The organism is Streptomyces sp. NPDC104761 (genome assembly GCF_055583445.1).
Genome location: NZ_JBVJNZ010000002.1, coordinates 360,410 through 417,007, shown reverse-complemented (window position 1 = coordinate 417,007; position 56,598 = coordinate 360,410). Strand labels below are relative to the sequence as shown.

47 protein-coding genes (2 of these 47 only partly in view) are annotated in these 56,598 nt (G+C 72.4%); 24 read left to right on the top strand and 23 right to left on the bottom strand.

Annotated features, from left to right (window positions below):
- From ACZ63F_RS08380 to ACZ63F_RS08365, 4 genes are all read right to left on the bottom strand, one after another.
- Positions 1–312 carry the 5' portion of an enoyl-CoA hydratase/isomerase family protein gene (locus ACZ63F_RS08380; protein WP_469709726.1) on the bottom strand. The gene continues 474 nt to the left of window position 1, outside the view, so the window shows 312 of its 786 coding nt (coding positions 1–312); the start codon lies at positions 310–312; its stop codon lies beyond the left edge, outside the window.
- Entirely contained in the window at positions 312–2,549 is a 2,238-nt protein-coding gene (locus tag ACZ63F_RS08375) for an acetate--CoA ligase family protein (RefSeq protein WP_469709725.1), read from the bottom strand. The genes ACZ63F_RS08380 and ACZ63F_RS08375 overlap by 1 nt, the downstream gene beginning before the upstream one ends.
- Before the next feature lie 141 nt (positions 2,550–2,690).
- Positions 2,691–4,232, bottom strand: a complete 1,542-nt coding sequence (locus ACZ63F_RS08370) for a flavin monoamine oxidase family protein (protein ID WP_469709724.1) — start codon at positions 4,230–4,232, stop codon at positions 2,691–2,693.
- A gap of 223 nt (positions 4,233–4,455) precedes the next feature.
- Entirely contained in the window at positions 4,456–5,664 is a 1,209-nt protein-coding gene (locus ACZ63F_RS08365; protein WP_469709723.1) for a flavin-containing monooxygenase, read from the bottom strand.
- Positions 5,665–6,086: 422 nt separating this feature from the next.
- Between ACZ63F_RS08365 and ACZ63F_RS08360 the strand changes: the two genes are divergently transcribed.
- The 3 genes from ACZ63F_RS08360 to ACZ63F_RS08350 all read left to right on the top strand — a co-directional run bounded on the left by ACZ63F_RS08360 (position 6,087) and on the right by ACZ63F_RS08350 (position 8,106).
- Entirely contained in the window at positions 6,087–6,560 is a 474-nt protein-coding gene (locus tag ACZ63F_RS08360) for a Zn-ribbon domain-containing OB-fold protein (protein WP_469709722.1), read from the top strand.
- 4 nt (positions 6,561–6,564) lie between these two features.
- Complete coding sequence (locus ACZ63F_RS08355; RefSeq protein WP_469709721.1) at positions 6,565–7,188, top strand: GNAT family N-acetyltransferase; 624 nt, start codon at positions 6,565–6,567, stop codon at positions 7,186–7,188.
- A 78-nt stretch (positions 7,189–7,266) separates the two neighbouring features.
- Complete coding sequence (locus tag ACZ63F_RS08350) at positions 7,267–8,106, top strand: GNAT family N-acetyltransferase (RefSeq protein WP_469709720.1); 840 nt, start codon at positions 7,267–7,269, stop codon at positions 8,104–8,106.
- 432 nt (positions 8,107–8,538) lie between these two features.
- Here the strand turns inward: ACZ63F_RS08350 and ACZ63F_RS08345 are convergent, their stop codons facing one another.
- Positions 8,539–9,210, bottom strand: coding sequence for a pyridoxine/pyridoxamine 5'-phosphate oxidase (locus tag ACZ63F_RS08345; RefSeq protein WP_469709719.1), 672 nt, complete (start codon positions 9,208–9,210; stop codon positions 8,539–8,541).
- A gap of 141 nt (positions 9,211–9,351) precedes the next feature.
- On the opposite strand from ACZ63F_RS08345, the gene ACZ63F_RS08340 reads away from it, so the two are divergent.
- A complete protein-coding gene (locus ACZ63F_RS08340) occupies positions 9,352–9,798 on the top strand; it encodes a hypothetical protein (RefSeq protein ID WP_469709718.1) in 447 nt (148 codons plus the stop codon).
- Positions 9,799–9,884: 86 nt separating this feature from the next.
- On the opposite strand, the gene ACZ63F_RS08335 is transcribed toward ACZ63F_RS08340, so the two are convergent.
- Together ACZ63F_RS08335 and ACZ63F_RS08330 are read right to left on the bottom strand one after the other, a co-directional pair.
- Positions 9,885–10,877, bottom strand: coding sequence for an expansin EXLX1 family cellulose-binding protein (locus tag ACZ63F_RS08335; protein ID WP_469709717.1), 993 nt, complete (start codon positions 10,875–10,877; stop codon positions 9,885–9,887).
- 122 nt (positions 10,878–10,999) lie between these two features.
- Positions 11,000–12,169 carry a thiolase C-terminal domain-containing protein gene (locus tag ACZ63F_RS08330; RefSeq protein ID WP_469709716.1) on the bottom strand — a complete coding sequence of 390 codons (1,170 nt, stop codon included), beginning with the start codon at positions 12,167–12,169 and terminating at the stop codon, positions 11,000–11,002.
- 99 nt (positions 12,170–12,268) lie between these two features.
- Between ACZ63F_RS08330 and ACZ63F_RS08325 the strand changes: the two genes are divergently transcribed.
- The 3 genes from ACZ63F_RS08325 (at position 12,269) to ACZ63F_RS08315 (ending at position 15,970) form a co-directional block, all read left to right on the top strand.
- A complete protein-coding gene (locus ACZ63F_RS08325; protein ID WP_469709715.1) occupies positions 12,269–13,456 on the top strand; it encodes an acyl-CoA dehydrogenase family protein in 1,188 nt (395 codons plus the stop codon).
- Positions 13,453–13,917 carry a nitroreductase family deazaflavin-dependent oxidoreductase gene (locus ACZ63F_RS08320; RefSeq protein WP_469709714.1) on the top strand — a complete coding sequence of 155 codons (465 nt, stop codon included), beginning with the start codon at positions 13,453–13,455 and terminating at the stop codon, positions 13,915–13,917. The genes ACZ63F_RS08325 and ACZ63F_RS08320 overlap by 4 nt, the downstream gene beginning before the upstream one ends.
- 373 nt (positions 13,918–14,290) lie before the next feature.
- Entirely contained in the window at positions 14,291–15,970 is a 1,680-nt protein-coding gene (locus ACZ63F_RS08315; protein WP_469709713.1) for a tannase/feruloyl esterase family alpha/beta hydrolase, read from the top strand.
- Positions 15,971–15,986: 16 nt separating this feature from the next.
- Here the strand turns inward: ACZ63F_RS08315 and ACZ63F_RS08310 are convergent, their stop codons facing one another.
- On the bottom strand, positions 15,987–16,598 hold the full coding sequence (locus ACZ63F_RS08310; protein ID WP_469709712.1) for a LysE family translocator: 612 nt from the start codon (positions 16,596–16,598) through the stop codon (positions 15,987–15,989).
- Between the two features lie 82 nt (positions 16,599–16,680).
- Between ACZ63F_RS08310 and ACZ63F_RS08305 the strand changes: the two genes are divergently transcribed.
- Entirely contained in the window at positions 16,681–17,133 is a 453-nt protein-coding gene (locus tag ACZ63F_RS08305) for an Lrp/AsnC family transcriptional regulator (protein WP_469709711.1), read from the top strand.
- A 65-nt stretch (positions 17,134–17,198) separates the two neighbouring features.
- Here the strand turns inward: ACZ63F_RS08305 and ACZ63F_RS08300 are convergent, their stop codons facing one another.
- Entirely contained in the window at positions 17,199–17,846 is a 648-nt protein-coding gene (locus ACZ63F_RS08300) for a TetR family transcriptional regulator (RefSeq protein WP_390041901.1), read from the bottom strand.
- 122 nt (positions 17,847–17,968) lie between these two features.
- Between ACZ63F_RS08300 and kbpA the strand changes: the two genes are divergently transcribed.
- Positions 17,969–18,703: an AfsK-binding protein KbpA gene (kbpA, locus tag ACZ63F_RS08295; RefSeq protein WP_469709710.1), complete on the top strand. Its 735-nt coding sequence runs from the start codon at positions 17,969–17,971 to the stop codon at positions 18,701–18,703.
- Between the two features lie 199 nt (positions 18,704–18,902).
- Positions 18,903–21,245 (top strand): outer membrane protein assembly factor BamB family protein, encoded by a 2,343-nt coding sequence (locus ACZ63F_RS08290; RefSeq protein WP_469709709.1) that lies wholly within the window; start codon positions 18,903–18,905, stop codon positions 21,243–21,245.
- Between the two features lie 301 nt (positions 21,246–21,546).
- On the opposite strand, the gene ACZ63F_RS08285 is transcribed toward ACZ63F_RS08290, so the two are convergent.
- Genes ACZ63F_RS08285 through ACZ63F_RS08275 form a run of 3 tightly spaced genes read right to left on the bottom strand, consistent with a single transcriptional unit; the run spans position 21,547 to position 23,895 of the window.
- The gene (locus ACZ63F_RS08285) at positions 21,547–22,320 is read right to left on the bottom strand and encodes an enoyl-CoA hydratase/isomerase family protein (RefSeq protein WP_469709708.1); all 774 of its coding nucleotides are present in this window, start codon (positions 22,318–22,320) and stop codon (positions 21,547–21,549) included.
- Positions 22,317–22,730: a Zn-ribbon domain-containing OB-fold protein gene (locus tag ACZ63F_RS08280; protein WP_469709707.1), complete on the bottom strand. Its 414-nt coding sequence runs from the start codon at positions 22,728–22,730 to the stop codon at positions 22,317–22,319. Before ACZ63F_RS08280 ends, ACZ63F_RS08285 begins: the two co-directional genes overlap by 4 nt.
- Position 22,731: 1 nt before the next feature.
- Positions 22,732–23,895 (bottom strand): lipid-transfer protein, encoded by a 1,164-nt coding sequence (locus ACZ63F_RS08275; RefSeq protein WP_469709706.1) that lies wholly within the window; start codon positions 23,893–23,895, stop codon positions 22,732–22,734.
- Between the two features lie 107 nt (positions 23,896–24,002).
- Between ACZ63F_RS08275 and ACZ63F_RS08270 the strand changes: the two genes are divergently transcribed.
- On the top strand, positions 24,003–25,562 hold the full coding sequence (locus ACZ63F_RS08270; RefSeq protein WP_469709705.1) for a FadD3 family acyl-CoA ligase: 1,560 nt from the start codon (positions 24,003–24,005) through the stop codon (positions 25,560–25,562).
- A 303-nt stretch (positions 25,563–25,865) separates the two neighbouring features.
- Here the strand turns inward: ACZ63F_RS08270 and ACZ63F_RS08265 are convergent, their stop codons facing one another.
- From ACZ63F_RS08265 to afsR, 3 genes are all read right to left on the bottom strand, one after another.
- Positions 25,866–27,167, bottom strand: coding sequence for an FG-GAP and VCBS repeat-containing protein (locus ACZ63F_RS08265; RefSeq protein ID WP_469709704.1), 1,302 nt, complete (start codon positions 27,165–27,167; stop codon positions 25,866–25,868).
- Between the two features lie 201 nt (positions 27,168–27,368).
- Entirely contained in the window at positions 27,369–27,542 is a 174-nt protein-coding gene (locus ACZ63F_RS08260; RefSeq protein WP_352357018.1) for a hypothetical protein, read from the bottom strand.
- Between the two features lie 209 nt (positions 27,543–27,751).
- Positions 27,752–30,703, bottom strand: a complete 2,952-nt coding sequence (gene afsR / locus ACZ63F_RS08255) for an SARP-family global regulator AfsR (protein WP_469709703.1) — start codon at positions 30,701–30,703, stop codon at positions 27,752–27,754.
- A 289-nt stretch (positions 30,704–30,992) separates the two neighbouring features.
- On the opposite strand from afsR, the gene ACZ63F_RS08250 reads away from it, so the two are divergent.
- The 7 genes from ACZ63F_RS08250 to ACZ63F_RS08220 all read left to right on the top strand — a co-directional run bounded on the left by ACZ63F_RS08250 (position 30,993) and on the right by ACZ63F_RS08220 (position 39,183).
- Positions 30,993–32,228, top strand: a complete 1,236-nt coding sequence (locus ACZ63F_RS08250) for an amidohydrolase family protein (RefSeq protein WP_469709702.1) — start codon at positions 30,993–30,995, stop codon at positions 32,226–32,228.
- Positions 32,225–33,148, top strand: a complete 924-nt coding sequence (locus tag ACZ63F_RS08245; protein WP_469709701.1) for an LLM class F420-dependent oxidoreductase — start codon at positions 32,225–32,227, stop codon at positions 33,146–33,148. The genes ACZ63F_RS08250 and ACZ63F_RS08245 overlap by 4 nt, the downstream gene beginning before the upstream one ends.
- A gap of 9 nt (positions 33,149–33,157) precedes the next feature.
- The gene (locus ACZ63F_RS08240) at positions 33,158–33,928 is read left to right on the top strand and encodes an SDR family NAD(P)-dependent oxidoreductase (protein WP_469709700.1); all 771 of its coding nucleotides are present in this window, start codon (positions 33,158–33,160) and stop codon (positions 33,926–33,928) included.
- A 98-nt stretch (positions 33,929–34,026) separates the two neighbouring features.
- Positions 34,027–35,145, top strand: a complete 1,119-nt coding sequence (locus tag ACZ63F_RS08235) for an LLM class flavin-dependent oxidoreductase (protein ID WP_351702659.1) — start codon at positions 34,027–34,029, stop codon at positions 35,143–35,145.
- Positions 35,146–35,239: 94 nt separating this feature from the next.
- Positions 35,240–36,970 (top strand): N-acyl-D-amino-acid deacylase family protein, encoded by a 1,731-nt coding sequence (locus ACZ63F_RS08230; RefSeq protein ID WP_469709699.1) that lies wholly within the window; start codon positions 35,240–35,242, stop codon positions 36,968–36,970.
- A complete protein-coding gene (locus ACZ63F_RS08225; protein ID WP_469709698.1) occupies positions 36,967–38,436 on the top strand; it encodes an aldehyde dehydrogenase family protein in 1,470 nt (489 codons plus the stop codon). The genes ACZ63F_RS08230 and ACZ63F_RS08225 overlap by 4 nt, the downstream gene beginning before the upstream one ends.
- 195 nt (positions 38,437–38,631) lie before the next feature.
- Positions 38,632–39,183 (top strand): DUF3455 domain-containing protein, encoded by a 552-nt coding sequence (locus ACZ63F_RS08220; protein ID WP_469709697.1) that lies wholly within the window; start codon positions 38,632–38,634, stop codon positions 39,181–39,183.
- Positions 39,184–39,272: 89 nt separating this feature from the next.
- Here ACZ63F_RS08220 and ACZ63F_RS08215 read toward each other — a convergent pair whose 3' ends face one another.
- Positions 39,273–39,659, bottom strand: coding sequence for a nitroreductase/quinone reductase family protein (locus tag ACZ63F_RS08215; RefSeq protein WP_469709696.1), 387 nt, complete (start codon positions 39,657–39,659; stop codon positions 39,273–39,275).
- Between the two features lie 98 nt (positions 39,660–39,757).
- Here ACZ63F_RS08215 and ACZ63F_RS08210 point away from each other — a divergent pair, with 98 nt between their 5' ends.
- Positions 39,758–40,585 carry an endonuclease/exonuclease/phosphatase family protein gene (locus tag ACZ63F_RS08210; protein ID WP_469709695.1) on the top strand — a complete coding sequence of 276 codons (828 nt, stop codon included), beginning with the start codon at positions 39,758–39,760 and terminating at the stop codon, positions 40,583–40,585.
- A gap of 46 nt (positions 40,586–40,631) precedes the next feature.
- On the opposite strand, the gene fumC is transcribed toward ACZ63F_RS08210, so the two are convergent.
- From fumC to ACZ63F_RS08195, 3 genes are all read right to left on the bottom strand, one after another.
- On the bottom strand, positions 40,632–42,119 hold the full coding sequence (gene fumC, locus ACZ63F_RS08205) for a class II fumarate hydratase (RefSeq protein WP_469709694.1): 1,488 nt from the start codon (positions 42,117–42,119) through the stop codon (positions 40,632–40,634).
- Positions 42,116–43,789: an NAD-dependent malic enzyme gene (locus tag ACZ63F_RS08200; RefSeq protein WP_469709693.1), complete on the bottom strand. Its 1,674-nt coding sequence runs from the start codon at positions 43,787–43,789 to the stop codon at positions 42,116–42,118. Before ACZ63F_RS08200 ends, fumC begins: the two co-directional genes overlap by 4 nt.
- Before the next feature lie 325 nt (positions 43,790–44,114).
- Positions 44,115–44,699: a TetR/AcrR family transcriptional regulator gene (locus tag ACZ63F_RS08195; protein WP_469709692.1), complete on the bottom strand. Its 585-nt coding sequence runs from the start codon at positions 44,697–44,699 to the stop codon at positions 44,115–44,117.
- Between the two features lie 235 nt (positions 44,700–44,934).
- On the opposite strand from ACZ63F_RS08195, the gene ACZ63F_RS08190 reads away from it, so the two are divergent.
- Positions 44,935–45,699: an SDR family NAD(P)-dependent oxidoreductase gene (locus ACZ63F_RS08190; protein ID WP_469709691.1), complete on the top strand. Its 765-nt coding sequence runs from the start codon at positions 44,935–44,937 to the stop codon at positions 45,697–45,699.
- Between the two features lie 43 nt (positions 45,700–45,742).
- Here the strand turns inward: ACZ63F_RS08190 and ACZ63F_RS08185 are convergent, their stop codons facing one another.
- Both ACZ63F_RS08185 and ACZ63F_RS08180 read right to left on the bottom strand, forming a co-directional pair.
- On the bottom strand, positions 45,743–46,774 hold the full coding sequence (locus ACZ63F_RS08185) for an alpha/beta fold hydrolase (RefSeq protein ID WP_469709690.1): 1,032 nt from the start codon (positions 46,772–46,774) through the stop codon (positions 45,743–45,745).
- A gap of 307 nt (positions 46,775–47,081) precedes the next feature.
- The gene (locus ACZ63F_RS08180) at positions 47,082–48,593 is read right to left on the bottom strand and encodes a CehA/McbA family metallohydrolase (protein ID WP_469709689.1); all 1,512 of its coding nucleotides are present in this window, start codon (positions 48,591–48,593) and stop codon (positions 47,082–47,084) included.
- A gap of 154 nt (positions 48,594–48,747) precedes the next feature.
- On the opposite strand from ACZ63F_RS08180, the gene ACZ63F_RS08175 reads away from it, so the two are divergent.
- The 3 genes from ACZ63F_RS08175 (at position 48,748) to ACZ63F_RS08165 (ending at position 53,044) form a co-directional block, all read left to right on the top strand.
- Positions 48,748–49,593, top strand: coding sequence for an LLM class F420-dependent oxidoreductase (locus ACZ63F_RS08175; protein WP_469709688.1), 846 nt, complete (start codon positions 48,748–48,750; stop codon positions 49,591–49,593).
- 197 nt (positions 49,594–49,790) lie between these two features.
- Positions 49,791–52,376 carry a bifunctional FO biosynthesis protein CofGH gene (locus ACZ63F_RS08170; RefSeq protein ID WP_469709687.1) on the top strand — a complete coding sequence of 862 codons (2,586 nt, stop codon included), beginning with the start codon at positions 49,791–49,793 and terminating at the stop codon, positions 52,374–52,376.
- Between the two features lie 98 nt (positions 52,377–52,474).
- Positions 52,475–53,044 (top strand): hypothetical protein, encoded by a 570-nt coding sequence (locus ACZ63F_RS08165; protein WP_457688486.1) that lies wholly within the window; start codon positions 52,475–52,477, stop codon positions 53,042–53,044.
- 193 nt (positions 53,045–53,237) lie between these two features.
- Here ACZ63F_RS08165 and ACZ63F_RS08160 read toward each other — a convergent pair whose 3' ends face one another.
- Positions 53,238–53,738 carry a DUF2165 domain-containing protein gene (locus tag ACZ63F_RS08160; RefSeq protein ID WP_469709686.1) on the bottom strand — a complete coding sequence of 167 codons (501 nt, stop codon included), beginning with the start codon at positions 53,736–53,738 and terminating at the stop codon, positions 53,238–53,240.
- A gap of 149 nt (positions 53,739–53,887) precedes the next feature.
- Between ACZ63F_RS08160 and ACZ63F_RS08155 the strand changes: the two genes are divergently transcribed.
- On the top strand, positions 53,888–55,315 hold the full coding sequence (locus ACZ63F_RS08155) for an aminotransferase class V-fold PLP-dependent enzyme (RefSeq protein ID WP_469709685.1): 1,428 nt from the start codon (positions 53,888–53,890) through the stop codon (positions 55,313–55,315).
- A gap of 49 nt (positions 55,316–55,364) precedes the next feature.
- On the opposite strand, the gene ACZ63F_RS08150 is transcribed toward ACZ63F_RS08155, so the two are convergent.
- On the bottom strand, positions 55,365–56,598 hold the 3' portion of the coding sequence (locus ACZ63F_RS08150; protein ID WP_469709684.1) for an ATP-binding cassette domain-containing protein. Its footprint extends 473 nt past the window's final position; only the last 1,234 of its 1,707 coding nucleotides appear in the window; its start codon lies beyond the right edge, outside the window; its stop codon occupies positions 55,365–55,367.

Here is a 56,598-nt window from a genome sequence, read left to right as displayed (position 1 = left end):
GGCCGCGATCACCGGTTTCTCGCAGTCGAGGACGGCGGCGACCAGCCGCTGGGCGCCGAGCCGGATGGTGCGGGCCACGTCACCCGGCACGCGTTCGGCCGGGGTGCCGCTGCCGCGGAGGTCGGCGCCCGCGCAGAAGCCGCGGCCGGTGCCGGTGACGACCACCGCGCCGATCCCGGGGTCCGCGGAGGCCTCGCCGAGGAGACGGATGACGTGGTCGCGCTGGTCGGGGGTGAGGGCGTTGAGGGCGTCGGGGCGGTCGAGGGTGAGATGGCCGACCCGCTCCGCGGTCACGTACCGGACGGTGTCCATCAGCGGCACACCGCCAGCGCGTCCAGCGCCACCGCGCCCTGGCCCTGCTCCAGCACCATCAGCGGGTTGACGTCGAGCTCGGCGAGCTGGTCGCCGAGTTCCAGGGCCATCCGCTGGACGCGGAGGATCACTTCCACGAGGGCGTCCAGGTCGGCCGGCGGGCGGCCCCGCACCCCGTCCAGCAGAGCCCGCCCACGCAGCTCCGCGAGCATGTCCCGGGCCTGGTCCTCGCCGAACGGCGGCACACGTACGGCCGCGTCGTGCAGGACCTCGACCAGCACCCCGCCCAGCCCCACGGTCACGGTCGGCCCGAACAGGTCGTCGTGGGTGACCCCGACCACCATCTCCACGCCCCGCTCCACCATCTGGCAGACCAGCACGCCGTCCAGGGCGACCCCCTCGTAGCGGGCGATGTCGGTCAGGTCCCGGTACGCGTCCCGGACCTGGCTGGCCGAGGTCAGGCCGATCTTCACCAGGCCCAGCTCGGTCTTGTGGGCGATCTGGCCGCCGGACGCCTTCATCACCACCGGGTAGCCGACCAGCCCGGCCGCGCGCACGGCCGCCGCCGCGCTGGTCACCAGCTGCTCGCGCGGCACCCGGATGCCGTACGCGCGCAGCAGCTGCTTCGCCGCGTGCTCGCTCAGCTGCTGTCCCGGCCGCATCAGCGCGAGTGCCTTGCGGTAGGAGGGCGAGGGGGTGCGCGGGGCCTCGTCGAAGGGGGAGCGGTACTCGCTCACGAAGCGGTGGTGGTCCAGGTAGGCGCGGACGGCGGTGAGGCAGTTGCCGACCGTGCGGAAGGTGGCCACCCGGCGGGAGCCGAGCAGCACCTCGCGGTAGGCGGCCTCGGTGCCGACCGGCGACCCCCACACCACGCACACCAGCTTGTCGGTCGCCTCGGCCGCGTCGACCAGGTCCTGCACGAGCTTGTCGCTGAGCGGCGGGAAGGGGCCGGTGATCGGGCAGATCAGCACCCCGACGTCCGGGTCGGCGAGGATCGCGTCGATGATCTTCCGGCCGCGCCAGTCGCCCACCGGGTGCCCGCCGTTGTCGACCGGGTTGGCCACGCTCAGGTACTCCGGTATCCACTGGTGCAGCTCGGCCTGCCGGGCCGCCGACAGCACCGGCAGCTTCAGGCCCAGGCCGGCGGCCAGGTCGGCGACGTGCGCGCCGGTGCCGCCCGAGATCGAGTAGACGACCACCCCGTCGGCGCGCGGCGCCCGTGCCCGGGCCAGCAGGGCGGCGGTGTCCTGGAGTTCGTCGAGGCCGTCGACGCGGATCACCCCGTACTGGCGCAGCGCCGCGTCCACCACGTCGTCCGCGCCGGTCAGCTTGCCGGTGTGGGAGGCGGCGGTGCGGGCGCCTGCCTCGGTGCGGCCGACCTTCACGGCGACCACGGGCACCCGGCGGCGGGCCGCGCGGTCGGCGGCGAGCAGGAAGGCGCGGCCGTCCTTGAGGCCCTCGACGTAGCAGGCGATGGCGCCGACCTCGGGGCGCTCGGCGAAGTAGGAGATGAAGTCGGCGGTCTCCAGGTCGGCCTCGTTGCCGGTCGGCGCCCAGTGGGAGAGGCGGATGCCGAGTTCCTGCGCGGCGAAGACCGGGCGGCCCTGGTGGCCGGACTGGGTGATCAGCGCGATCGCCGGTCCTTCCAGGTCGTCGCGGAAGCGCTCGAAGGCGTTCAGGTTGGTGTTCGGGCCGAGGAGCCGGAGCCCGGAGCGCCGTACGGCCGCCGCAAGACGGGTCTGGGCCGCGGCCCCCTCCTCGCCGGTCTCCGCGAACCCGGAGGCGAAGGCGACGGCGAACCGCACCTTGGCCTCGGCCAGTTCCTCGATCACCGGCAGCGGGTCGGCGACCAGGAGCACGGCGAGGTCGACCTCTTCGGGGAGGTCGGCGACCGAGGGCACGCAGGCGATGCCGAAGACCGACGGCCGGGTCGGGTGCACCGGGTGCACCCGGGCCCCGACCCGCCCGGCCCAGTCGAGCAGCTGCCGGGTGATGCCGGTGTTGGGCCGCCCTTCCGCGTCCGAGGCGCCGATCACGGCGACGGACTCGGGTCGGAAGAACCTGTCCAGATCAGGTACGTCCGCGTACAGCGGCCGTCCGCTGACGTCCAGCGCGTCCGCCTCGCCCGCCTCGGCCGCGCGGCCGTGGACGGCGGGCCCGGGACGCTGCTCACCGCAGGCGATGACCCGGGCCCGGCGGGAGTCGGTGGTGAGGGTGCCGTGGGTTGATCCAAGCATCGTTCCGCCCGCTCCTGTGTGACAGCACAATTACCTGACGCAGTGTCAGATTACTGAACTGACGCTGCGTCAGGAACTGCTCTGCACGCAAAGTTGAGGACCGGAGCAGCTCCTCTTCTGACCGGGTCACCCTCGGCCGGGTCACCCGAGGGCGGCCAGCACCTCCTTCGCCACCCGCTCGCCCGACCGCACCGCCCCGTCCATGTACCCGGTCCAGAACGTCGACGTCTCCGTCCCGGCCCAGTGGATCCCGCCCACCGGCTCACGCAGCGCGGCCCCGTACTCGGTCAGCACCCCGGGCGGCGCGTAGGCCACCGGACCGCCCCGCGAGAAGCCCTCATTGTCCCAGCGCTGCAGCACGAAGGAGGTGGGGGATTTCGCCTTGTCCCCGAAGTAGTTGGCGTAGTCGGCCAGCACGGCGGCCCTGACGTCGGCCTCGCCCGCCGCGTCGTACGCCCGCATCTCGTCGGCCTCGATGAAGCCCATCAGGGCGCCGTAGGAGCCGTCCGGCGGGGAGTTGTCGAAGGTCGAGCGGACCACGCCGGAGTCGCTGACCGCCTGCCCGTTGAGGCCGTCGGCCCGCCAGAACGGGGTGTCGTAGACCGCGATGGCCTTGCCGATCGAGCCCATCGGCATCCGCTGGGTGAGCTGGTCGCGGGCGGCCGGGAGCAGCGGGTCGTAGGTGATGCGGGCGGCGAGCGGGGGCGGCAGGGCGACGACGACCCGGGTCGCGTTGACGGTGATGCCGTCGGCCGTGACGACGTACGCGCTGCCGGACTTGGCGATCGACCGCACCGGCGCGCTCAGTACCACCCGGTCGCCGAGGGTCGCGGCGAGCTTGATCGGGACCTGCTGGCTGCCGCCGACGAAGCGGGACTCCTGGGCGCCGCCGGCCGTGTCGGTGAGGCGTTCCAGGGTGCCGGCGTTCGACTCGTCCCCGGCGGCGGCGATGTAGTAGAGGACGTAGAGCAGGGAGAGTTCGCGGGGCTGGGCCGAGAAGATCGACGTGCAGGCCAGGTCCAGCAGGAACTTGGCCGAGGGCACGATCGCGTGGGCGTTCAGCCAGCTCTCGAAGGTCTGCCTGTCCCACTCGGCGGCCTTGGCGGCGGTCCAGGGCGCGTCGACCGGGACCTGCGCGGCCATGCTGTCCAGCTCCGACTGGACGATGGCCGCGTTGGCCAGCCCCGCCGCGTCCACCGGCGGCACCGAGCCGAGCAGGCCGCTGGTGTCGTACGGGGTGCGCTTGCCGTCTTTGTAGAGGAGGTTGTTCCCCGTGTTGTACGTGGTGAAGGTGGCCACGCCCAGGGAGTCGGCGAGGGCCTTGACGCGGTTCTGGGTGGGGCCGACGAACTCGCCGCCGCCCTCGGTGAAACCGCCGTTCGCCAGCTTCAGGTTCACCACCCGGCCGCCGACCCGGTCCCGGGCCTCCAGCACGGCCACCGACCTGCCGCCGGCCACCAGGTCGCGGGCCGCGGTGAGCCCGGCGATGCCGCCGCCGACGATCGCGACGTCGACGGTCCGGGAGGCGGCGGCCGGGGCGGCCGTGGCGGCCGTGGCCGACGGGGCGGTGCCCGCGGTGAGGCCGGCGGCCCCGGCGGCGGCGCCGCCGAGGAGGGAGCGGCGGGAGAGTCGGGGAGCGGGCTCGGGGGCGGGCCGGGGAGAGAGCTGTCTTTCGCGTGCCACGTGCGTCCTCCGTGCTGGGCGAGAGGGGTGGAACCGGAAAGTTGAGCAGGGCTCACATTCTGGTGCCGGGCACGGGTGCGATGCTACCGCCGGTAACAAAAGGCGCCCGTCGCATGCGTCACATGAGTAACAGGCTTGATGTGCACAGGGGTTGATGTGTGCAGGGGTTGATGTGTACAGGGGGGGCGATGTGTACGGGGGCGCTGTGCAGGGGAGCGGCTGGTTACGCCGTCGGCTGGCGCTCGGACCGGACCTGACGCCGCTGCCGTTCGGCGGACGTCTTCGCGGCTCTCCTGGCGACCGCCTTCGCGATCTTCTCCGCGTCGATGGCCATCTCGCGCAGGTTGCCGCTGATGGGGTTGGTGTAGCCCGTGAAGTAGAGGCCGGGGGCGTTCTCCGGGGTGCGGGGGCCGTGGGCGACCGGGCGGCCGCGGTCGTCGAGCACGTCGAGGTGGCCGACCAGGCCCTCCAGGGCGCGGACGTATCCGGTCGCGGCGATCACCGCGTCGGGGGTGAGGCGGGTGCCGTCGGCGAGGGCGACCTGGCCGTCCTCGAAACCGTCGACGGCGGCCACGATCTCGACCTTCCCCTGGCGCACCGCCTCGATGAGCCCGACGTCCAGGATCGGGATGGCGCCCTGCTTCACCCGGCTGTAGAGCCCGCTGTCGGGGCGGGGCAGGCCGTGCGCGGCCAGGTCGGGCACGCTGACCTTGGCCATGGTGCGGGCCAGCCGGTCGACGAAGGCGGTCGGGAGCCGTCGTACCAGGACGGAGTTGTACTGGGCGGCCCAGCCTGCGGTGGAGCGGCGCACGATGTGCGGGACCGTGCGGACGGCGAGCCGCACCCGGGAGGCGCCGCCCTCGGCCAGGTCGACGGCGATCTCGGCGCCGGTGTTGCCGGCGCCGACGACGAGGACGTCCCGGCCGGCGAAGGGATCGGCGTTGCGGTAGGCGCCGGCGTGCAGGAACTCGCCGCCGTAGGCGTCCCGGCCGGGCCAGTCGGGGAGGTGCGGGGTGTGGTTGAAGCCGGTGGCGACCACCACCGCGGAGCCGGTCAGCTCCCGTCCGCCGGAGGCGTGCAGCAGCCAGCCGTCGCCGTCGGGCGAGCGCTCCACGCGGGAGACCTCGACCCCGGTGACGATCTCCAGCTCGTGGTGCTCGGCGTACTTCTCCAGGTAGCGCACCACGTCGTCCCGGGAGACCCAGCGGCCGAAGCGGCGCGGTATCGGCAGCCCGGGGAGCGCGGACAGGCGCCGGGTGGTGTGCAGGTGGAGGCGGTCGTAGTGGCGGCGCCAGGACGCGCCGACGCCGTCCGACTTCTCCAGGATCACGGCACGGACGCCCCGGGCCCGCAGCACGTACGCGGCGGCGAGCCCTCCAGGGCCTGCGCCGATGACGTAGACGGGCGAAACGGTGGGGGGAAATGCGGCCATGAGCGGGAGCGTAATCACGCGTCACGTTGATGGGTCTCGGTCAAGACCGGAATTGGTTGCGGATTGATCACACCCGTAGGAGAAGTGGGTGGGGCTTGTGACGTAGGACACCTCATCTGTCGGAAACGGCAGCGAATCCGTGGTGAACCGGCCGGAAAAGCGAAAGGCCCGTGACGTCGGGCCCCGGTGCGCTGGGGCCCGACGTCACGGGTGGGCGGTGTCCTTGGACAGGCGGGAAAAGGGCACCGCGTTTCGGGAAGGCTGTCGCGGCTTCGAGAGTGCCATCACGAAGGTGAGAGCTTCTTGAAGTCGTCAACAATTCCCCGGGATCTCACGGGGGACCCACAGGGCCACGGGAAATGCACAGGCTTTGCCCGTCCGGGTCTGGGCTGTGCTTCAGGATCTGACGTAACGTCAGATTCATGGATGCGACGAGTACGGACGCGAGGAGTTCCGGCGGCGGCTCCGACGTCGGTCCCGAGGGCATACGCGGCGATCGCCCGCGATACGACCGCCCCGAACAGGACGCCTTCACCCGGCCCTACTGGGAGGCGGCCGCCGAGGGGCGGCTGCTGCTCCGCCGCTGCGGCTCCTGCGGCCGGACCCACCACTACCCCCGCGAGTTCTGCCCGCACTGCTGGAGCGAGGACGTCGCCTGGGAGCGGGCGAGTGGCCGCGCGACCCTCTACACCTGGTCCGTCGTCCACCGCAACGACCTCGCGCCCTTCGGTGACCGCGTCCCGTACGTGCCCGCCGTGGTCGACCTCGCCGAGGGTCCGCGCATGATGACGGAACTGGTGGGCGCCGACCCGGAGGCCCTGTGCGCCGGGCTGGACCTGGAGGTCGCCTTCCGGGAGGGGGTGCCGGTGTTCAGCCCGGTGCACGGGATTCAATGACCCCATGGCCCTCACCGACGAACAGCCCGCCGTCCCCCGCCCGCAAAGCACCCCGCACGGTCACGGGCTGCGGCTCGACCGCTGGGACCCGGACGCGGAGGTGCAGGTGGCGGCGTGGCTGCGGTCCCGCACCGACCCGGACTTCCGTCGCTGGAACACCCCGCTCACCGTGGTGAACGACCTCGCTGGTGCCCGTGCCGCCCTGGCCGCGCAGCGCAAGCAGGCGGCGGACGGCACCTGTGCGCCGTTCCGGATCACGGACGCGGAGAGCGGTACGACCCTCGGTCACGTCGGCGTCAACATGATCGACCACACCTTCCGGACCGCCCGGGTCGGCTACTGGGTGCTGCCCGAGGCGCGGGGCCGCCGGGTCGCCACCCGTGCGCTGGCCCTGGCGACGGACTGGGCCTTCGCCGAACTGGGCCTGCACCGCCTGGAGCTGGGCCACGCCCTCGGCCATGACGCGTCCTGCCGGATCGCCCTGACGTGCGGCTACGGCTACGAGGGGACGCTGCGCGGGGCCATGTTCGAGGAGGGCCGACAGGACGCCTTCCGGGACGTGCACCTGCACGGACGGCTGGCCACGGACCCGAGCCCGGACCTGGACCGGGCCCCGGCGCGGGACTGAGCCGGACCGACCAGGCCCCACCGATCAAGCGGGGTCAATTCGGATGCGGGACCTGGCGGTCCGTCGCGACCATGGACCATGAATTCGCAACTTCGGTCCGCTCAATGGCACTTCACCGACGACGTCGACGAATTCCTCGCCCGTGCCCGCGACTTCCTGCACTCCCGCCCGGACCTCCACGCCGTCCACCTCACGGTGACGGAGCAGCTCAGGCGGCGGGGTCCGCGGGCGTACGGCGGTGACCCCCCGTTCCTCGGTGTCCTGACCCGCGGCGACGGCTCAGTGGCCGCGACCCTGCTCCACACGCCCCCCTACGCCCTGAACGTCACCCGTCTCGCGGCCGGCGAGGCCGAGGCGCTGGCCGAGCGCCTCCTCGCCCTCGGCCACCCGGTGTCCGGGATCTGCGCCGACGGCGCCACGGCGGAGGCGTTCGCGGCGGCGTGGGAACGGCGGACGGGTCTGCCGGGGAAGGTGGAGGAGCTGCAACGCCTCTACCGGCTGGCTGAGTTGACACCTCCCACCCCGGCGCCGGAGGGGCGGGCGAGGGTGGCCGAGGCGTCCGACCGGGACCTGCTGATCCGCTGGTACGAGGGGTTCGTCGCCGACGCGGGTCTGCGGGGCGGTCGGGATGGCGGGGAGTGGGCCGACTTCCGGCTCTCGTACGGCGGCGTCACCCTCTGGGAGACCCCCGACGGCACCCCCGTCTCCCTGGCCGGCCTGACCCCGGCGGTCGCCGGCCAGGTGCGGGTCGCGCCGGTCTACACCCCGCCGGAACTGCGCGGCCGCGGGTACGCCGGGGCGGTGACCGCGGAGGTGAGCCGGGCGGCGCGGGCCGCAGGCGCAGCCGAGGTGCTCCTCTTCACGGACCTCGCGAATCCGACGAGCAACGCGCTCTACCAGCGCATCGGCTACCGGTAGGTGGCCGACTGGGCGGTGTACGAGTTCGGGGCATGAGGTCGGGTGTCCGCGGAGCCTTCGGGGCATGAGGTCGGGCGTCCGCGGCGCCGTCGTGGCTGGTCGCGCAGGTCCCCGCGCCCCTTCGGGGCGCTGCCGGACCGTCGCTCGGACAGGTCCTGGGACGGGTCTTCGGGGCGCTGCTGCTGGCCGCGGCCAACCGCGACCCCGTGCGCTTCCACGACCCCGAACCGGTGCGACCCCGACTGCAAGACCGCCAGCACCTGGGCTTCTGCACCGGTATCCACTACTGCTTCGGCGCTCCGCTCGCCCGGATCGAGCTCCACGCGGCCGTGCCCGAGCTGGTCAGGCGGGCCAGGTTCACAGGGCTCGTCGAGGACCCGCCGACGGCCCGTCCGACCCGCCGACAACGTAGGACCGCCCCAGCGTGGGCGCTCACGGCCACAGCAGGTGCTTGCGCCACCTGCCGTCCCCCGCCGGGACGTACCGGAGCCGGACGTGCCGGCGGTCCGGGTCGCCCTGGAAGAACTCCGCCTCCTGCGGGCGCAGACGGTAGAGGGTCCAGGTCGGGGAGGGGGCGGCCGGGTCGGCGCGGGCGCGTTCCCAGGCCGCCTCCGACTCCTCCCGCAGTTCCTCCAGCGAGGACAGGAGCCCGCTCTGGCGGCCGGTGAGTGCCGCCGCCAGGGCGCCCGTCGAGCGGGCGTGCAGGTCGGCCTGGCTCTCCTCCGAGGGAGCCGCGGTGACGGGGCCGCGGAGCCGGACCTGGCGGCCCAGCACCGGCCAGTAGAAGGCGAGGGCCGCGTACGGGCGGGCGCTCAGCTGGTGCCCCTTGCGGCTGGTCGCGTGCGACGCGAAGGACCAGCCGTCCGCGTCCGCGCCGTGCAGCATCACGATCCGGACGTCGGCCCGGCCCTCGTCGTCCGACGTCGCCAGCGACACGGTGTGCGGCTCCGGCTGTCCAGCCGCCACCGCCTCCGCGAACCAGGCGGTGAAGAGCGGGAGCGGGGCGTCGGGCGCCGACTCGGGGTCGAACGGCCGTAGCTCCGTGGTCCCGGGGGACCAGACGCGGAGCGACCTCAGGAGCGCGTGAAGATCCGTTGCTGCCATGTGCCGAGTATCACTCGGTACCTCCCGTACCCGCGTCATCAGCCACCTCGTGCGGTGGTGCGGGGGCCTCGCGGCCAAACCCCGGGGCACAACCGGGCGAACCGCTGCGAACACCTGTGCCCCGGCCCCACACTGTCCGGCATGAGGGGACCGCAGACCGTGAAAGTGGCCGTACGCCACGTAAGCGGTGATGCCGGGCGGCGCAGGACACGGGCCGTCACCTGGGCCGCGCGCGACTTCCGGCTGGTGCGGCCGGCCGAGGGCCGGGACCGGGTCGAGCTGGAGTGTCCCGTCTGTACGGCGGCCGTCCTCGCCGAGGTCGCCGACCACGCGCGCACCCGGCGGGTGCGGAACGGGTGGGCGGCGGCGTCGGGGTTCTCCCTGCTCGTCTCCCTCGCCGCCCTCGGCTATGCGGTCCACGAGGGCGGCAGGGCGCTGCCGGCCCTTTTGTCGGCCAGCGTGCTGGTCGCGGTCGTAGGGTTCGTCATGGCGCCCACGGCGTGGGTGCGCAGCCGCCACCACATCGGCGTCGTGCTGCTCGACGGGCCCGCGCCGCGGCGCGGCCACCGGATCGTGCCGGTGCGGTAGCCGCTTCGCGGGCCGGGCCGGTCGTTCACCGCGGGCCGGTGGGGGCTGGTCGCGCAGTTCCTCGCGCCCCTTCGGGGCGCTGTCCGTCAGTGCCTCGCGAACTGGACCCCGGTGTGCTGGATCACGTCCGGGCGTACGGCCAGGGCCGGCACGGTGAGTTGTTCGCCGTAGATGTCGGTGAGGCGGATCTCGCCGCCGCAGCCGGTGCCGTGTTCGGAGAGGAAGTAGTTGTACCCGGTGCGGGTCAGCGCCAGCCAGCCGCCGCCGGTGCGGACCTCGAGGCGGGCCAGCGGGTTGCGGTGGCCGATCGCCTGGATGCCGCACCAGTACTGGCTGGAACCGGTCTTGTAGCGGATCGAGACGGTGTCGGAGACGGCGGGGCTCAGCAGGCTCCAGGTGATCGCGATCCGGCCCGCCGAGAGCGGTGCGAGCTTGGCGAACGCCTGGTGGCTGAGGTCGAGTTGGCCGGGCGCACAGGGGGCCGGGCACTCGTTGGTGATCCGTACGGTGACGGACGTGCCGCTCGCCGTGCGGACGGAGACGTACGCGCCGCAGGCCTTCGCCGTCTCGTAGTCCGCGGTGTTCATCGCCGCGGTCAGCACGTCGGAGGTCGGGCCGTAGGAGCAGGCGCCGTCGCCGTTGCCGGCGTCGTAGGAGGTGGCGACGCCCTGGTAGGCGGTACCGGGGCGGATCCGGCCGGCCGCGGGCGCCGTGGTGGTACGGGTGGTGCCGTTCGCCGCCGCGCGGGAAGGGGCCCTGGACGCCGTCGCGGAGGGCGAGGGCGACGCGGTGGTCCGCCTGCTCGCGGTGGGGCCCGGTGACGCCGTGGACGGTTTCGGTGACGGTTCCTTCGGGGTCGCCGCCGCGCTCGTCACGGCTTCGGACGCGGGCCCGGACGCCGCCCGGTCCTGTCCGGTGGCGCCGGCCGCGTCACCGGGCCGGAAGGCCACGACCAGGGTGACGACCAGGGCGACGGCGGCCACGGCGGCGACCGCGAGCAACGGGCCGCGGACCGGGCGCCACTCGAAGTTCCGGTCCGGCTTCGGCTGTGTACGGCGGCGATGTGAGGAGGAGGCCACGGAGGGGATCCTTACGCGGTTCGGCGGTGCACGTCCTTCGAACGACTCGAAGCTTCCGGTACGACAGTTGCCGCCGGAGCCGGAAAGGTTGCCGCCGCTCGTCGGGGAATCCGTCCTCCCGCTCACCCCCGCCCCAGCACCACCGTCCCCGAGGAGCAGAACCAGCCCCCCGTCCCCGACGCCACCCCCAGTTCCGGCAGCCCCCCGTCCGCCCGGCGCACCTGCCGCCGCCCGGCCTCGCCGCGCAGCTGCCGTACCGCCTCCACGAGGAGGAAAAGGCCCCGCATGCCCGGGTGCTGGGCCGACAGGCCGCCGCCGTCCGTGTTCACCGGAAGCTCTCCGCCCGCGACCCGCAGCCGCCCCTTCTCCACGAACGCGCCGCCCTCGCCCTTCGGGCAGAAGCCGAGGTCCTCCAGGGTGACGAGGGTCATGTAGGTGAACGCGTCGTAGATCTCGGCGAAGTCGATGTCGGAGGGCGTGACGTCCGCCCTGCGGAAGGCCAGTCGGCCGCTCACCGCCGCCGGGGAGACCGTGAAGTCCTCCCACTCCGACATGGTGGCGTGGGAGAGGCACTCGCCCGTGCCGAGGACCCACACCGGGGCGGTCCGGCAGTCCCGTACGTACTCCTCGGCCGCCAGCAGGACCGCCGCGCCGCCGTCCGAGCGGATGCAGCAGTGCAGTTTGGTGAAGGGGTCGGCGATCATCGGTCCCGACAGGACCTCGTCGACGGTGATCGGGGTGCGGAACAGCGCGTCCGGGTTGAGCGCCGCGTTGGCCCGTGCCTGCACCGCGACCTCGGCCAGCTGCTCGACGGTGGTGCCGTGTTCGATCATGTGGCGGCGGGCGGCCATCGCGTACTTGGCGATGAGGGTGTGACCGTAGGGGACCTCGAACTGCAGGGGGCCGCGGGCGCCGAAGGACAGGTTCCCGGTGCGCCGCCCCGCCCTGATGTCGGCGCGGGCCGTCGAGCCGTACACCAGCAGGACCGCGTTGGCGTGGCCCGCCGCGATCGCGTCGGCGGCGTGGGCCGCCATGACCTCCCAGGTCGAGCCGCCGACGGAGGTGGAGTCGGCCCAGGTGGGGCGCAGCCCCAGGTACTCGGCGACCTCCACGGGTGCCAGGGTGCCCAGCCCCGCCGACGCGAAGCCGTCCACCACCTCACGGCCGAGGCCGGCGTCGGCCAGCGCGCGCCGGGCCGCCTGGGCGTGCAGGGCGTAGGGGGTGGCCTCGTCCACCCGGCCGCAGTCGGACAGGGCCACGCCGACCACGGCGACCTTGCGGGCTCCAGTCATGGATCTGACGGTACATCAGATAAGCTGGACTCCACCCCTGTGCATCCGCATGCATCGCCCCTAGCATGACGGACCGTCAGATCGTCAGGAGGTCCGGTCATGGACGCCCGCTTCACCGACGAGCAGGACGAGATCCGGCGCGCCCTGCGTGAACTGCTCCACAAGCGCTGCGGTCCGGAGGACGTGCGGGCCGCCGTCGACAGGCCCGAGGGGTACGACCCCGGCCTGTGGACCACCCTCGGCGAACAACTCGGCCTGCCCGGCCTCGCCCTCCCCGAGGCGTACGGCGGCACAGGTTGCACGAGCACCGAAGTCGTACTCGCCGCGGAGGAGCTGGGGCGGGTCCTGGCCCCCACCCCGTTCCTCGCCACCGCCGTGCTCGCGGCCCCCCTGCTGCTCGCCCTCGGCACCGGGGCCCAGCGCGCCGAACTGCTCCCGAGGATCGCCGACGGCAGCCTCACCGCCGCCCTCGCCGTCCCCGGCACCCGGCTCGGCACCGCCCTCGCGCTCACGGGTCCCCCCGGCGGCGACTGGGCGGGCGGCGGGCGGGCAGGCGGCGTACAGGCACGGCACCGGGGGGACCGGTGGCGGCTCTACGGCGAGGCCGACCAGGTGCTGGACGGGCACAGCGCCGGGCTGCTGCTCGTCCCCGCGCGCACCGGGGGGTACGCCCGCCCGCGCGTCCTGCTCTTCCTGGTGGCGGGGGACGCCGACGGGGTCGTACGGACCCGGCGGACCGCCCTCGACGCCACGCGCGGTCAGGCGTGTGTGCAACTGCGTGACGTGCCGGCCGAGTTGGTCGGGGCGGACGAAGGGGCCGACATCCAGCCGGCCCTCGCCGCCCTCGGCGACACCGTGGCCGCCGTGCTCGCGGCCGAGGCGGTGGGAGCCGCCGACCGGGCGCTGGAGCGGACCGTGGAGTACGTGAAGCAGCGCGAGCAGTTCGGGCGGCCCATCGGGTCGTTCCAGGCGGTCAAGCACCGGCTGGCCGACGTGTACGTGGCGGTGCGGGCGGCCCGGTCGGCGGCCTACTACGCGGCCTGGGCGACGGCGCACGGGGAACCGGTCGGCGCGGTGGCGCTCGCGCAGGCGCTGGAGGCGCTGCGCACCGCCGCGGGGGAGGGCATCCAGCTGCACGGGGGGATCGGGTTCACCTGGGAGCACGAGGCGCACCTGTACTTCAAGCGGGGCGCCGGGGACGAGCTGCTGTTCGGGCCGGGGCACCGGCTGCGCGCGCACGCGGCCGAGGCGGCCGGGCTGTTCACGGGGCGGGAGGTGGCGGTGTGATCGGCGAACGGCTGGTGCAGAGGGTGTCCGCGACCCGGGGGTTCGCCCAGGTGGCGCCGCATGTGATCCCGGCCCTGGACCGGGCGGTGCACCGGCTCAGCCGAGGCCGGATGCTGCTCAGCGACCGGATGCTGCCCGGGGTGATCCTCACCTCCACGGGCGCGCGCAGCGGACAGCCGCGCCGTACGCCCCTTGCGTGCATGCCCTCGGGCGACGGCTGGTTCCTCGTCGGCTCCAACTTCGGCCGCGCCGGTCATCCCGCCTGGACCTACAACCTCCTCCACCGTCCCGACGCCGAGATCAGCTGGAAGGGCCGCGACATCCAGGTCACCGCCCGCTTGCTGGACGGGCCGGAACGGGAGGACGCCTGGCAGCAGCTCCTGGAGTTCTGGCCCCCGTACGCCGCCTACCAGAAGCGGGTGGACAGGGAGATCCGCATCTTCCGCCTGACCCGCCGGTAGCCCCCCCGGCTGACTGCCGTCTCCCGTCTGCGGCGCCGTCGTGGCCGGTCGCGCAGTTCCCCGCGCCCCTGAAGGGGCGCTACGGCAGCGCCCCTTCTTTTAGGGCCGCGGGCTGACCCGCTGGTAGGCCCCCCGCCAACTGCGGTCTCCCGTCTGGGGCGCCGTCGTGGCCCCTGAAGGGGCGCTACGGCAGCGCCCCTTCTTTTAGGGGCGCGGGGAACTGCGCGACAAGCCCCCACCGGCCCGCGGTCGAAGGTGTACGGCCGTCGGTGTTCATGTCGGGTGTTCCGCGGAGCGGCACACGCGGTGCCGGAGTGCGTAACCGGACGCTGAAGCGGCGCGTTGAGCATTCCCGCCTCCGAAAGGCCGACGAATGACCACACGTGAACCGCTCCCGTCCCAGCGGCCCGCCCGCTCCTCCACCCGCCGGCTGCGGCTCGCGGCCGGCCTCGTGAGCGCCGTGACGGTGACCGTGTCCGCGCTCGCCGCGCAGCCGGCCGGCGCCGAGTACGGCGGCCGGGCGTCCGGGCCCGCCTGCGCCGACCTCGCGCAGACGGTGCTCGCCCGCTCCCACGTCAAGAGCATCAGCTCCGAGGTCGTACCCGCCTCCGGCACGCTCCCGGCGTACTGCCAGGTCGACCTCGTGCCCACCCGGGCCGTCAACGTCCGCGTCACCCTCCCGCTCAGCACCGCCGACGCCGGTGCCGGCGGCAGCTACACGGGCGCCTGGAACGGCCGTGTCCTCAACATGGGCGGCGGCGGGTACGCCGGCAACCTCGGCGACCTCAGCGTGGCGGTCCAGCGCGGTGAGGTCGGCTCGGTCACCGACACCGGCCACAGCTCGGCCTGGTGCGACGCGACCGACCCGAGGACCGGCGAGGCCAACGCCCAGCCCGGCTGCGGCGAGGCCGGCGGCGGCTTCGTGCTGTCCCCCGCGGGCAAGCTGAACACCGGGCAGGTCGACGACTTCATCGACCGCAGCCTGCACGAACAGACGGTCTGGGCGCTCTCCCTCGCGAAGAGCTACTACGGCCGGGCCGCCCGGCGGAACTACTGGGTCGGCGGTTCCACCGGCGGCCGGCAGGGCTGGCAGATGGCCCAGAAGTACGGCGACGAGTACGACGGCTTCCTGATCGGCTACCCGGCGGTCAACTGGAACCGGTTCATCATCGGCGAGGCCTGGCCCGCGGTCGTCGTCAACGAACTCCTCGGCCCCGCCGGTCTGCCACCCGCCACGAGCGACGCCGCGAACGCCGCCGCCGTCGCCGCCTGCGACTCCGAGGACGGCGTCACCGACGGCGTCGTCGCAGACCCCCGCCGCTGCACCTTCGACGCCCGCCAGGTCAAGGGCCTCACCCCCGCGGAGACCGAGGCGATCGACCTCATCTGGGACGGCCCGCGCGACGCCGACGGCCATCGGCTGTGGGGCGGCATCACCCGCGGCACCACCTTCTCGGTCCTGCTGCCCGGCGGGAACACCATGAGCCCGCTGATCGAGACCTACGTCCGCAACTGGCTGGAGCAGGACCCGGACTACGACTGGCGCAAGAACGTGACCATGGAGAACTTCCCGCGGTTCTTCGAGGCGTCGTACCGCAAGTTCGAGAAGACCGCCGCCACCGACAGCACCGACCTGTCCAAGGTCCGGAAGAACAACGGCAAGATCCTCTTCTACGCGGGGACCGGCGACCCCCTGATCCTGCCGTTCAACTCCTACAACTACCAGCAGCGCCTGTTCGACCGGTACGGCGTCCCGGGCACCCGCTCCTTCGTCCGCACCTTCTACTTCCCCGGCGTCGGCCACACCGAGCCGTCCTTCGCCGGCACCGCCGACCCGCGGGCGCGGCTCCTGGACACCCTGGAGGCATGGACCGAGCACGGCAGCGCCCCCGAGTCCTTCGACCAGGAGGGACCCGTCCCGGGCACCGAGCGCACGGTCTGCGCCTACCCGGACACCGCCACCGCTCCCGGCGCGGACGCCTCCTGCGAGACCAGGACGAGCGTGCCGGCCGACCTGGCCGCCCAGTCGAGGACCGTCCTGGACCGGCGTTGAGAAACCGGGGGAGCGACTAGAACAGCCGCTCCCCCAGCAGCAGCGCCCCGATGCCCAGCATCGCCGCCCCCGAGGTGCGGGTCACCGCGCGGGCGGCCCGCGGGCGGGCGGCGAGCAGGGCGCGGGAGAGGGCGCCGACGGCCAGGTAGACGGCGGCGCAGGCGGCCATGTGCAGGGCGCCGAGGACGGCGGTCTGGGCGGCCACCGGGAGACGGGCGCCCGTCGTGACCAGGAACTGGGGGAGCACCGAGAGGTAGAGCAGCAGCGCCTTCGGGTTCAGGCCGCTGATCGCGGCGCCCCGCCAGAAGCCCTGTGCCCCGGCCCCCGCCTCCTCGGCCTCCCGCGGGACCATCGGGCGGCGCAGCACCCCCCAGCCCAGCCACAGCAGGTATCCGGCGCCGGCCAAGGTCAGGGCCGTGAGCAGCCGTGGCGACCGGGCGACCAGCACCGCGAGCCCCGCGACCGCCAGCGAGGTGTGCAGGGCGTATCCGGCGATCAGGCCCGCGACCGCCCGCGGCACCGAGCGGCCACGCACCCCGGCGGCGATCACGTACGCCCAGTCGGCGCCCGGCACGCACACCAGCAGCAGGTCCACGGCGAGGAAGGAGAGCAGGAGTGCGGTGTCCATGGAAGGGACATTAGGCGCGATTGTCCCGAAGGTGTTCCCGGAAATTGCTCGGGAGTGCCGGTTCTGGGGGAGAATCTTGCTCATGGACGACGTGGACCGGAAAATCCTTGCCGAGCTTCAGCAGGACGGGCGGCTGACCGTGACCGAGCTGGCCGGACGGGTGCGGCTGAGCGTCTCGCCGTGCCACCGGCGGCTGCGCGAGCTGGAGCGGTCGGGGGCGATCAGCGGGTACCGGGCGGTGGTGGACCCGGCCGCCGTGGGACTGACCTTCGAGGCGCTGGTCTTCGTCTCCATGCGGCAGGAGGACCGGGACACGGTCGCCGACTTCGAGCGGGCGCTCGCGGACATCCCCCATGTCCTGGACGGGCAGCGGCTGTTCGGCGAACCCGACTACCTGCTGCGGGTGGCCACCGCCGACCTCGCCGCCTTCCAGCGGCTCTACGACGAGCGGCTCGCGACCCTGCCGGGCGTGCAGCGCCTGACCTCGACGCTGGTGATGAAGCACGTGGTGCGGGACCGGCCGTTGCCGGCCTAGGGCGGCAGGCGGTGGTTCACCGCTGCACGGGAACCACCGCCTGCCAGACAGGACCCAGGGCGCGACTACTTCGTGGGCTTCTTCCCGGTCACGCCCAGATGCACCAACAGCGCGAGGTTCGGCTTGAGTTCGGCCTGCTTCACGCCCCAGGTCTGGAAACCCTTCTGGTGCGCGGCGACGGCCGCGAGCATGGCGACCAGCGAACCGGCCACCGCGGCCGGGTTCACGTCCTTGTCGACCCTGCCCTTGGACTGCAACTCCGCGATGGAGTCGGTCAGGGAATTGTTCACCGAGTTCAGGATCTTCATCCGGATCTTGTAGAACCGTTTGTCCCCCTCGGCGGCCCCGAGATCGACCACGCGCAGGATCGCGTCGTTCTTGCGCCAGAACTCCAGGAAACCGTCCACGAGTTCCTGCGCGGTCGCCCAGCCGGCCTTGCCGACCCAGGAGCGGCCGGCCAGCAGCTCGGTCAACTGGCCGCCCTCGGTGGCCATGTGCTCGGCGATCTCCAGGACGGCGCCCTCGACGTCCGGGAAGTACTGGTAGAAGGTCGCGGGCGAAGTGCCCGCCTTCCGGGCGACATCGATGACCTTGACGTCCCGGTAAGGGGAGGAGCTGAGCATCTCGCTGAGGCAGTCGAGCAGCTTCTGCCGGGTCGCCTGCCCACGCCGGCCGGCCACGCGGCCGTCGACGGTACGCACTTGTCCTGTCATGCCGTCAGCTTACCGAGGGGTGATCGGAGCGCGATTCGGCCGACTGCAAATGGGGTGCGCGGGTGTATAGGGGCCGGTGCGGCTGGTCTGCGCGGTGCGGGCCGGGCGGTTACTTTGACGACATGGCCGAAAAAAGGGCATCCGGATACACGGCGGGGTACGCGGAGGGCGTCCCCTGCTGGGTGGACGTGCAGCTCCCCGACGTGGAGGCGGGCAAGCGGTTCTACGGCGGGCTCTTCGGGTGGACCTTCGAGGACGCGGGACCGGAGGCCGTGTGGGCCCGCCTCGACGGCGCGGCCGTCGCCCGGCTGGCCCGGAAGCGGGACGGCCGGATGCCCACCGTCTGGACGGTGTACTTCGCGACCCCGGACGTCCGGGACCTCGCCCGCCGGATCGTCGCCATCGGCGGACAGATCGTCAACGACCCCGTGCCCGTCCGCGACCTCGGCACCGCCGCCCTGGCCGCCGACCCCACGGGCGCCGTCTTCGGCCTCTGGCAGGCCGCGGGCCACCCCGGCTTCGGCGTCCGGCACGCCCCCGGCACCTTCGCCTGGGCGCAGCTGTACACCAGCGACCCCGAAGCGGCCAACGCCTTCTACGGCCGGCTCTTCACCGCCGCCCTCTTCGGCGCCGGTGCCAGTCCGGACTTCGGCCGCGCCCCGGTGACCGACGTGTTCGCGGCCGGGATGCCGTCCCAGTTCGTCGTCCACTTCCGCACCGGGGACGTGGCGGCCGCGGCCCTGGCCGTGCAGCAGCTGGGCGGCCGGGTCCGGACGCCGCCCTTCGAGACGTCGTACGGAAAAGTGGCCGTCGTGACCGACAATCAAGGGGCGTTCTTCGCGCTGCTGGAACGCTGAGGCCGGAAACAGCCGGGTCTCGGCGGATAAATGTCTCACTTTGTCATGAGACACCCCGATTCGTCGCCGGGTTCGCAACCTGTGCCCGGGCCAGGAAGAATCGGGGTGCGCGCCGCCATGGCGGTGCGGTGGTGAGACGCTGCACGGGGTCGCGTACATATGTGGGTGGACGGGGCCCGTACGGGGAGGTGGCAGGCAAGTGGTGGATCAGCTGACGCAGCACGATCCGCGGCGGATCGGGCCGTTCGAGGTGCTGGGACGGCTGGGGGCCGGCGGCATGGGGCTGGTCTATCTGGCGCGCTCGGCGTCCGGGCGGCGCGTGGCGATCAAGACGGTCCGGACCGAGCTCGCCGAGGACCAGCTGTTCCGGGTCCGCTTCACCCGTGAGGTGGAGGCGGCCCGCGCGGTCTCCGGCTTCTACACGGCCGCCGTCGTCGACGCCGACCCGCGCGCCGCGGTGCCGTGGCTGGCGACCGCCTACGTCCCCGCGCCCTCCCTCGAAGAGATAGTGAACGACTGCGGGCCGCTCCCGGCCCAGGCGGTCCGCTGGCTCGCCGCGGGCGTCGCCGAGGCGCTCCAGTCGATCCACGGCGCCGGTCTTGTCCACCGCGACCTCAAGCCGTCCAACGTCCTCGTCGTCGAGGACGGCCCCCGGGTGATCGACTTCGGCATCGCCTCGGGTGTCTCCAACACCCGGCTGACCATGACGAACGTCGCGGTCGGCACCCCTGCCTACATGTCCCCGGAGCAGGCCAAGGACTCCCGCAGCGTCACCGGCGCGAGCGACGTCTTCTCCCTCGGCTCCATGCTCGTCTTCGCCGCCACCGGCCACCCGCCCTTCCACGGCGCCAACCCGGTCGAGACCGTCTTCATGCTGCTCCGCGAGGGCCCGGACCTCGAAGGCCTCCCGGACGAGCTGCGCCCCCTCATCGAGTCCTGCATGCAGATGGAGGCCACTGCCCGCCCCAACCCGGCCGACCTCCAGGCCCAGCTGGCGCCCCACCTGTTCGGCTCCGGCTCCGACGACAGCGGTACGGCGTCCGCCTGGCTGCCCGAGAAGGCGGTCGGGCTGATCGAGTCCCGCCGCGGCGGGCGCCCCGCCGTCAAACCCTCCGCCAGCCCCTCCGGCGGGCGCAGCGCGGGCCGCCTCGCGGTCCCCCCGCCGCCCTCCTACGACCCCGTGGTCCCCGCCCCCGTCCCGGTGGGCGCCCCCGACACCGGTCCGGTCCGCCTGGCCGGCGCCCCGGTGCCGATCGGACCGGGACCGCGCGTCGCCGACGCCCGCGCCGCCGCCGTGAAGGCACCTCCGCCCGAGGCCGGCCTGGTGGCCAGCTGGTCCCGCCCGCGCCCCGGCGTCAACGGCGCCGACCCCGCCGTAGCGCCGGTCCCCGCCCTGCCCCCGGAGACGGCCTCCGGCTGGCGGCCCTGGCGGTTCCGGATGTCCAACGACGTCTGGGGCACCCCGTCCGTCGACGGCGACCTCGTCTACGTGACCTCCTTCGAGGTGCACGCCCTCGACGTGGCCACCGGCCGCCGCCGCTTCAAGACCCGCGACGTCGCCTGGTCCATGGCGGTCGCCGACGGCCGTGTCCACGCCTCCGACGGCCCCACCCTGTTCGCCCTGGAGGCCCGTGAGGGCGGCGACCTGTGGCGGCTGTCCACCGACGCCTGGGTGTACTCCCTCAAGGCCGACCGCGGCACCCTCGTCACCGGCACCCGGGGTGGCGGCGTCCAGGCCTGGGAGGCCTCCAGCGGGCAGAAGCTCTGGGAGCTGTCCGGCGCCCAGACCGACTTCGAGGCCCCCGAGTCCGGCCCCTCCCTCCACGACGGCACGGTGTACGTCTGGCAGGACGCGCGCCTGCGTGCCCTCGACGCCCGTACCGGCGACGAACGCTGGTCATATCCCATCGGCGACGCGGCCTCCTGCGGCGGCGTCCCGGTCCGCCTCACCCACGCCGACGACGGCTTCGTGTACGCCTCCGCCGGCACCCGCGTCATCGCCCTCGACACCACGACCGGCCGCGTCCGCTGGCACTTCGAGGCGCCGGCCGTCTTCCTCTCCCCGCCCGCCTACGTGCCCGGTCCCGCCGTCACCGGCGGCGGCATCTACCTCGCGGACTACCTCGGCACCGTCTACGCCCTCGACGCCACCGACGGCCGCGACCGCTGGCGCATCGCGACGGAGGCCCGCGCCTCGATCGAGCCGGTGCTGGTCGCGGCGGGCCATGTCCACGTCGGCAGCGGCAAGGGCCTGTACACGCTCGACGCGGTCACCGGCACCCCCAAGTGGCGCTTCCAGGCGGGCGGCGACGTGGTGGGCGCCCCGGCGGTGGCCGAGGGCCGCATCCACTTCGGGTCCACGGACCACCTGCTGTACACGCTGAAGGCCGACGACGGCAGGCTGCGGTGGAAGCTGGCCACCGGCGGGGAGATCACCGGGTCGCCGGTGGTGCGGGACGGCGTGGTGTACGCGTGCAGCAAGGACCGGTGCGTGTACGCCCTGGACGCCGAGAAGGGCACCGGCACAGCCCGGACCGCGTGACCGCCGCGGGGCTGCGGCTCGCAGGACCACTGCGGCGCCGTGGTGGCTTGTCGCGCAGTTCCTCGCGCCCCTGAAAGACGGGGGTGCTGCACTCGTGCCCGTTCAGGGGGCGTCGTGGGGGGGTGCGGGTTGCTGGGCCACTGCGGCGCCGTGGGGGCTTGTCGCGCAGTTCCTCGCGCCCCTGGGAGACGGGGTGCTGCACCAGCGCCCCTTTAGGGGCGCGGGGAACTGCGCGATCAGCCACTGCGTACCTGCAGTCGCCCGGGGGCAGTCACTGGCAGCCTCTTGGGCGCGCGGTGGCTCAGCGGGTGCGCGGTGTCGTGCGGGGGCGGTCGGCGAAGAGCTCCGCCTGCCGTTCGCCCGGCAGGTTGCCCAGCGTGATCAGGGGCGGCGCCTGGGCCCAGCCCCGGTCCCGGTCCGCCCCCTTCGCCGCCCACAGCGCCCGCACGCTGCCCTGCACGCCCTCCGTCGGGTACCGGGCGATGACGGTCGCGCACCGCACGGCCGCCGCCAACGCCTCCCCGGCAGGCGTCACTTCGGACACCAGCCCCACCTCGTACGCCCTGCGCGCCCCCACCCGCTCGGCGTTGCCCATCAGCACCATCCGGGCCACCTCCCCGTACGGCATCCGCTGCGCCATCAGCACCGACTCGTACGCGCTGACCATGCCGTAGGAGGTGTGCGGGTCGAAGAAGGCCGCGGTCTCGTCGGCGACGACGAAGTCGCACTCGCCCAGGAGGTAGAAGGCGCCCCCGCAGGCCATCCCGGCCACCGCGGCGATCACCGGCTTCCACAGGTCGTTCGCCTTCGGCCCGACGGCGATGAGCGGGTCGTCCTGGCTGTAGGGCGAGGCCGGCTGCGGCACGACGGCGTCCCGGTCGAGCCCGGTGCTGAAGGCGCGCCCGCCGGCCCCGGTGAGCACGACGGCCCGTACCGCGTCGTCGAAGCGCAACGCCCGCCAGGTGGACGAGAGTTCTGCGGCCGTCGGGAGGTCGATGGCGTTGAGGCGCTGGGGGCGGTCGATGGTGACGACGGCGACGCCGCTCTCCTCGTCCGTGTCCAGGCGCAGGCTCACGGCCGCTCCAGGACCCACTGCGGCAGACCGTCGGCGAAGACCGCCTGCACCCGGGCGCCGATCCGGATCCGGTCCGGGGGAAGGGAGCCGAGCGGCGCCCCGGCCTCGGTCACCACGTTGCCCACCAGCCGTATCCGGGGCGCGTCGTCGAGTTCCACGACGACCACGTTGTACGGCGCCTGCGCCGCGTACTCGGGCAGCAGCGGCGGGTGCGGGACGACGTACGACCAGATCCGGCCCCGCCCGCTCGTCGGCCGCCACTCGCTCGCGAAGGACTGGCAGTGCGGGCAGCAGGGGCGGGGCGGGAAGCGGGGTTCGCCGCAGTCGGCGCAGGCCTGGACGCGGAGTTCGCCGCGGGCCGCGTACTCCCAGAAGGGGGTGCCGTCGGGGTCGGTGACCGGTCGCAGCATGTCAGCTCCGGTTGGTGAGGAGGAGGGCGGAGGTCGGGACGCCCTCGCCGGCGGTGACCAGGCAGGTGGCGGCGCCCGGCACCTGGGCGGTGCTGGTGCCGCGCAGCTGTTTGACGCCCTCGGTGATGAGGTTGAACCCGTGCACGTAGGCCTCGCTGAGGCCCCCGCCGCCGGTGTTGACCGGCAGCCGTCCGCCGATCTCCAGGGCACCCTGCTCGGTGAAGGCCCCGCCCTCCCCGCGGCCGCAGAAGCCGTACCCCTCCAGGGAGAGCGGGATCAGGGCGGTGAACGCGTCGTAGATCTGGGCCACGTCGACGTCCTCGGGGGTGAGGTCGGCGTGCTTCCACAGGTGGCGGGCGGCGGTCCAGGCGGGACCGGTGAGGGGGTCGTCGTTCCAGTAGTTGACCATGCCGTGGTGCTGGGCGGGGAGGCCCTGGGCGGCCGCGTGGACGTAGACGGGGGGCCGTCGGCAGTCCCGGGCCCGCTCCCTGCCGACCACCACACAGGCCAGCGCGCCGTCCGTCTCCAGGCAGTTGTCGAAGAGGCAGAGGGGCTCGCTGATCCACCGGGAGGTCATGTACATCTCGCGGGTGAGGGGGCGGTCGTACATGACGGCGGCCGGGTTCTGGTTGGCCCGGTTGCGGCAGGCGAGGGCGACGTTGAAGAGGTGGTCGCGGGTCGCGCCGTACTCGTGCATGTAGCGGCGGGTGAGCATGGCTATCTCGTCGGCGGGCCTGAGCAGGCCGAAGGGGCGGGTCCACTGGGCGGGGGTCGGGAGCTGGACGGTGGTGTTGGTCCAGGGGCGGGGGCCGGAGCCGCGCTTCCGCGACCGCCATGCCACGCCCACGCTCGCCTGCCCACTGGCTATCGCGGCGGCGAGGTGCGCGACCGTGGCGCAGGAGCCGCCCCCGCCGTACCCCGCCTTGCTGAAGAAGGTCAGGTCGCCGAGGCCGACCGCCTTGGCCAGCTCCACCTCGTCGGTCTCCTCCATGGTGAAGGAGGCGAGCGCGTCGACCTCGCCGGGCGCGATGCCGGCGTCGTCGAGGGCGGCGAGGACGGCCCGGCAGGCGAGGGTCCTCTCGTCCTCGTCGAGCCGTTTCGCGAAGGGTGTCTGCCCGATCCCGACGATGGCGGTGGCGTCCTTGACGCCTCTGAGACCGGCCATGTGCCCGCACCTCCACGGCTGTCACGGTTTGCTGACAGGTCGTCAGGCTACAGCTAATCTGACGGTTAGTCAGCTATGCGTCCGGGAGGCCGGTTGTGCGCGGTGACATGGAGTGGGGGACCGTTCCGGGACTGGTGCGGTCGGCGGCGGAGCGGTACGCGGACGTCGAGGCGGTGGTGGAGGGCCGTACCCGGATCACGTACGCGGAACTGGGCGCCCGGGTGGAACGGGCGGCGGCCGCCTGCCTGGCCGCCGGTGTCGGGGTGGGCGACCGCGTCGGTATCTGGGCGCCGAACTCCCTGGACTGGATCGTCGCGGCGCTGGGCGCGGTGTCGGCGGGCGGTGTGCTGGTCCCGCTGAACACCCGCTTCAAGGGCGCGGAGGCGGCGGACGTGCTGCGCAGGAGCGGCGCCCGGCTGCTGTTCGTGACCGGGACCTTCCTCGGGACCTCGTACGTGGCGTCGCTGCGGAGGGCGGCGGGGGAGGGGGCCGGTCCCGGTCCGCTGCCCGGCCTGCCGGACCTGCGGGACGTGGTGGTGCTGGCCGAGGACGCGCCCGCCGACTTCCGTACCTGGAAGGACTTCCTGGCGGCGGGCGAGGGCGTCGGGAGCGGTAAAGTCGCCTCCAGGTCGGCCGAGCTGGACGGCGACTGCCTCTCCGACATCGTCTTCACCTCGGGTACCACTGGCCGCCCCAAGGGCGCGATGATCACCCACGCGCAGACCCTGCGCGCCTACGAGGTGTGGGCCGACCTGGCGGGTCTGCGCGGCGACGACCGCTACCTGATCGTCAACCCCTTCTTCCACACCTTCGGCTACAAGGCCGGGGTGATCGCCTGCCTGATGCGGGGCGCCACGATGATCCCGCAGCCGGTGTTCAACGTGGCGACGGTCCTGGCCAACGTGGCCGCGGAACGGGTGTCGGTGCTGCCCGGCCCCCCGACCCTGCACCAGTCCCTCCTGGACCACCCGGCGCGCGCCGCCCACGACCTCTCCGCGCTGCGCCTGGTGGTGACCGGAGCCGCCGTCGTGCCCCTGCGGCTGGTCGAGCGTCTGCGCGGTGAACTCGGCGTCGAGACGGTCCTCACCGCCTACGGCCTCTCGGAGGCGAGCGGGATCGTGACCATGTGCCGCCGGGGCGACGACCCGGCGGTGATCGCGTCGACGTCGGGCCGCGCGATACCCGGCACGGAGGTACGGGTGGACGAGACCGGCGAGGTGCTGGTCCGGGGCTTCAACGTGATGCGCGGCTACTACGAGGACCCGGCGGCGACGGCCGCCACCCTGACCCCGGACGGCTGGCTGCGCACCGGCGACGTAGGGGTCCTGGACGCGGCGGGCAACCTCCGCATCACCGACCGCCTGAAGGACATGTTCATCGTCGGCGGCTTCAACGCCTACCCGGCGGAGATAGAGCAACTGCTCGGCCTGCACCCGGACGTGGCCGACGTGGCGGTGATCGGCGTCCCGGACGGCCGGCTCGGCGAGGTCGGCAGGGCGTACGTGGTGCGGCGGCCGGGAGCGGTGCTGACGGCCGACGACCTGATCGCCTGGGCCCGCCGCGAGATGGCGAACTACAAGGTGCCGCGGACGGTGGAGTTCGTGGCGGAACTCCCGCGGAACGCGAGCGGGAAGGTGCTGAAGGGGGAGCTGCGGGGGTGGGGCTAGGGCCTGTCTGACAATTCCCGTCGTCGCCCGGAGGGCGGCCTCGCGGCGTCAGGTGCGTGCTCTCGGTGTGCCGGGCCCTGGCCCACGTACTGGACGTACTTGGGTCAGGGCCCGGTGCGGCGAGAGTGCGTGCATGGCGTCGCGAGGCAGGCGGGAATTGTCAGACAGGCCCTAGGGGCATCAGGGGCCCGGCTGGAGCCGTTGTTGCCGCAGAGCCTCAAGGCCGGGCCGACCTCCGGTGCGGATGGGGCGGCAGCCGGGCGCGAACCCTCACGATCCAGGAGCCCTGTTGTCATCCGCAGGTCATCCGACCGGCGAGAGGGCGTGCCCTCCACGCGATATCTCCGGTCCGAGGTCGAGGTCGGTCTCCTTGAACGAGAGCAGCCGGGATCCGCCGCGCCACACCTGGATCCCCTCCTGGCCCGTGACGACCAGCTCGGCCGCCCGGCTGCCGTGGGTGTCGAGCAGTACGGCCGAGCCGCCGGGCACGGCCCGCGCCCCCTCGGTGGTCAGCCCTGCGGCACTCCCTCTCAGCAGGATGACCTCCTGCGGCCCCGTCCTGGGCACGACCGAGAACGCCACATCGGGGTATCCGTCGCCGTCCACGTCCCCGACCGCCGGTGCGCTGCCGAACGTGCAGGGCATGAAGGGTCCCTTCACCGGCAGGCCCGCGGTGTCCGCGGTGATGCGTGAGGTCTTCAGCGTCCCGCCGTAGAGAATCATCAGCCGGCTGCCGCCCACGGGGACCATCGAATCGCCGAGCATCTCGCAGGGCAGCCCCGCCACGACGTCGGCGTAACCGTCGTGGTTCACGTCCGCCGTCTTGAGCATCGAGCCGTAGAAGCCGCCCTCCAGTCGCGGCCCCTTGACCAGCTTCCCGTCGGCGGCGCCCCGGTACACGACGGTGGCGCGGGCGACCGGCGCATAGTCCGCCAGGATGGACCAGCTGACCAGGAGATCGTCCTTGCCGTCCCCCGTGACGTCCCCCAGTGCGGCGGGAACCGCGACGGGATACTCCGGGTCGCTCGGCGTCAGGTCGAGAGAGACGGTACGGCGCGGTGTGCCCTGGCGGCTGAAGGGGCCCAGGAGGATCCGTACGGCGTTGTCCTTACCCGTACCGACCACGAGATCGGTGTGTCCGTCGCCGTCGACATCGCCCGCGAGGGGCGCCGAGCCCGTCAGCCGGGCCGCGGCACCGGTCAGCCCCTTGTCGCTCCCCCAGACGACGAAGACCGTCTGCCGGCCCGCCTGGGTGACGAAGTCGGCCCGCCCGTCACCGTCGAGGTCGGCGGTCACGCTCGTGGCCGGGCTGCCGAAGGCGCCGCCCTCGCCCGCCTTGCCCAACCCCAGATCGTTCTGGGTGACGACCCGTGGCCCCTCGAGCCGCGGGCCCCGCGCGGACCCTCGCAGGACGGCCGCGAACCCGGCCGCGTACTTCCCGTTCACGGTCGAGGTCGTGTCACCGACCACGAGATCGCCGTAGCCGTCCCCGTCGAAGTCGGACCGAACCCCCGGATGACGTGCCGGCCTTTCCTCCGACCCGCCCGAACCGCAGGCCGACAGCAGCAGAAGCAGGACGGCACCCATGCCATACGCTCTCTTCATGCCCACTCGGACCGATGGGAGCGGCCTTGGGTTGCACAAAGGCGTGAGGCACGCGGAACGCGTCGGTCAGCACCTCGCGCCAGTCCCGGTCTCGCCTTCGTACACGGGCGAGTTGACCCGGACCTCTCCCCGAACACACCTCGGCCGCGACGGCTCCCCCTCCGCGCCGCCGCGGCCGATCCCCGTCCCGGTGTGGTTCGGTCAGGCCTTCTCGTCCGTGGCGTGCGAGTTGTCCGGCGTGACGGTGGTGTCCTCGTCGTCCGCCTTCAGGATCGTGGCGCTGAGCGGCTCGCTGGTGGCGTGGCTGTTCAGCGTGGTGATCTCGGCGCCCTCGACGGCTGCCTCGGCCTCGGTCGTCTTCGTCTCGTCGCTCATGGTTCGCTCCCCTGGATGTCCTTGACGCTGTGGGTGGGAAGGCCCGCCCGGCGGCTCCCCCGTAGGGCCGCCGGGCGGACGCTTCCGGGCCGCTACACCTTAAGGCGCGGGCCCGAGCCGAACCGTCTGCCCCCCGACGCGACGGATCGACAGGACGAGAGTGCCGTGGCGCGATAAACGAATGATGAACGCCCGCCGGGCGCCCGGCCTCAGGCGACGGCGCTCGGGCTGAGCAGGGCCTTCACCTCTTCGGCCTCGGCCGCCCCGAGCCCCTCGAAGATGGCGAGCGCCTCCCGCCAGCAGACCTGGGCCCGGCCCGGATGCCCGATCAGGGTCAGGGCCCGGCCGAGCACCGTGAGCACGTTCCCGCGGCGCCAGTCGCCACCGATCCCGCGCAGCAGGGTGAGGGCCGACTCGGCGTTGGTCGCGGCCTGCGCGGGCCGCTCCGCCGCGAGGTCGAGCTCGGCGAGCCGGAACAGGGACATCCCCTCCCACAGCCGCATCCGGCTGTCCCGGAACACCTCCAGGGCCTCCTGGAGCCGCTCGGCGGCCTGGTCGTACTGGCCGCCCTGGGTGAGCGCGAGGCCCAGCGCGTACCGGCCGTTGGCACCCTTCAGGGCGTGCCCCATGGCGTCGTACATGCCGGTCCCCTGCTGTGCCAGGGAGACAGCGCTCACGGTCCGGCCCATCGCCAGGTGGATCCGGGAGAGATTGCACAGCGCGCTGGCCTCGCCGGGCCCGTCGCCGCAGGCGCGGAAGCTGTCGATCGCGCGGCTGAGGTGGGCCTCGCCGTCCTCCAGCCTGTTCTGGTACAGCGAGATGATGCCCAGCATGTTGGACGCCCAGCACCCGGGCAGCGGGTCGCCCGCGACGTCCGCGAGCCGGACCGCCTCGGTCGCCTGCTCGTTCGCCGGCCCGAAACGGCCGATCAGGTGGTAGGCGTTGGCCAGCACGACGTGTGCGCGGGCCTGCGCCCGCACGTCCGCCGAGGTGCGCGCCGCGTCCCGCACGAAGACCGCCGTGGTCTCGTACTCCCTGGAGTTGGCCCCCGACTCCGCGAGGTCGACGGCCGCCCACAGCAGGTCCACGGCTCGCCTGAGCAGTCCGGGCGCCGTCGACTGCCGGACGCAGGCCAGCACGGGCATGGCCTCGGCGTAGAACCAGTCCTGTGCCTCGTGGCGGTCCCGGAACGCCAGCCCCGGGTACCCGGTGGCCTCGAGGTGGTCCACCAGCCGGTCCCCGGGCCGGTCGATCGCGTAGAACGCCGCCGCGGTGGCCAGGTAGAAGTCCAGCAACCGCGACATCGCCGCCTCCCGCTCGCTGGGCGGCTGTTCGTCGCGTTCCGCGCACGCACGCGCGTAGAGCCGTACGAGGTCGTGGAAGCGGTAGCGGCCCGGAGCCGCCGATTCCAGCAGCGAGGTGTCGACCAGGGCCTCCAGGAGGTCCTCGGTCGCCTCGGCCGGCAGACCGAGGACGGCCGCGGCCGCCGCCAGCGAGATGTCCGGGCCGTCCGCCAGGCCGAGGAGGCGGAACGCGCGGGCCTGGGCCGGTTCCAGCTGGCCGTAGCCGAGTTCGAAGGTGGCCTTCACGGCGAGGTCGCCGGCCTGTAGTTCGTCGAGGCGGCGGCGTTCGTCCGCGAGCTTCGCCGCCAGCACCGAGACCGTCCAGGTGCGGCGGGCCGCCAGCCGGGACGCGGCGATGCGGATGGCGAGGGGGAGGAAGCCGCAGGCCGCCACCACGTCGAGGGCCGCCTCGCGCTCGGCGGCGACCCGCTCCGCGCCGACGATCTTCGTGAACAGCTGCAGCGCCTCCTCCGGGGACATCACGTCCAGGTCGACCAGGTGGGCCCCGGCCAGGTCGACCATCCGGACGCGGGAGGTGACCAGCGCCGCGCAGCCCTCCGTGCCGGGGAGGAGGGGGCGTACCTGCGCCGCGTCCTTCGCGTTGTCGAGGAGGACGAGCACCCGGCGGCCGTCCAGGACCGAGCGGTACAGGGCGGCCCGGTCGTCCAGGGAGTCGGGGACCGACGAGTCCGGGGTGCCCAGGGCGCGCAGGAAGGAGCCCAGGACGGTCTCCGGCTCGGCCGCCCGCGGGCCCGCGCCCTGCAGGTCCACGTACAACTGGCCGTCCGGGAAGGCGGACCGGGCCTGGTGGGCGACGTGTACGGCGAGGGTCGTCTTGCCGACGCCGCCGATGCCCGCCAGTGCCGAGACGGCCATCACCCGGCCCTCGGCCGACGCCAGCACCTCGCTCAGCTCGGTGACGAAGGCGGACCTACCGGTGAAGTCGGGCACGGTGGCGGGGAGTTGGGCGGGGCGGACCTGGACGGCGGCGGGTTCCGCCGCCGGGGTCGGGGGCTCCGCCAGGGCCGGGTCGGCCTGGAGGATGCGCTGCTGGAGTTCGCGCAGGCCGGGGCGCGGGTCGACGCCCAGCTCCTCCGCCAGCAGGCGGCGGGTGTCCGCGTACACCGCGAGGGCCTCCGCCTGCCGGCCGCTGCGGTACAGGGCGAGCATGAGGAGTTCACGGAGGCGTTCGCGGAGCGGGTGGGCCGCGGTGAGTGCCGTCAGCTCGGAGACGGCCTCCGCGTGGCAGCCCTGCTCCAGGTCCATGTCGAGGCGGGATTCGAGGAGTTGGAGGCGCCACTCCTCGAGCCGGGCCCGCTGGGCCTCGGCGTACGGCCCTGGCACTCCGGCCAGCGGCTCGCCGTCCCACTGGGCCAGCGCCCGGGCGAGCACCTGCCGGGCCTGGTGCAGGTCCCCGGCGCTCTTCGCCTTCTCCGCGTCCGCCGCCAGGTCCTGGGCGACCGCCAGGTCCAGGGCGCCCTCGCCGAGCCCGCGCACCGCGTACCCGCCGGACTCGCTGACCAGGACGCCGGGGTCCAGGATCTTGCGCAGCCGGGACGCGTACGTGCGCACCGCAGCCAGCGCCTGCGACGGCGGCTCGGGACCCCACAGGGCGTCGATCAGCTCGGCCGCGGTCGCCGTGCGGCCCTCGCGCAGCAACAGGGCGGCTAGCAGGGCGCGTTGCTGCGGGGAGCCGGTGTTGAGCGGCTCCCCGGCACGCCAGGCGCGCACCGGACCGAGCACGGTGAAGCGCAACGCCGCCGCCTCCGTCGCGGCGGAGGCTCGCCGCTGCTCCGGCACCCGCGGTCCACCGTCCATGCCCGTCCCCCTAGACATCCCGCTTCACCCCGTCAGTCTGCCTTGTCCGGGCGGGTTGCGTCAGCCGGGGGAGACGCCGATCACAGGGCGACACGCGGTGGTCCACACGGTCTTCACACGGCGGCGTCCCGCCTCAGCAGGCCCGACTCCTGGCGTAACGATTCCGCGGGCAGACCGGTGTCCTCCGCGCCGGGGCCGCGGACCGCGTCCGCGGTGGGTGGCGTTGATGCCTGACGAACAGTCATCGCGGTAGCTGACGGTTCGTCAGATCGGCGCTACCGTGAGCGCCATGGACACCCAGGACGGCACCTTTCCGCTGATCATCTCCGTCGACGACCACACCGTGGAGCCGCCGGACGTCTGGCAGTCCCGCCTCCCGAAGAAGTACCTGGACACCGGTCCGCGCATCGTCCGGGCCCCGCTGAAGGACATGACCTTCCTCGGCGGCCGGTTCAAGCCGGTCATGGGCAGGCCCGGCGACGACGGTCCCGTCGGCGACTGGTGGATCTACGAGGACCTGCACCGCCCTCTCACCCGCCTGGACACCGCCGTCGGCTACTCCCGCGACGAGATCAAGCTCGAAGTGATCACGTACGAGCAGATGCGGGCGGGGTCCTACGACGTGCCGCAGCGGCTCGCCGACATGGACGTCAACCACGTCCAGTCCGCGCTCTGCTTCCCGACCTTCCCGCGCTTCTGCGGGCAGACCTTCACCGAGGCCAAGGACCGCGAGCTGGCCCTGCTCTGCGTCCAGGCCTACAACGACTGGATGGTGGAGGAGTGGTGCGGCCCGCTGGCCCAGGGCCGTCAGATACCCCTCGCCCTGATCCCCCTCTGGGACGCCGAACTGGCCGCCGCCGAGGTCCGCCGCAACGCGGCCCGCGGGGTCCGCGCCGTCGCCTTCTCCGAGATACCCCCGCACCTCGGGCTGCCCTCCGTCCACACCGACGACTGGGACCCCTTCCTCGCCGCCTGCGACGAGACCGGCACGGTCGTCGCCATGCACATCGGCTCCAGCAGCAGGATGCCCTCCACGTCCGCCGACGCACCGCCCGCCGTCGGCTCCACCATCACCTTCGCCAACTGCTGCTTCTCGATGGTCGACTGGCTGATGAGCGGCAAGTTCGAGCGCTTCCCCAACCTGAAGGTGATGTACGCGGAGGGCCAGATCGGCTGGATCCCCTACATCCTGGAGCGCGCCGACGTCGTCTGGGAGGAGAACCGCGCCTGGGGCGGCGTCGCCGACAAGGTCACCCGCCCGCCCTCCGAGCTCTTCGCCGAGCACGTCTACGGCTGCTTCTTCGACGACGCCTTCGGCCTGAAGAACCTCGACGCCATCGGAGTCGGCAACGTCCTCTACGAGACCGACTACCCGCACTCCGACTCCACCTGGCCGAAGTCGAGGGAGGTCGGCGAGGCCCAGATGGCTCACCTGGCCCCGGACGTGGTGGAGCGGATCGTCCGAGGGAACGCGATCGCACTGCTGGGGCTGACGGCGGACGGGCTGTGGGGCGGTCCCCGGTGAGCCTCGACCACGGCATCCAGCTCCCGGTCCAGTCCCAGTCCACGATCTACGCCGAGGGCTGGGAGGCCGGGGCGGGCGCCGCCGACCTGGTGGAGATCGCGCGGGCCGTCGAGCGGGCCGGCTTCGCCTACCTCGCCGTCTGCGACCACGTGGCGATCCCGCACCGGCTGGCCGGGGCCATGAGCACGGTCTGGTACGACCCGGTGGCCACCCTCGCCCACCTGGCCGCCGTGACCGAACGGATACGGCTGCTCAGCCATGTCGCCGTCGTCGGGCTGCGGCACCCGCTCCTGTCCGCCAAGCAGTACGCGACCCTCGACCATCTCTCCGGCGGCCGCCTGATCCTCGGCGTCGGCGCCGGGCACGTGCGGGAGGAGTTCGAGGTGCTGGGGGTGGACTTCGAGCAGCGCGGGGCGGTCCTTGACGAGGCGATCGACGCGCTGCGCGCCGCGCTCGGGCCGGACGAGTTCCCCTCCCACCACGGCAAGTTCTACGACTTCGAGGGACTCGGGCAGCGGCCCCGGCCCGCCCAGGAGCGGGTGCCGGTGTGGGTCGGCGGATCGTCGCCGGCCGCGGTGCGGCGGGCCGCGCTCAAGGGCGACGGCTGGCTGCCGCAGGGCGACCCACGGGACCGGCTCCCGGCGCAGATCGGGCGGTTGCGGCGGCTGCGCGAGGAGGCGGGCATCGAGGCGCCGGTCACCGTCGGCGCGATCACCGAACCGCTGTACGTCGGCACGCCCGACTGGGCGGTGGGCCGCCGCACGCTCAGCGGGGCCCCCGAGGCCCTCGCCGAGTCGCTGCGGGCGTACGGGGAGATGGGCGTGCACCAGATCCAGGTGCGGTTCCGCAGCCGGAGCCGGGCCGAACTCATCGACCAGATCGAGGCGTTCGGGGCGGACGTCGCGCCCCTTCTGACCTGAGGGAGTGGCATGGGCAAGCTGGACGGGCGGGTCGTCATCGTCACCGGGGCGGCGCGCGGGCAGGGCGAGCAGGAGGCGCGGCTCTTCGTCGCGGAGGGCGCGAGTGTGGTCGTGGCGGATGTGCTGGACGACCTGGGGGAGGCCCTCGCCAAGGAGATCGGGGCGGCCTACGTCCACCTGGACGTGGGGGTGGAGGAGGAGTGGCAGGCCGCCGTCGCCGCCGCCAAGCGGAGGTACGGCCGCCTCGACGGGCTGGTGAACAACGCCGGCATCCTGCGGTTCAACGCGCTCGTGGACACGCCCCTCGACGAGTTCATGCAGGTCGTGCAGGTCAACCAGGTCGGCTGCTTCCTGGGCATGAAGACGGTCGCGCCCGAACTGGACGACGGGGGGACCATCGTCAACACGGCCTCCTACACAGCGCTGACGGGGATGGCCGCGGTCGGCACCTACGCGGCCACCAAGCACGCCGTGCTCGGCCTCACCCGGGTCGCCGCGCTGGAACTCGCCGGCCGGCGCATCCGCGTCAACGCGATCTGTCCCGGCGCCATCGACACCGCGATGTCCAATCCGGCCCGGCTGGACCCGGCCGCCGACCCGGCCGAGATGAGCCGGGCGCTGGACGAGCTGTACCGCAAGCTCGTGCCGCTGGGCCGGATCGGGCGGGCGGAGGAGGTGGCCAGGCTGGCGCTCTTCCTGACCTCGGACGACTCGTCGTACATCACCGGGCAGCCGTTCGTGATCGACGGGGGGTGGCTGGCGGGGGTCAGTGTCATCTGACGGCACGTCAGCTATTGACGCTGGAAGCGGCCGGTGCGACAGTCGGCCAACGAACGGTATCTGACGGAGCGTCAGGAAATATAGGACGGTGAACCGCCTTGGAATTCGGGCTCTTTGTACAGGGATACGTGGGCAAGCGGGCCGAGACGGACCCGCTGGCCGAGCACAAGGCACTGATGGAGGAGACCGAGTACGTCATCCAGGCGGACCAGTCCGGCTTCAAGTACGCCTGGGCCTCCGAGCACCACTTCCTCGACGAGTACTCCCACCTGTCCGCCAACGACGTGTACCTGGGCTACCTGGCCCACGCCACCGAGCGGATCCACCTCGGCTCCGGGATCTTCAACCCCCTCGCCCAGGTCAACCACCCCGTGAAGGTGGCCGAGAAGGTCGCCATGCTCGACCATCTCACCGGCAACCGCTTCGAGTTCGGCAGCGGACGCGGCGCCGGCTCCCACGAGATCCTCGGGTTCATCCCCGGTGTGACCGACATGAACTACACCAAGGAGATCTGGGAGGAGACCATCGCCGAGTTCCCCAAGATGTGGCTCCAGGACGAGTACGTCGGCTTCCAGGGCAAGCACTGGCAGCTGCCGCCGCGCAAGGTGCTGCCGAAGCCCTACGGGAAGTCGCACCCCGCGATGTGGTACGCGGCCGGGTCGCCGCCGTCGTACGCCATGGCGGCAAAGAAGGGGCTCGGGGTGCTCGGGTTCAGCATCCAGAAGGTCTCCGACATGGAGTGGGTCCTCGAGCAGTACAAGACCGCGATCGTGAACGCCGAGCCGGTCGGGGACTTCGTCAACGACAACGTGATGGTGACGACGACGGCGATCTGCGCGCCGACCCACGACGAGGCGATCCGCATCGCGGCGTCCGGCGGGCTGCACTATCTGCCGTCCCTGGTGTTCCGGTACCACGACACCTTCCCGCGGCCCGAGGGGTTCCCGGTGTGGCCGGAGACGCTGCCCGAGTACACCCCCGAGTTCGTCGAACTCCTCGTGGAGGAAGAGCTGTTGATCTGCGGCGACCCCGACGAGGTGCTGCGGCAGTGCAAGCGGTGGGAGCAGGCGGGCGCCGACCAGCTGAGCTTCGGGCTGCCGGTGGGGGTGCCGAAGGAGGAGACGCTGCAGACGATCCGGTTGATCGGGGAGCACGTGATTCCGAAGATCGACACGGATCCGGTGCACCGGACTACGCGGTTCCGTCAGGGGGCGTGAGCGTGCGTTGGCGGGTGCGGGTGCGTTGTGGCTGGTCGCGCAGTTCCCCGCGCCCCTAGGTAGGCAGTCCTGCCGCATACCAGGAGGTGAGCCCATGCTTGATCACGTCATCAAAGGGGCGACGGTTGTCGACGGCACCGGCGCGCCCGCTTTCGTCGCCGACGTCGGTATCCGTGACGGTCGTATCGCCGTCATCGGGTCTGTCACCCAGGAGTCCCGTACGGCCGAGGACGGCAGCGGGCTCGTCCTCACCCCCGGCTTCGTCGATCCGCACACCCACTACGACGCCCAGCTCTTCTGGGACCCGTACGCGACGCCCTCCCTGAACCACGGGGTGACCACGGTCGCCGCCGGGAACTGCGGGTTCACGCTCGCTCCCCTCAACCCGGGACGCCCCGCCGACGCCGACTACACCCGCCGCATGATGTCCAAGGTCGAGGGCATGTCGCTGGTCGCGCTGGAGCAGGGGGCGCCCTGGAGCTGGAACTCCTTCGGGGAGTACCTGGACGCGCTCGAAGGGCGGATCGCCGTCAACGCCGGGTTCATGGTGGGGCACTGCGCGCTGCGCCGGTACGTGATGGGGCCGGACGCGGTGGGCGGGCAGCCGAGTGAGGAGCAACTGGAAGAGATCGTAAGGCTGTTGCACGAGGCCATGGACGCCGGAGCGTGGGGTTTCTCCACCACCCAGTCCAGCACCCACTCCGACGGGGACGGGCAGCCGGTCGCCTCGCGGCACGCGCTCCCCGCCGAGCTGCTGGCCCTCTCGAAGGCCGTCGGAGAGCACGAGGGGACGCAGATCGAGGCGATCGTCGCGGGCTGCCTAGACCAGTTCAGCGACGCCGAGATCGAGCTGTTCGCCGAGATGAGCGCGGTGGCCGGGCGGCCCCTGAACTGGAACGTGCTGACGGTCGACGCCGCCGTGCCCGAGCGGGTGCCCCGGCAGCTCCAGGCAAGCGAGCGGGCCCGGAAGGCGGGCGGCAGGGTCGTGGCGCTGACGATGCCGATCCTCACGCCGATGAACATGTCGCTCGGCACCTTCTGCGCGCTGAACCTCATCCCCGGGTGGGGGCCGATCCTCGGGCTGCCGGTTCCGGAGCGGATCGAGAAGCTGCGCGACGCGGACGTACGGGCCCAGATGCTGGCGCACGCGAACAGCAAGGAAGCCGGGGTCTTCCGGCGGCTGGCCAACTTCGGGCGGTACGTCATCGGGGACACGTACAGCGAGGCGAACGCCGGGCTGTCGGGGCGGGTGGTACGTGACATAGCACAGGAGCGCGGCCAGGACCCCTTCCACACCCTGGTCGAGATCTGCGCCGCCGACGACCTCCGTACCGTCCTGTGGCCCATGCCCACCGACAACGACCCGGCCTCCTGGGCGCTGCGCGCCGAGACCTGGCAGCACGAGGACGTCATGCTCGGCGGGTCGGACGCCGGGGCCCATCTGGACCGCATGTGCGGGGCCCCGTACACCACCCGCTTCATCGGCGACTGCCTGCGCGGGCGCAGGCTGCTCGGCCTGGAGCAGGCCGTGAAGATGCTGACCGACGACCCCGCCCGGCTCTTCGGGCTGCGGGAGCGCGGGCGGATCGCGGAGGGCTGGCATGCGGACCTCGTGCTCTTCGACCCGGAGCGGATCGCCGCCGGCCAGGCCACCTTGGTGCACGACCTGCCGGGAGACAGCCCGCGCCTGGACTCGAAGGCGATCGGGGTACGGGCGGTCTGGGTCAACGGCGTCGAGGCCATCCGGGACGACGTGGTGAGCGGCTCCGTACCGGGGAAGGTACTGCGCTCCGGGCGGGACACCAGGACGGTGAGCACCCGGTGAGCGCGGCGGGCGAGGCGGCGGACGGGCAGCGGCTGTTCGTCGGCGGCCGATGGGTGGTGCCCGACGACGGGTACTACGAGGTCGTCGACCCGGCGACCGAGGAGACCGTGGGCTGGGCGCCGGAGGCCTCCCGGGAGCAGGTGCTGGCGGCCTGTGCGGCCGCCCGGGAGGCCTTCGACGGCTGGTCGCGGACGCCGGCGGGGGAGCGGGCGGCCGTGCTCGGGCGGGCCGCCGCCCTCATCCGCGGGCAACTGGGCCCGTACGCGGACCTCGCCCGCGCCGAGACGGGCGCCACCACCGGGACCGCCCGCGCGATGCAAGTGGGGGTGGCGGTGGCCCGGTTCCGCCGGTACGCGACCGTCGAACCGGCCGAGTGGGCGATCCCGCCGCAGATCAACGAGGCCGGGCCGATGGGGAAGGCGGGCGTGATGGGCGCGCTCGCCGTGCGCCAGCCGGTCGGGGTGGTCAGCTGCATCACGTCGTACAACAACCCGTGGGCCAACCCGGCGGGCAAGATCGCGCCGGCGCTCGCGATGGGCAACACGGTGGTGGTGAAACCGGCCCCCCAGGACCCGCTCTCCGTCTACCGGATGGCGGAGGCGCTGGAGGCGGCGGGCACCCCGCCGGGCGTGGTGAACGTCGTCTCCGGCCGGTCCACCGGTGTCGGCGAGGCCGCCGTGGCGTCCCCCGACGTCGACATGGTGAGCTTCACCGGCTCCACCGCCGTCGGACAGCGCATCGCCGAGGCGTGCGGGCGGGACATGAAACGCCAGCTGATGGAGCTGGGGGGCAAGGGCGCGGCGGTCGTCTTCGACGACGCGGACGTCGGCTCGGCGGTGGCCGGGATCGGCACCACCTTCTCCTTCTACAGCGGGCAGATCTGTACGGCGCCCACCCGGGTGCTGGTGCAGCGCGGGCTTTACGAGCGGCTCGTGGACCAACTGGGCGTCTATGCCAAGCGGTTGAAGGTGGGCGACCCGGCCGCGCCGGACACGGTGGTCGGGCCGCTGATCACCGCCGAGCACCGGGCGCGCGTCGAGTCGTACGTCGAACTCGGCCGGAAGGAGGGCGCCGTGCTGGTGGCCGGTGGCGAACGCCCGTCGCTGGAGCGGGGTTTCTACGTCTCTCCCACCCTCCTCGCCGACTGCACGAACGACATGCGGGTGGCCCGCGAGGAGATCTTCGGCCCGGTCGTCTCCGTCGTCCCCTTCGACGACGAGGAGGAGGGCATCGCCCTCGCCAACGACTCCGACTACGGCCTCGTCGACTACGTCTGGTCCGGGGACGTGGCCCGTGCCTTCCGGGTGGCGCGGCGGCTGCGGGCGGGCGGCGTCGGGATCAACACCGTGGGGCGGAACATGGAGGCGCCGTTCGGGGGGTTCAAGAAGAGCGGGGTCGGCCGGGACGTGGGCTCCTACGCCCTGCACGCCTACAGTGAGGTGCAGGCGGTCGTCTGGCCGGGGTGAGGCGTCAACTCGGGCTGTTCTCCTTGCCCTTTGGGGCGGCGAAACCTTACGGGGGGACAAAGAACGGGCAACCCGCTTCGCGGCGGGGCAGCGCGTCCGTAGCGTCCGGGGGACAAGGGGGACGGCCCGTTTCCGGTTCGACGCGGTCCGCTCCCTTCCCTGAGCACGCACGGATCCCGTTCGGAGACCCCCCTCATGCAGCACGTCAAGAGCATCGCCCTGACCACCACGGCCGTCGCCGCCGCGGCCGCCGCGACCCTGCTGGGCACGACCGCCGTCCAGGCCTACTCCGCACGGCCCGCGCGTCTCCCGGCCGTGCACGCGCCCGCCGCGCTCGCCGTGCCCGACGGCAACAAGCTGACCGGCGTCTACTCCGCGCACGGCGTGCAGACCTACACCTGCACCGACGGCGCCTGGAAGCTCCTGGAGCCCGCCGCCACCCTCTCCGACAAGCGGGACCGCGCCCACCGCCCGGTCGCCCTGCACTCCCGTGGCCCGGTCTGGGTCTCCACGGTCGACGGCAGCGCCGTCAACGCCGCCGCGGTCGCCACCTCCGCGAAGGACGGCGCCGTCCCCGAGCTGCTCCTGAAGGCCACCGCCACCCGCGGCGCCGGCACGTTCGAGGGCGTCACCTACGTGCAGCGGCTGGACACCGAGGGCGGCGTGGCGCCGGCGGCGGCCTGCACCGGCACGGACCAGATCTCGGTGCCGTACTCGGCCACGTACGCGTTCTACAAGGCGAGCTGACCGCTCCGCGGGAATGCCGCGGTCTGCCGTCTGCCGACCGCGGCGCCGTCGTGGCTGGCCGCGCAGTTCCTCGCGCCCCTTCCGGGCGCTCAGTCGGTCAGGTCGACCCTGATCGTCAGGAGCTGTGTGCCCAGGGCCTTCACGGCCATGCTGTTGCCCCTCGGCAGGGTGCGCAGCCGGGCGACCGGGTCGTCGTCGGGGAGCAGGTGGGCGGTGCCGGAGTGCCACCGCCCGCCGATCCGTACCCGGACCCGCGGGTCGGCCTGGATGTTCCGCACGTACTGGGACTTCGTCCCGAACTCCGACACCAGCCAGAAACTGTTCCCGACCCGACGCCCGCCCAGCGGCGTCCGCCGCGGCCGGCCGGAGACCCGGCCGGTGGTCTCCAGCAGGGTCTGGAAGGGCATCAGGCGGGTCAGCGGGTTGGCGACGTGCCGCTGGAACGCGGTGGTGGCACGGAATCTGCGGTCGGACATGATTCCTCGGCTCTCTCTTTCGCCGTCATGCGGCGCCGGTGTCCTCTTCAATGTCCCTCACGCATACCCGACGAGAGACGGTGGGTCCCGTGCGGATCATGACCTGGAACCTGTGGTGGCGGTTCGGACCCTGGGCCGAGCGGCAGAAGGCGATCCTCGCCGTGCTGCGTTCGCTGCGGCCGGACGTGGTCGGCCTGCAGGAGGTGTGGGCGGCGGGCGGCGAGAACCTCGCCGGGTGGCTCGCCGGCGAACTCGGCCTGCACTGGGCCTGGGCCGCCTCCCCGGCCTCCGAGCGCTGGCAGCGGCGGATCGGGGAGCCCGGCGTCGAGATCGGCAACGCGGTGCTGAGCCGGTGGCCGGTGCTGGAGAGCGAGGCGCTGCGCCTGCCGGCGCCACCGGATCTCGATGACGGACGCCTCGCGCTCTACGCCCGCCTCGCCGCCCCCGCCCACCCCGTCCCCTTCTTCACCGTCCACCTCACCTCGCAGCTGCACCTGTCGGCCGTGCGCGGCCGGCAGGTCACCGCGCTGGCCGAGTTCGTGGCCGCCCACCGTGCGGGAACCGACTTCCCGCCCGTCGTCACCGGGGACTTCAACGCCTGGCCGGACTCCGACGAGGTCCGCAGGTTCGGCGGGGTCCGCACCGCGCCCGTCGTACCCGGCCAGGTCTTCCTCGACGCCTGGGAGTACGCCGACCCGGCCGCCCCCTCCGCCACCTGGGACCACGCCAACCCGTACGTCCACCCGGGCCTCGGCCCCGGCGTCCGCGTCGACTACGTCCACGTCGGCGCCCCGGCCGGCCCCGGCGGCATCGGCACCGTACTGGCCGCCAGCCGGGCCGGGGACGGTCCGGTCGACGGGGTGTGGCCGTCGGACCACGCGGCGGTCGTCGCGGACCTGGCGGACGGATCACCGTCCGGCGGATGACTTCACGCGGTCGAGAGAAGCGGCGAAGGCCTCACGGTATCCGCCCCTACGACTGACCCACCATGGCAGCCGGTCGGACGATGCGGTCGAAGTCCTCGGCGCTGATGTAGCCGGAGGCCAGGGCCGCTGCGCGCAGGGTGGTGTCCTCGTCGTCGGCCTTGTGGGCGATCGCGGAGGCCTTGTCGTAGCCGATCACCGGCGAGAGGGCCGTGACCAGCATGAGGGACCGGTCGACGTAGCTGTCGATCTGGTCCTGGTTGAGCCGGGTGCCCTCGATGCAGTACTCGCGCAGCTTGGTGCAGGCGTCGGCGAGGATGCCGGCCGCGTGCAGGAAGTTGTTGATGATGACCGGGCGCATGGCGTTGAGTTCGAAGTTTCCCTGGGTGCCGGCGAAGCCGATGGCCTGGTCTTCGGAGAGCACCTGGATGCAGACCATGACCATGGCCTCGCACTGGGTCGGGTTGACCTTGCCCGGCATGATGGAGGAGCCGGGCTCGTTCGCGGGGAGCAGGAGTTCGTCGAGGCCGCAGCGGGGTCCTGAGGCCAGCCAGCGGATGTCGTTGGCGATCTTCATCAGTGGGACGGCCAGGGCCCGCAGGCCGGCGGAGGCGCCGACCATGGCGTCCAGGCCGCCCTGCGCGGCGAACTTGTTGCGCGCGGTGGTGAACGGGTAGCCGGTCGCATCGGCGATGTCGGCTGCGACCTGCTCGCCGAACCCGGGTGGGGCGTTGAGCCCCGTGCCCACCGCGGTACCCCCCATCGCCAGTTCGAGCAGCCCCTCGGCGGACCTGGTGCACCTCTCGATCGCCTGCTCCAACTGGTGGGCATAGCCGGACCATTCCTGCCCCACGGTGAGCGGAACGGCGTCCTCCAGATGAGTGCGGCCGATCTTCACCACGTCGTGCCACTGCTGCGCCTTGGTCTCGATGGCGTGCCGCAGCGCCCGCACGGCGGGCAGCAGGTGCTCGTGGATCTCCTTGACCGCGGCGATGTGCATGGCGGTGGGGAAGGTGTCGTTGGAGGACTGCCCCATGTTGACGTGGTCGTTCGGATGGATCGGGGACTTGCTGCCCAGCTCGCCGCCGACCAGCTGGATCGCTCGGTTGCTGATCACCTCGTTGGTGTTCATGTTGGACTGCGTGCCGGACCCTGTCTGCCACACGTACAGCGGGAAGTGATCGTCCAGTTCGCCGGCGATGACTTCGTCGGCCACTCGCCGGATCAGTTCGGACTTCCAGGAAGGGAGCCGGCCGGCGCGCCCGTTGACGGCGGCGGCGGCCCTCTTGACGTAGCCGTAGGCGTGGTAGACCGCTTTGGGCATCCGGTCGTCCCCGATCGAGAAGTGGATGAGGGAGCGTTGTGTCTGGGCGCCCCAGTAGCGGTCCGCGGGGACGTCGACGGCTCCCATGGAGTCGGTCTCCCGCCGGGTCCCCGTCGCGTGCAGGCCGACGGGGATGTCGAGGATCTTCGGGGCTGCGCCCTGACCGGCCGACCCGGTCCCGCCTGCGGCGGGGTGGGGGGTGTGGGTGTTCACGCTGCGGCTCCGTCCGTGTAGACCGGCTGCCACATGGCATCCCGGACGGCCTGTGCGGTGTCGACCGGCTTGGAGGTCGCCACGCCGTCTTCGAGGGCCGCCTTGACCACCGCCGTCGCGGTGATCGCGGACGACTCCCGGAGGTCGTCCACGGGCGGCAGCAGCGAGGCGCCCGGCCCCGACGGGTCGACCTGGTCCGCCACGGCCTGCGCGGCCGCCAGCAGCATGCCCGCGGTCACCTGGGAAGCGCCGGAGACGATCGTGCCCAGGCCCAGACCCGGGTAGAGGAGCGCGTTGTTGGCCTGCCCGATCTGGTAGGTGACGCCGTCGTACTCCACGGGCGCGACGGGGATGCCCGTCGCGACGAGCGCCTTCCCCCTGGACCAGGCGATGACGTCTGCGGGCATGGCCTCGATCCGCGAGGTGGGATTGGAGATCGGGAGGATGATCGGCCGCTCGACGCCCTCGGACATGGCCTCGACGATCTCGCGGGTGAACGCGCCGTGCGCGGTGGAAGTGCCCAGCAGGATCGTCGGCTTGACCCGGCGCACCGTTTCCAGCAGGGAGATCGCGCCGCCGTCCCTCGTCCAGCCCGCGACCTCGGCGGGATCGCGTGCGTAGGTCTGCTGGAAGTCGCGCAGGTCGGTCATGTCCCGGGTGAGCAGCCCCTGCTTGTCGACGAGCCACACCTGGGCGACGGCCTGCTGCGGATCCGCGCCGTCGCGGACCATCGCGTCGCGCAGCTGATCGGCGATGCCCACCCCGGCGGTCCCGGCACCGAAGACGACCAGCTTCTGGTCACGCATCCGCACGCCGCTGACCTTGACGGCGGACAGGGCTGCCGCCAGCGTGATGGCTCCGGTGCCCTGCATGTCGTCGTTGAAGATCCGGTAGCGGCCGCCGTACTGCTCCAGGATCCGCCGCGCGTTGCTGGGACCGAAGTCCTCGAAGTGCAGGAGAGCGTCGGGGAACGCGGACGACGCCGTCTCCAGATACTTCTCGATGAAGGCGTCGTAGGCGGCGCCGCGGACGCGGGGGTGCCGGTTGCCCAGGTACAGCGGGTCCTGCTGCAGCGCTGGGCGGTCCGTTCCCACGTCCAGCGACACGGGAACGACGCGGCGGGGGTCGATGCCCGCGGCCGCCGTGTACACCGCGAGCTTGCCGACCGAGATCTGGATCCCTCCCACGCCCCAGTCGCCGATGCCCAGGATCTCCTCCGCGTCCGTACACACGATCAGGTCGACGTCCTCGGGCCCGAGTTCAAGCGTGGCAAAGGCCTTCTCCATGTCGTCGGGCCGGTCGATGGACAGGAAGATGCCGCGCGGACGCCGGTACTCCAGGGAGTACTTCTCGATCGCCTCGCCCACGGTGGGGTCGTAGACGATCGGCAGCAACTCGGCGAGGTGGTCGGTGAGAACCCTGAAATACAGGGTTTCGTTGCGGTCGTGCAGCTGTTCCAGATACACGTTCTTGGCGAGGTCGCCGCTCTGGACCTGCATCTGCTGATAGGCCCGCTGGGCCTGCCGTTCGAGCGTGAGCACTCCCGAAGGCAGGCGTCCGGTGAGACCGAGGGCCTCCCGTTCCTCAGGGGTGAAGGCCACGCCGCGATTGCGCAACGGGTCGACGAGAATGCTGGGAGTGGCCGGGGTCCGCGCGTGATTCTCGGTCATGGGATTCTCTCCCTCTGTGCGAATGCCGAGTCGGCTCTGACCGGGGTGACTACGCGGACCATCGCGGCAGAGATCGCCGAGGGCGCGGCTTGATCGGAACCTGTGAAGGCCGGAGCGGCCCCGGGTGTCCGGCGGAATATGGAGGTGTGAGGCCGGCCGCCGGTGTGGGCGGTTCCTCGCCGGACACCGTCCGGCGGGCCCGCCTCGCACACCGCGGTGAGCGCCTCATCGGTGCCACGGTACGAATTCAGGCTAACCACCGGGCGATGGGCTGCGCGACCTCACTCGCCGGGGGCCCGGACCCGCGCGGAGGGCGCATGGTGCGTCAGTTCGTCACGATGCCGTGCAGGAGCAGGTCGATCAGTCTGGTGGCCAGGGCGCGCTGCTCCTCGCTGGCAGCGATGAGGCTGATCCCGCCCAGGGCCATCAGCACGTCCTGAGCGGCGACCCCTGGCCGTGCCACTGACTGCCCCTCCGCCGCGGTCAGCAGGTGGGTGATGGCGTCAGCGAGCAGGGTGCGGGTGTGCAGCTTCTCGCTGTCGTCGGTCAGCACCACGGCCAGCGCCTCTGCCATGCCCTGCTTGGCGGCCATGAAGTCGATGAAGCGCTCCATCCATGTCCGCAGTGCCTCCGCCGGTGGCTGTACGGCCGTGAGGTCCGGCGCCGCCTCGCACAGGCGTTGCACCTCCTGTCGGTAGATCGCCTCGATGAGGAGTTCCTTGGACGGGAAGCGACGGTAGAGGGTGCCGACGCCCACCCCGGCCGCGCGGGCGATGTCCTTGACCGAGGCACCCGCTCCCTGACGGGCGAAGGCGTCCGCAGCCGCCTCCAGCAGTCGGTCCTCATTGCGTTGCGCATCCGCGCGCAGCGGCCTGCGCGGCCGCGCCGTCTCCCCCTCGTGGCCGGTCACGCCGACCCCCCTTCCTGTCCCACTCTTCCTGTCCCACTTGCAAAGCGGAACTGGTTCCGCTTACTCTCGAACGCGAACCGGAACTGGTTCCGGATATGAGGGTACGACGACCCCTGCCCCTGCGCCACCGGCCTGTCCGCCGGCGCGGTCACCGGCCTGGACGTACCCCGATCCGAAGCAGCTCGATCTGAGCAACCCGAACTGAACCATCCTGATCTGGATCAAGGAGACAGTCATGTCCGCACGTCTGCAGAACACCGTTGCCCTCGTGACCGGCGCCAGCAGCGGCATCGGCGAGGCGACCGCCCTGGGCCTCGCCGCCGAGGGCGCCACCGTCGCTGTCGTCGCCCGGCGCCGCGACCGGCTCGAGGAGCTGGCCGGAAAGATCCGCGCCGAGGGCGGGGCGGCGCTCGTGGTGGAGGCCGACATCACGGAGCAGGGACAGGCGACTGCCGTCGTGGAGCGTGTGGTGGCCGAACTCGGCCGCTTGGACATTCTGGTCAACAACGCCGGTGTGGGAATGGCCGGACCGGTCCTCGACGCGCCTGCTGAGGAGTGGGAGCGCATGCTGGCGGTGAACGTGCAGGGCCTCCTGTACGTCACCCGCGCGGCGCTGCCGCATCTGCTGCGCGCGGCGGAGGACTCGCCCCGCCGGGTGGCGGACCTGGTCAACATCAGCTCCACCGCCGGGCGGGTGGCCCGGCCGGGCACGGCGGTGTACAGCATGACGAAGTTCGGCGTGAACGCGTTCACCGAGGCCCTGCGGCAGGAGGTCATGCGGCAGCGACTGCGCGTGAGCGTGATCGAACCGGGGACGGTGGACACCGAGTTCGTGACCCACTCGCGGGACGAGGTCAAGGCGTCACTGGATCAGCAGCTGGCCGGGATGGAGATGCTGCGTCCCGAGGACATCGCGGACGCGGTCTCGTTCGTCGTCACTCGCGACCGGCGGGTCTCCGTCAACGAGGTCCTCGTCCGCGCTTCCGAGCAGACCTGGTAGGTCCCGTGCGGTACGCCTCCTGGTGCTTCCGCTTCAGGGGCGGTCAGAACCCGTTGGCCGCTACGACAGCCGCCGCGAAGCCTCTCGGGTCTTCCTGCGGAACGTTGTGACCCACGTCCAGGGTCCGGTGCTCGTATGTGCCTCCGAACCTGTCGCGATAAGCAGATCCGTTTCCGGGAGGCGTGAACGGATCATGCTTTCCGTCAATGGTGATCGTCGGCACCTTGATGACCGGTGCCGCGGCGAGGCGCTTCTCGAGGTCGTCGTAGCGGCGCTCACCCTTTGCGAGACCAAGTCGCCAGCGGTAATTGTCGATCACGATGCCGACGTAATCCACGTTGTTGAAAGCCGCTGCCGTGCGATCGAATGTCGCGTGGTCGAAACGCCATGTGGGAGAGTTGAACTTCCAGACGAGTTCGGCCAGATCGCGACGGTACCTGTCGAGGCCGCGCACCCCCCTTTCGGTGGCGAAGTAGTACTGATACCACCATGCCCATTCACTCTTCGGAGGTGAAGGCATCTTGTTGGCCTCGACGTTCGCTATCAGATATCCGGTCACCGAGACCAGCGCTTTGCATCGTTCCGGCCAGAGTGCCGCGATGATGTCGCCCGTCCGCGATCCCCAGTCGTATCCGGCGAGGACCGGTCTCTCTATCCTGAGGGCGTCCAGCAGGGCGATGATGTCGACGGCGAACGCCGACTGCTGTGCGTTCCTGGGTGTTCGATCCGAAAGGAACCGCGTCGTGCCATGGCCGCGCAGATAAGGGACGACCACCCTGTAGCCCTTCGCCGCGAGCAGCGGTGTGACCACTTCGTAGCTGTGTATGTCATAGGGCCAGCCGTGCATGAGTACGACCGCCTGCCCGTTCGCAGGTCCGGCCTCGACGTACCCCACGTTCAGATCCCCGGCATTGATCTGCCGCACCGGACCGAAGGAGGCCGGGGGCGCGGACTGCTGTCCCGGTTCGGGCGGCACCCGGGTACCACCGCTCATACCGAACCGGCCCGCCGCAGCGGCCGCGGCTGTGGCAGCAAGGAATTGACGACGGCTGTGCATGGGTCCGTGCATGTCCATCGGTTGAATCTCCCTGTTCGAGGCGACACCGGCGGACCACGGATTGCGATACATGGATTCGGGGCGAGCGGCAACCACATGCGCCGGGTTCACGGCCGGGGACGCTCATGGGCGGCCCTCGCGCCGGGGCCTCTCCACTGCCATGCAACACCCGTCGGCGGAACGCCGCAACGGTGGCACCCACCGCCCCCATCAGGCCAGGTAGGCGATCCCGGCGCCCGAACAGACCCCGGACTTTTGAACCCGGCGGGGACTCCCGACCGTAGTCACACGGTCGCGGTCTTCCCGATGCGGCCCACGTGTCGCCTCAGTTCCCCAGGAAGATCGGGTTCGTCAGTGCCGCGAGGGCGCCGGGGACCGTGCCCGCCGCCGTCTCGTGGCGGAGTTCGGCGCGGACGTAGGCCGCGTACTGCGGGGTCGTCTGCCACTCCACCACGCCCGAGCCGGTCACCGGGAGCGGGTCGCTGGTCAGCAGGACGCCCTCGTCGGTGATGAGGCGGACCGTGCAGCGGGGGACGCCGGAGGCCTCCAGCCGGACGGTCACCGGGGTGTCGGGGGCGACGGCGAGGCGTTCGCCGATGCCCGCCCGCTCACCGCGGCCGCCCGTCGCCGTGAAGCTCAGCGTCACGTTCTTCGACTCGGCGATGTAGGAGCGGCCCGCCCGCAGCCCCTCCTGGATCGCCTCGCGGCTCAGGTCATCGGCGAGAACGACGGTCTGGGGTGAGCCGACGGCGTCCGGGTCGCGGTGGGCGTCGCTGTTGCCCATCGCCGGGAGCCACTCCCGGTTGTCGCGGACCGAGGCGACCAGGGTGGCGTCCCAGGCGTTGAGGGCCACCTCGTCGTCGGGGGTGTAGGGACCGTTCCACACCTCGACCGCGTCCGCGTCCCCGAAGCCGAACTTCCAGGCGCAGCCCACGCACGTGGCGTGCGGGTGCGCGGGTACGACGAGACCGCCGGCCTTGTGGATCTGGTGGGCGAAGCGGCCGAACCGGTTGTCGCGGGCCCGGTAGCGCCAGTCGACGAAGGTTCCGGGGTCGGTGCCGAGGGCGACGACGTGGCCGTTCCTCGTGGTGATCTCCTCACCGAGCATGATCAGCAGGTCGTCGCCGGCCTGGTCCGCCCAGTGCGGGTGCGAGGAGTGCGTGTTGTGGTCCGAGGAGTTGATGAAGTCGAGGCCGGCGGCGCGGGCGAGGGCGGCGATCTCGGCCGGGGTGCGGCGGCCGTCGGAGTACCAGGAGTGCAGGTGGCAGTCGCCGCGGTACCAGTCGCGGCCGCGGCCCTTGGCCCGGGCGGGCGGGTAGACGGGGCGGACGGGGGTGCCGGGCTCGCCGTACGTCAGGGTGATGGTCAGCTCGTACGACAGGCCCTGCGGGGCCACCGTGTACGGGCCGAGGGCGATGTACCAGGTGCCGGCGTGGACCGGGCCCGGGATGTAGCCGGGGGTCGCGTCGTCGGCGCGGACGAAGAACTCCGTGCGGGCGCCGCCCGACCAGCCCCGGAAGCCCTTGCCGCCCAGCTCGGTGCCGTGCTGGTCGAAGAGGCCGATGTCGAGCGCGTTGCCCGTGGTGCCGGCCGGGACGCCCGGCCTGTCGTAGGTGTAGGAGACCTTGAGCTCCCGTACGCCGGTGGGTACTTCGACCGGTACGTACACGAAGTCCGGGCAGCCCGGCGGCAGGGTGCCGCTCACGGTCGCCGTCCTCTGGTTCCCCTGGTCCTGGCCGTCCGCCGCCGCGAAGCTCACGCTTCCCAACGTAAGGGCTGTGGCCGCGCCCGTCACGATCAGCGCGCGTCTGCCGATGCCGTGCGTGTCCTCACACATGCCGCTCACTCTCCCCTGTGGACGTGAACTCCCCCGGAAGGACAGGGAATCCACAGACGTCCGTCTGTCATGTGCATAGCCCTGTGAAAGGTGGGGCACGTGATGCCGACCAGTCGGTATGGACATATCGAGCCACCCCCGGTACAGATGGGGCATGCGCATAGCCGTCACGATCTTCCTCACCGACGAGACCGTCGCCCCCGTCCGGCTCGCCCGTGAGCTGGAGGCACGCGGGTTCGCCGGGCTGTACCTGCCCGAGCACACGCACATCCCGGTCGAGCGGACCACCCCGTACCCGGCGGGCGGCGACCTGCCCCGCGAGTACGGCCGCACCCTCGACCCCTTCGTCGCCCTCGGCCAGGCCGCCGCCGTCACCGAGGGCCTCGGCCTCGGCACCGGCATCACCCTGGTCGCCCAGCACGACCCGATCGACCTCGCCAAGCAGATCGCCACCCTCGACCACCTGTCCGGCGGCCGCCTCACGCTCGGCGTCGGCTTCGGCTGGAACGTCGAGGAGGCCGCGGACCACGGGGTGCGCTGGCGGTCGAGGCGGGAGCTGACCCGGGACCGGATGGCCCTGATGCGGGCCCTGTGGGCGGACGAACCCACCGCCTACGAAGGGGAGTTCGGAAGCGTGCGGGCGTCCTCCGCCTACCCCAAGCCCGTCCAGAAGCCGCGCGGGCCGGTGGCCGGGCCGCGCACGCTGGTCGGCGGGGCCGCCGGTCCGAAGCTCTTCGCGCACATCGCGGAGTACGCCGACGGGTGGATGCCGATCGGGGGACGCGGGCTGACCGAGTCGCTGCCGGTCCTGCGGGGCGTGTGGGCCGACGCGGGGCGTGACCCGGCCGCGCTCCAGGTGGTGCCGTACGCCGTCTTCCCGAGCCCCGGGAAGCTCGCGCACTATGCAGAGCTGGGCATCGAGGAGGTCGTGGTGCAGTTGCCTCCGGCGGGGGAGGCCGAAGTGCTGGGGGTGCTGGACGCTTACGGGGAGTACCTGTGAGGGGGCTGCGGTTGTGCGGTCGGGTGCGGGTGCGTGGGGGTTGCTCGCGCAGTTCCCCGCGCCCCTGAGGGGGCGCACTGCGGCGCCCCCTTCTTTCAGGGGCGCGGGGAACTGCGCGGCCGGCCACAGCGCACCGGCACAACCCACCCCCCCGCCACCCCCACGGACCCCACCGAACCCGAACGTATGCTCAGGGAATGACGACTTCCGCGACCCCCGGAACCGGCCCCACCGAGAACTCCATGCGTCGCGCCCTCAAACGCGCCCGGGACGGCGTCGCCCTCGACGTCTCCGAGGCCGCCGTCCTGCTCCAGGCGCGCGGTGCGGCCCTGGAGGACCTCGCCGCGTCCGCCGCCCGGGTCCGGGACGCCGGACTCGAGGAGGCCGGCCGGCCCGGTGTCATCACGTACTCGAAGAGCGTCTTCATCCCCCTCACCCGCCTGTGCCGCGACAAGTGCCACTACTGCACGTTCGTCACCGTCCCGGGCAAGCTCCGCCGGGCCGGGCACGGGATGTTCATGTCGCCGGACGAGGTCCTCGACGTCGCCCGCAAGGGCGCGGCCCTCGGCTGCAAGGAAGCCCTGATCACCCTCGGCGACAAGCCCGAGGACCGCTGGCCCGAGGCGCGCGAGTGGCTCGACGCGCACGGTTACGACGACACGATCGCCTACGTCCGCGCCATCTCCGTCCGCATCCTGGAGGAGACCGGCCTGCTGCCGCACCTCAACCCCGGCGTGATGTCCTGGACGGACTTCCAGCGCCTCAAGCCGGTCGCCCCGTCGATGGGCATGATGCTGGAGACGACCGCCACCCGGCTGTGGTCCGAGCCCGGCGGCCCCCACTACGGCTCCCCGGACAAGGAACCCGCCGTCCGGCTGCGGGTCCTGGAGGACGCGGGCCGCTCCTCCGTCCCCTTCACCTCCGGGATCCTGATCGGCATCGGTGAGACGTACGAGGAACGCGCCGAGTCCGTCTTCGCGCTCCGGCGGGTGGCCCGGTCGTACCACGGCGTGCAGGAACTGATCATCCAGAACTTCCGCGCCAAGCCGGACACGGCGATGCGCGGCATGCCGGACGCCGAACTGGACGAGCTGGTGGCCGCGGTGGCGGTGGCGCGGCTGGTGATGGGGCCGGCCGGCAACATCCAGGCGCCGCCGAACCTCGTCGACAGAGAGTACGAACGGCTGATCGCGGCCGGTATCGACGACTGGGGCGGGGTGTCGCCGCTCACCATCGACCACGTCAACCCCGAGCGGCCCTGGCCGCAGATCGAGGAGCTGGCCGAGAAGTCGGCCGCCGCCGGCTTCGAGCTGCGGGAACGGCTGTGCGTGTACCCGGAGTTCGTCCGCCGCGGCGAGCCCTGGCTCGACCCGCGGCTGCGCCCGCACGTGGCCGCGCTGGCCGACCCGGAGACGGGCCTCGCGGTGCCGGACGCGGCCGTCGTGGGGCACCCCTGGCAGGAGCCGGAGGAGGTCTTCGTCGCCTCCGGCCGTACCGATCTGCACACCGCCATCGACTCCGAGGGCCGTACGTCCGACCGGCGCGACGACTTCGACGAGGTGTACGGCGACTGGGGCGCGCTGCGGGAGGCGGCCGCCCCCGGGATGGCACCGGAGCGCATCGACACGGATGTCCGGGCGGCGCTCAGGACGGCGGCCGACGACCCCACCAGGCTCACCGACGCCGAGGCCCTCGCCCTTTTCCACGCGGACGGCCCGGCCCTCGACGCGCTGACGGGGATCGCCGACGACGTGCGCAAGGCGGCCGTCGGCGACGACGTCACCTACATCGTCACCCGCAACATCAACTTCACCAACGTCTGCTACACCGGCTGCCGTTTCTGCGCCTTCGCGCAGCGCCGCACCGACGCCGACGCCTACACCCTCTCCCTGGACCAGGTCGCCGACCGCGCCCAGCAGGCCTGGGACGTCGGCGCGGTCGAGGTCTGCATGCAGGGCGGCATCCACCCCGACCTGCCCGGTACCGCGTACTTCGACATCGCGAAGGCGGTCAAGGAACGCGTCCCCGGCATGCACGTGCACGCCTTCTCGCCGATGGAGGTCGTGAACGGCGCGACGCGCACCGGCATGTCGATCCGGGAGTGGCTGACCGCGGCGAAGGAGGCGGGCCTGGACACCGTCCCCGGGACGGCCGCGGAGATCCTCGACGACGAGGTGCGCTGGATCCTCACCAAGGGCAAACTCCCCGCCGCCACGTGGATCGAGGTGATTACCACCGCCCACGAGCTGGGCATCCGCTCCTCCTCCACCATGATGTACGGCCACGTCGACCAGCCCCGCCACTGGCTGGGCCACCTGCGCACCCTGGCCGGCATCCAGCAGCGCACCGGCGGCTTCACGGAGTTCGTGACGCTGCCGTTCATCCACACCAACGCGCCCGTCTACCTGGCGGGCATCTCCCGGCCGGGCCCGACGATGCGCGACAACCGGGCGGTGACGGCGATGGCCCGGCTGCTCCTGCACCCCTACATCCCGAACATCCAGACAAGCTGGGTGAAACTGGGCACGGAGGGCGCGGCGGAGATGCTCCGCTCGGGAGCCAACGACCTCGGTGGCACGTTGATGGAGGAGACGATCTCGCGGATGGCGGGGTCGTCGTACGGCTCATACAAGTCGGTCCGCGACCTGGTCGCCGTGGCCGAGGCCGCCGGGCGCCCGGCGAAGCCGCGGACCACGCTGTACGGGCCGGTCTCCGAGGAGCGGCAGCGGGCGGCCGAGGCCTCCGACGGCCACCTGCCGGAGCTGCTGCCGGTGCTGGACTGAGCCGTCGGGCGGGCGGGCGGCGCACAGTACGATGATCCGACCCCTGTGCGAACAGGCAGGGGGCCTCATAGCTCCCACAGCGGAGGAGATGCGTACCCGTGGCTGCCCGACTGCTGCCCTCCTGGGTCTGGGTGTCCGGCCTGACGGCCGGGGCGACGGTCGCCGTCGTCGTCCTCGCCCTCCAGGCCGACAAGGGGCCGCACCCCACGGCCGCGGCGGTCCGCCCGTCAGCGAGTGCGTCGGCGGGCGCCCACCCCTCCGCGTCACCGGCCCCGGCGAAGGCCCCCGCCGTACCGGCGGCCTCCGGCACCGGCCGCCGTATCGTCTACTCGCTCGGCGCCAAGCGGGTGTGGACGGTCGACGCGAGCGACAAGGCCACCCGCACGTTCACGGTGTGGCCGGGGACGGTGAGCCCCGACCCCGGCACCTACACGATCTCCAAGACCCTGGCGGCCACGACCGGCTCGGACGGCGTCCAGATCGAGCACATCCTCTACTTCGCGTCCAAGTCGGGGCTGTCGGTCGCCTTCTCCAACGCGGTCGACGGCTCCTCGCCGCCGCCCGCCGCCGGCAAGCAGACCAGCGGCATCCGGATGCCCAAGGCGGACGGCGCGGCCCTGTGGACCTTCGGCACGGAACCGAACACCAAGGTGACGGTGGTCAAGTAACCGTCAGGCCGTCGTGAGGCGGTCGTGAGGCCTTGTCCGGGCGTCGTCAGGAGAGGGCGCGGAGTTTCCGGGGCCCGCGGAGTCGGCAGGACGGCCGCCCCCTGGACCCCCAGGTCGCCGGACACGCCAAGGCCCTTCTCGACCAGCCGGGCTGGTGGACGGCCGCCCTCCGCGCGGGCCGCGAGGCGGCTGCCTATCCCTCCTGATCGGAGGGGCTCAACTGGACGACGATCAGGGCGAGGCCGGTGAGGACCAGCACCCGGGTCGCCGCGTCCAGGCCGTTCCAGGTCTTGGACTGCCACATGGAGAACCACTCACCGCCGATGCCGATGAACCCGGCGCCGAAGAGCAGGACGAGCATCAGCAGACCGTAGGTGGAGACGCGCCGCGCGCGAACGTTGTCACGGCGGGCCCAGAGCCAGGTGCCGGCGATCAGCACGAGCGCGGCCAGCGTCTCCCACACGATGATGAGGACGTAGGCGGTGTTCTCGAGCCCCTTGTTCGTGATGGCCCGCCACATCAGGTCGTCGTCCCTGAACGTCGTGTCCATGGCCAGCACATGCTGGACGAACGCCTGGTTGGTGCCGAAGTCGGTGATGTTCCCGAAAGCGACGAGGGCGATGTAGAGCGCGACCGTTCCGGTCAGGACGGCAGCGGCGAGCGAAAGCGCACGAGGCGCGTGGGAGGTGGACATGTCACCGTCCTTCCCCGCCGCCGTCGTTCCTCAACCCGGCTGCTCACACGCTCTGTTCGGCAGCGACCGGGCGCCCTGGCGTCGTGCCGCGGCGGCGAACGGATCGTACGCGGATACCTTGGTCGAAGGTTCATGCGAGGGGGGTCCACATGGATACGGCTGACGCCACCGGACGCGGGCACGGCGGGATCGCGGAAGGTCCGGACGGCTTCGCGGAGTTGCGGGCGCGCGAGTTCGGCTACCTCGACGAGGGCGGACACACCTACCTCGACCACACCGGCGCCGGGCTTCCGCCGCGCTCCCTCGTCATGGGCAGTGCCCGGCGGATCACCGGCGGGCTGTTCGGCAACCCGCACTCCGAGAGCCCGGCCTCCCGCGCCTCCGGACTCCTGCTGGCCGAGGCCCGGCGGGCGGTGCTCCGCCACTTCAACGCCGACCCCGACGAATACGCCGTGATCTTCACCCCCAACGCGACCGGCGCCCTGCGCCTGGTCGGCGAGGCGTACCCCTTCGCCCGCGGCGGCAGGCTCGTGATGTCGCTCGACAACCACAACTCGGTCAACGGACTGCGGGAGTACGCGCGGGCGCGGGGAGCCGCGACCGTGTACGTGCCCGGCCTGCGCATCGACGAGAGGCGGCTGCTCGCCGCCCTGTCCGCACCCGGCCCGCGGGACGGCTCCGCCGGCCTGTTCGCCTTTCCCGCGCAGAGCAACTTCACCGGCGTGCAGCACTCGCTGGACTGGATCGCCGCCGCCCAGGCGCACGGCCACGACGTCCTGCTCGACGCGGCCGCCTTCGCCCCGACCAACGTCCTGGACCTGAGCCGCCACCACCCGGACTTCACCGCCGTCAGCTGGTACAAGGTCTTCGGCCACCCCACCGGCATCGGCAGTCTGATCGCCCGCCGTGAGGCCCTCGCCAAGCTGCGCCGTCCCTGGTTCTCGGGCGGCACCATCTACGCCGTCAGCGCCCAGGCCCAGTGGCACGTCCTCGCCGCCGACGAGGCGGCCTTCGAGGACGGCACGGTCAACTTCCTCTCCCTGCCGGACGTGACCGCCGGACTGGCCTGGATCGACGCCATCGGCATGGACCGCATACACGCCCACGTCACCGCCCTCACCCGCCAACTGCTCACCGGCCTGGGCGGGTTGAGGCACAGCGACGGCTCTCCGCTGGTGCGGGTGTACGGCACCGAGCGCGCGGACGCGGACCGCGGCGGCACGGTCGCGCTGAACGTGCTCGGCGCGGACGGCAGGATCGTCGACGAACGCGTCGTCGGCCGGGACAGCGCCGCCCACGGCATATCCCTGCGCACGGGCTGCTTCTGCAATCCGGGCGCCGGAGAGGAGGCGTTCGACCTGCCGCTGACCCGGCTGCTCTCGGCGGCCGACACCCAGGTCGCCTCGCTGGACGAGTACCTGGAGCTGCTGGGGCTGCCGTCGGCGGGCGCCGTCCGGGTCTCCCTTGGCGTCTCGTCCCAGCCCGGGGACATCGAGACGTTCCTGACCTTCGTGGCACAGACCTACCGGGACCGGGTACCGACGGCGACCGGGCTGGCCGCGCGCGAGAGCTGCTGAGGAGCCGGTGCCGCCGAGCCGCCCCGGATCGGGGCCACCGCGCCGGGGATCACCGCCCCGCCCGGCTCCGTGCCGCCCCGTCCCGGCACTTGCGCACCAGGATCACCCACGTCCCGGCCAGGAACACCAGCGCGAAGCCCGCCAGGATCACCCACCCGCGGCTCGCCGGATGCCCGAACGAGTCCCCGTACGACGCCAGCAGCGGCGGGCCGAGCGGCGAGCGGCCCGCCCGCCACAACGGCTCCAGCCCCACCCCGCTGCCCAGCGCCTCGAACGCCCAGCGGTTGGTCATCGCCCAGCTGATCGCCTTCCCGGCCACCGTCATCCGGGGCACCGGCACGAAGGCGCCCGAGAACAGCACCTGGGGGAAGCAGAGCAGCGGCAGCATCAGCGTCGCCTGCCCCGGCTCCGACACCGCCGCCGACGCGAGCAGTCCCAGCGCGAGGGCGGCGGCCGAGGCCAGCACACTCGACGCGAACAGCGAACCGTAGGTGTCCCAGCCCGCCGCGGGCAGCCGGTCCAGAGCGCGCAGCACGACCAGCAACAGCGCGTCCGCGACCGCGAGCACCGGCAGCATGGTGGTCAGCTTCGAGGCGACGTACGGGCCGATCCGCAGCCCGGCGAGCCACTCACGGCGCAGGACCGGCAGCTCGGTGCAGATCTGGAGCAGGCCGTAGGTCAGCCCGAAGAAGAACGCGCCGAACGCGATCCAGAACATGATCATCGCCGAGGAGCCCGGATCCGGTGCCGCCGGATCGAACGCGCCCGCCCGGAACAGCACCGCGAACATCGCCACGATCATCACCGGCGAGCCCGCCAGCACGGCGGCCGAGAGCCGGTTGTGCAGTATCAGCGCGGTACCGCGCCGGGTCAGCAGCGCCCACTGCCCGAGGGCCCCGACACGGTGCGGCCGCGCCGACGGTGACGGGGCCTCGGCAGGCACGTCGTCCTCGGGTACGGACCGTTCGACACGCGCGCCGCCCGCCACCGCCTCGTACACCTCCTCCACGGTGCCGACCCCGAACGCCTCGAACAGGGCGGCCGGTTCACCCGCGTACGCGACCTCGCCGCCGGCGGAGAGGAACACCACCTGGTCGGCGCGGAGCAGATCGGCGAGGACGTGCGTGGTCAGTACGACGGTGGTGCCGTCCTCGGCGAGCGTGCGCAGGGTGCGCAGCAGGGCCGCGCCCGTGACCGGGTCGAGCCCGGACGTCGGCTCGTCGAGGAAGAGCACCCGGGGGCGGGTGAGCAACTCGACGGCGATACTGGCCCGTTTGCGTTCG

Excerpts from the sequence above, each read along its gene's own strand:
- ACZ63F_RS08330 (WP_469709716.1), bottom strand. The coding sequence starts at position 12,169 with ATGACTGGAGCCCGCAAGGTCGCCGTGGTCGGCGTGGCCCTGTCCGAC.
- ACZ63F_RS08240 (WP_469709700.1), top strand. The coding sequence starts at position 33,158 with ATGGGCAAGCTGGACGGGCGGGTCGTCATCGTCACCGGGGCGGCGCGC.
- ACZ63F_RS08170 (WP_469709687.1), top strand. The coding sequence starts at position 49,791 with ATGACGACTTCCGCGACCCCCGGAACCGGCCCCACCGAGAACTCCATG.
- ACZ63F_RS08220 (WP_469709697.1), top strand. The coding sequence starts at position 38,632 with ATGCAGCACGTCAAGAGCATCGCCCTGACCACCACGGCCGTCGCCGCC.
- ACZ63F_RS08200 (WP_469709693.1), bottom strand. The coding sequence starts at position 43,789 with ATGACCGAGAATCACGCGCGGACCCCGGCCACTCCCAGCATTCTCGTC.
- ACZ63F_RS08190 (WP_469709691.1), top strand. The coding sequence starts at position 44,935 with ATGTCCGCACGTCTGCAGAACACCGTTGCCCTCGTGACCGGCGCCAGC.
- ACZ63F_RS08210 (WP_469709695.1), top strand. The coding sequence starts at position 39,758 with ATGACCTGGAACCTGTGGTGGCGGTTCGGACCCTGGGCCGAGCGGCAG.
- ACZ63F_RS08155 (WP_469709685.1), top strand. The coding sequence starts at position 53,888 with ATGGATACGGCTGACGCCACCGGACGCGGGCACGGCGGGATCGCGGAA.
- ACZ63F_RS08270 (WP_469709705.1), top strand. The coding sequence starts at position 24,003 with ATGGAGTGGGGGACCGTTCCGGGACTGGTGCGGTCGGCGGCGGAGCGG.
- ACZ63F_RS08360 (WP_469709722.1), top strand. The coding sequence starts at position 6,087 with ATGGATGCGACGAGTACGGACGCGAGGAGTTCCGGCGGCGGCTCCGAC.
- kbpA (WP_469709710.1), top strand. The coding sequence starts at position 17,969 with ATGGCCGAAAAAAGGGCATCCGGATACACGGCGGGGTACGCGGAGGGC.
- ACZ63F_RS08185 (WP_469709690.1), bottom strand. The coding sequence starts at position 46,774 with ATGGACATGCACGGACCCATGCACAGCCGTCGTCAATTCCTTGCTGCC.
- ACZ63F_RS08265 (WP_469709704.1), bottom strand. The coding sequence starts at position 27,167 with ATGAAGAGAGCGTATGGCATGGGTGCCGTCCTGCTTCTGCTGCTGTCG.
- ACZ63F_RS08180 (WP_469709689.1), bottom strand. The coding sequence starts at position 48,593 with ATGTGTGAGGACACGCACGGCATCGGCAGACGCGCGCTGATCGTGACG.
- ACZ63F_RS08300 (WP_390041901.1), bottom strand. The coding sequence starts at position 17,846 with ATGACAGGACAAGTGCGTACCGTCGACGGCCGCGTGGCCGGCCGGCGT.
- ACZ63F_RS08365 (WP_469709723.1), bottom strand. The coding sequence starts at position 5,664 with ATGGCCGCATTTCCCCCCACCGTTTCGCCCGTCTACGTCATCGGCGCA.
- ACZ63F_RS08375 (WP_469709725.1), bottom strand. The coding sequence starts at position 2,549 with ATGCTTGGATCAACCCACGGCACCCTCACCACCGACTCCCGCCGGGCC.
- ACZ63F_RS08215 (WP_469709696.1), bottom strand. The coding sequence starts at position 39,659 with ATGTCCGACCGCAGATTCCGTGCCACCACCGCGTTCCAGCGGCACGTC.
- ACZ63F_RS08275 (WP_469709706.1), bottom strand. The coding sequence starts at position 23,895 with ATGGCCGGTCTCAGAGGCGTCAAGGACGCCACCGCCATCGTCGGGATC.
- ACZ63F_RS08315 (WP_469709713.1), top strand. The coding sequence starts at position 14,291 with ATGACCACACGTGAACCGCTCCCGTCCCAGCGGCCCGCCCGCTCCTCC.
- ACZ63F_RS08325 (WP_469709715.1), top strand. The coding sequence starts at position 12,269 with ATGGACGCCCGCTTCACCGACGAGCAGGACGAGATCCGGCGCGCCCTG.
- ACZ63F_RS08355 (WP_469709721.1), top strand. The coding sequence starts at position 6,565 with ATGGCCCTCACCGACGAACAGCCCGCCGTCCCCCGCCCGCAAAGCACC.
- ACZ63F_RS08175 (WP_469709688.1), top strand. The coding sequence starts at position 48,748 with ATGCGCATAGCCGTCACGATCTTCCTCACCGACGAGACCGTCGCCCCC.
- ACZ63F_RS08230 (WP_469709699.1), top strand. The coding sequence starts at position 35,240 with ATGCTTGATCACGTCATCAAAGGGGCGACGGTTGTCGACGGCACCGGC.
- ACZ63F_RS08340 (WP_469709718.1), top strand. The coding sequence starts at position 9,352 with ATGAGGGGACCGCAGACCGTGAAAGTGGCCGTACGCCACGTAAGCGGT.
- afsR (WP_469709703.1), bottom strand. The coding sequence starts at position 30,703 with ATGGACGGTGGACCGCGGGTGCCGGAGCAGCGGCGAGCCTCCGCCGCG.
- ACZ63F_RS08250 (WP_469709702.1), top strand. The coding sequence starts at position 30,993 with ATGGACACCCAGGACGGCACCTTTCCGCTGATCATCTCCGTCGACGAC.
- ACZ63F_RS08345 (WP_469709719.1), bottom strand. The coding sequence starts at position 9,210 with ATGGCAGCAACGGATCTTCACGCGCTCCTGAGGTCGCTCCGCGTCTGG.
- ACZ63F_RS08305 (WP_469709711.1), top strand. The coding sequence starts at position 16,681 with ATGGACGACGTGGACCGGAAAATCCTTGCCGAGCTTCAGCAGGACGGG.
- ACZ63F_RS08260 (WP_352357018.1), bottom strand. The coding sequence starts at position 27,542 with ATGAGCGACGAGACGAAGACGACCGAGGCCGAGGCAGCCGTCGAGGGC.
- ACZ63F_RS08160 (WP_469709686.1), bottom strand. The coding sequence starts at position 53,738 with ATGTCCACCTCCCACGCGCCTCGTGCGCTTTCGCTCGCCGCTGCCGTC.
- ACZ63F_RS08310 (WP_469709712.1), bottom strand. The coding sequence starts at position 16,598 with ATGGACACCGCACTCCTGCTCTCCTTCCTCGCCGTGGACCTGCTGCTG.
- ACZ63F_RS08350 (WP_469709720.1), top strand. The coding sequence starts at position 7,267 with ATGAATTCGCAACTTCGGTCCGCTCAATGGCACTTCACCGACGACGTC.
- ACZ63F_RS08280 (WP_469709707.1), bottom strand. The coding sequence starts at position 22,730 with ATGCTGCGACCGGTCACCGACCCCGACGGCACCCCCTTCTGGGAGTAC.